This is a genomic window from Bradyrhizobium sp. 142, assembly GCF_023074015.1.
Taxonomy (GTDB): domain Bacteria; phylum Pseudomonadota; class Alphaproteobacteria; order Rhizobiales; family Xanthobacteraceae; genus Bradyrhizobium.
On record NZ_JADPKQ010000541.1, the window covers coordinates 1 to 57,671 of the forward strand.

46 protein-coding genes and 5 pseudogenes (1 of these 51 running past the window's edge) are annotated in these 57,671 nt (G+C 60.6%); 18 read left to right on the plus strand and 33 right to left on the minus strand.

All coding sequences use genetic code 11. The features are described from left to right. Positions 1 to 181, plus strand: a pseudogene (locus IVA82_RS47745) (hypothetical protein); the annotation flags it as partial. A 49-nt stretch (positions 182 to 230) separates the two neighbouring features. Here the strand turns inward: IVA82_RS47745 and IVA82_RS47750 are convergent. Continuing rightward, positions 231 to 1,528: pseudogene (locus IVA82_RS47750) on the minus strand (MFS transporter); the annotation flags it as partial. 634 nt (positions 1,529 to 2,162) lie between these two features. Here IVA82_RS47750 and IVA82_RS47755 point away from each other — a divergent pair. Then, positions 2,163 to 2,483: a transcriptional repressor TraM gene (locus tag IVA82_RS47755; protein WP_247494016.1), complete on the plus strand. Its 321-nt coding sequence runs from the start codon at positions 2,163 to 2,165 to the stop codon at positions 2,481 to 2,483. A gap of 126 nt (positions 2,484 to 2,609) precedes the next feature. Here IVA82_RS47755 and IVA82_RS47760 read toward each other — a convergent pair whose 3' ends face one another. The 12 genes from IVA82_RS47760 to IVA82_RS49310 all read right to left on the minus strand — a co-directional run bounded on the left by IVA82_RS47760 (position 2,610) and on the right by IVA82_RS49310 (position 20,026). Continuing rightward, a complete protein-coding gene (locus IVA82_RS47760) occupies positions 2,610 to 3,275 on the minus strand; it encodes an autoinducer binding domain-containing protein (protein WP_247494017.1) in 666 nt (221 codons plus the stop codon). Between the two features lie 315 nt (positions 3,276 to 3,590). Continuing rightward, positions 3,591 to 7,286, minus strand: a complete 3,696-nt coding sequence (putA, locus tag IVA82_RS47765; RefSeq protein ID WP_247494018.1) for a trifunctional transcriptional regulator/proline dehydrogenase/L-glutamate gamma-semialdehyde dehydrogenase — start codon at positions 7,284 to 7,286, stop codon at positions 3,591 to 3,593. An 18-nt stretch (positions 7,287 to 7,304) separates the two neighbouring features. After that, complete coding sequence (locus tag IVA82_RS47770) at positions 7,305 to 8,744, minus strand: Glu/Leu/Phe/Val dehydrogenase (protein WP_247494019.1); 1,440 nt, start codon at positions 8,742 to 8,744, stop codon at positions 7,305 to 7,307. Between the two features lie 333 nt (positions 8,745 to 9,077). Further along, a complete protein-coding gene (locus tag IVA82_RS47775; protein ID WP_247494020.1) occupies positions 9,078 to 10,028 on the minus strand; it encodes an oligopeptide/dipeptide ABC transporter ATP-binding protein in 951 nt (316 codons plus the stop codon). Continuing rightward, positions 10,018 to 10,986 carry an ABC transporter ATP-binding protein gene (locus IVA82_RS47780; RefSeq protein WP_247494021.1) on the minus strand — a complete coding sequence of 323 codons (969 nt, stop codon included), beginning with the start codon at positions 10,984 to 10,986 and terminating at the stop codon, positions 10,018 to 10,020. Before IVA82_RS47780 ends, IVA82_RS47775 begins: the two co-directional genes overlap by 11 nt. Continuing rightward, positions 10,983 to 11,819: an ABC transporter permease gene (locus IVA82_RS47785; RefSeq protein WP_256469858.1), complete on the minus strand. Its 837-nt coding sequence runs from the start codon at positions 11,817 to 11,819 to the stop codon at positions 10,983 to 10,985. The genes IVA82_RS47780 and IVA82_RS47785 overlap by 4 nt, the downstream gene beginning before the upstream one ends. After that, entirely contained in the window at positions 11,819 to 12,775 is a 957-nt protein-coding gene (locus IVA82_RS47790; RefSeq protein WP_256469859.1) for an ABC transporter permease, read from the minus strand. The genes IVA82_RS47785 and IVA82_RS47790 overlap by 1 nt, the downstream gene beginning before the upstream one ends. A 6-nt stretch (positions 12,776 to 12,781) precedes the next feature. Next, a complete protein-coding gene (locus IVA82_RS47795; protein WP_247494026.1) occupies positions 12,782 to 14,323 on the minus strand; it encodes an ABC transporter substrate-binding protein in 1,542 nt (513 codons plus the stop codon). A gap of 33 nt (positions 14,324 to 14,356) precedes the next feature. Further along, entirely contained in the window at positions 14,357 to 15,967 is a 1,611-nt protein-coding gene (locus tag IVA82_RS47800) for an FAD-dependent oxidoreductase (RefSeq protein ID WP_247494027.1), read from the minus strand. A 162-nt stretch (positions 15,968 to 16,129) separates the two neighbouring features. Further along, positions 16,130 to 17,542 (minus strand): MmgE/PrpD family protein, encoded by a 1,413-nt coding sequence (locus tag IVA82_RS47805; RefSeq protein ID WP_247494028.1) that lies wholly within the window; start codon positions 17,540 to 17,542, stop codon positions 16,130 to 16,132. A gap of 143 nt (positions 17,543 to 17,685) precedes the next feature. Next, positions 17,686 to 18,636, minus strand: coding sequence for a LysR substrate-binding domain-containing protein (locus IVA82_RS47810; protein ID WP_247494029.1), 951 nt, complete (start codon positions 18,634 to 18,636; stop codon positions 17,686 to 17,688). 598 nt (positions 18,637 to 19,234) lie between these two features. Further along, complete coding sequence (locus IVA82_RS49310) at positions 19,235 to 20,026, minus strand: response regulator transcription factor (RefSeq protein WP_247494030.1); 792 nt, start codon at positions 20,024 to 20,026, stop codon at positions 19,235 to 19,237. A gap of 228 nt (positions 20,027 to 20,254) precedes the next feature. Here IVA82_RS49310 and IVA82_RS47820 point away from each other — a divergent pair, with 228 nt between their 5' ends. Then, entirely contained in the window at positions 20,255 to 20,998 is a 744-nt protein-coding gene (locus tag IVA82_RS47820; protein ID WP_247494031.1) for an SDR family oxidoreductase, read from the plus strand. 499 nt (positions 20,999 to 21,497) lie between these two features. Next, positions 21,498 to 22,376: an SDR family NAD(P)-dependent oxidoreductase gene (locus IVA82_RS47825; RefSeq protein ID WP_247494032.1), complete on the plus strand. Its 879-nt coding sequence runs from the start codon at positions 21,498 to 21,500 to the stop codon at positions 22,374 to 22,376. A gap of 101 nt (positions 22,377 to 22,477) precedes the next feature. Here the strand turns inward: IVA82_RS47825 and IVA82_RS47830 are convergent, their stop codons facing one another. Both IVA82_RS47830 and IVA82_RS47835 read right to left on the minus strand, forming a co-directional pair. Beyond that, positions 22,478 to 23,626: a 2-aminoethylphosphonate--pyruvate transaminase gene (locus IVA82_RS47830; protein WP_247494033.1), complete on the minus strand. Its 1,149-nt coding sequence runs from the start codon at positions 23,624 to 23,626 to the stop codon at positions 22,478 to 22,480. Between the two features lie 37 nt (positions 23,627 to 23,663). Continuing rightward, positions 23,664 to 24,860: a hypothetical protein gene (locus tag IVA82_RS47835; protein ID WP_247494034.1), complete on the minus strand. Its 1,197-nt coding sequence runs from the start codon at positions 24,858 to 24,860 to the stop codon at positions 23,664 to 23,666. Positions 24,861 to 25,578: 718 nt separating this feature from the next. Here IVA82_RS47835 and IVA82_RS47840 point away from each other — a divergent pair. Further along, positions 25,579 to 27,036, plus strand: a complete 1,458-nt coding sequence (locus tag IVA82_RS47840) for an ISL3 family transposase (protein ID WP_247494035.1) — start codon at positions 25,579 to 25,581, stop codon at positions 27,034 to 27,036. A gap of 419 nt (positions 27,037 to 27,455) precedes the next feature. On the opposite strand, the pseudogene IVA82_RS47845 reads toward IVA82_RS47840, so the two are convergent. Then, positions 27,456 to 27,938, minus strand: a pseudogene (locus IVA82_RS47845) (ISL3 family transposase); the annotation flags it as partial. Between the two features lie 863 nt (positions 27,939 to 28,801). Between IVA82_RS47845 and IVA82_RS47850 the strand changes: the two are divergent. From IVA82_RS47850 to IVA82_RS47860, 3 genes are all read left to right on the plus strand, one after another. Then, on the plus strand, positions 28,802 to 29,755 hold the full coding sequence (locus IVA82_RS47850) for a class I SAM-dependent methyltransferase (protein ID WP_247494036.1): 954 nt from the start codon (positions 28,802 to 28,804) through the stop codon (positions 29,753 to 29,755). 126 nt (positions 29,756 to 29,881) lie between these two features. Then, on the plus strand, positions 29,882 to 30,703 hold the full coding sequence (locus IVA82_RS47855) for an ATP-binding cassette domain-containing protein (protein ID WP_247494038.1): 822 nt from the start codon (positions 29,882 to 29,884) through the stop codon (positions 30,701 to 30,703). Further along, entirely contained in the window at positions 30,696 to 32,288 is a 1,593-nt protein-coding gene (locus IVA82_RS47860) for an ABC transporter permease/substrate-binding protein (RefSeq protein ID WP_346659696.1), read from the plus strand. Before IVA82_RS47855 ends, IVA82_RS47860 begins: the two co-directional genes overlap by 8 nt. Before the next feature lie 709 nt (positions 32,289 to 32,997). Here IVA82_RS47860 and IVA82_RS47865 read toward each other — a convergent pair. After that, the gene (locus tag IVA82_RS47865; protein ID WP_247494039.1) at positions 32,998 to 33,558 is read right to left on the minus strand and encodes a DUF6527 family protein; all 561 of its coding nucleotides are present in this window, start codon (positions 33,556 to 33,558) and stop codon (positions 32,998 to 33,000) included. A 9-nt stretch (positions 33,559 to 33,567) separates the two neighbouring features. Then, a complete protein-coding gene (locus tag IVA82_RS47870; protein WP_247494040.1) occupies positions 33,568 to 34,386 on the minus strand; it encodes a phosphotransferase in 819 nt (272 codons plus the stop codon). Positions 34,387 to 34,591: 205 nt separating this feature from the next. Here IVA82_RS47870 and IVA82_RS47875 point away from each other — a divergent pair. From IVA82_RS47875 to phnD, 3 genes and pseudogenes are all read left to right on the plus strand, one after another. Next, positions 34,592 to 34,822 (plus strand): annotated as a pseudogene (locus tag IVA82_RS47875) (porin); the annotation flags it as partial. Beyond that, positions 34,818 to 34,937, plus strand: a pseudogene (locus IVA82_RS48215) (SDR family oxidoreductase); the annotation flags it as partial. The pseudogenes IVA82_RS47875 and IVA82_RS48215, both read left to right, overlap by 5 nt. 216 nt (positions 34,938 to 35,153) lie before the next feature. Then, complete coding sequence (phnD, locus tag IVA82_RS47885; RefSeq protein WP_247494042.1) at positions 35,154 to 36,083, plus strand: phosphonate ABC transporter substrate-binding protein; 930 nt, start codon at positions 35,154 to 35,156, stop codon at positions 36,081 to 36,083. Between the two features lie 520 nt (positions 36,084 to 36,603). Here phnD and IVA82_RS47890 read toward each other — a convergent pair. The 14 genes from IVA82_RS47890 to traI form a co-directional block, all read right to left on the minus strand. Continuing rightward, on the minus strand, positions 36,604 to 38,490 hold the full coding sequence (locus tag IVA82_RS47890; RefSeq protein WP_247494043.1) for an MFS transporter: 1,887 nt from the start codon (positions 38,488 to 38,490) through the stop codon (positions 36,604 to 36,606). Positions 38,491 to 38,501: 11 nt separating this feature from the next. Next, positions 38,502 to 39,437: an alpha/beta hydrolase gene (locus IVA82_RS47895; protein ID WP_247494044.1), complete on the minus strand. Its 936-nt coding sequence runs from the start codon at positions 39,435 to 39,437 to the stop codon at positions 38,502 to 38,504. A gap of 373 nt (positions 39,438 to 39,810) precedes the next feature. Beyond that, on the minus strand, positions 39,811 to 41,115 hold the full coding sequence (trbI, locus tag IVA82_RS47900) for an IncP-type conjugal transfer protein TrbI (RefSeq protein ID WP_247494045.1): 1,305 nt from the start codon (positions 41,113 to 41,115) through the stop codon (positions 39,811 to 39,813). Between the two features lie 11 nt (positions 41,116 to 41,126). Further along, positions 41,127 to 41,579: a conjugal transfer protein TrbH gene (gene trbH, locus IVA82_RS47905; RefSeq protein WP_247494046.1), complete on the minus strand. Its 453-nt coding sequence runs from the start codon at positions 41,577 to 41,579 to the stop codon at positions 41,127 to 41,129. A gap of 2 nt (positions 41,580 to 41,581) precedes the next feature. Then, the gene (gene trbG / locus IVA82_RS47910; RefSeq protein ID WP_247494047.1) at positions 41,582 to 42,421 is read right to left on the minus strand and encodes a P-type conjugative transfer protein TrbG; all 840 of its coding nucleotides are present in this window, start codon (positions 42,419 to 42,421) and stop codon (positions 41,582 to 41,584) included. A 17-nt stretch (positions 42,422 to 42,438) separates the two neighbouring features. Continuing rightward, positions 42,439 to 43,101, minus strand: coding sequence for a conjugal transfer protein TrbF (locus IVA82_RS47915; protein WP_247494068.1), 663 nt, complete (start codon positions 43,099 to 43,101; stop codon positions 42,439 to 42,441). 51 nt (positions 43,102 to 43,152) lie between these two features. Further along, a complete protein-coding gene (gene trbL, locus IVA82_RS47920; RefSeq protein WP_247494048.1) occupies positions 43,153 to 44,304 on the minus strand; it encodes a P-type conjugative transfer protein TrbL in 1,152 nt (383 codons plus the stop codon). Between the two features lie 15 nt (positions 44,305 to 44,319). Then, positions 44,320 to 44,505, minus strand: a complete 186-nt coding sequence (trbK, locus tag IVA82_RS47925; RefSeq protein ID WP_247494049.1) for an entry exclusion protein TrbK — start codon at positions 44,503 to 44,505, stop codon at positions 44,320 to 44,322. Next, positions 44,502 to 45,299, minus strand: a complete 798-nt coding sequence (gene trbJ / locus IVA82_RS47930) for a P-type conjugative transfer protein TrbJ (RefSeq protein ID WP_247494050.1) — start codon at positions 45,297 to 45,299, stop codon at positions 44,502 to 44,504. Before trbJ ends, trbK begins: the two co-directional genes overlap by 4 nt. Beyond that, positions 45,271 to 47,724 carry a conjugal transfer protein TrbE gene (locus IVA82_RS47935; RefSeq protein WP_247494051.1) on the minus strand — a complete coding sequence of 818 codons (2,454 nt, stop codon included), beginning with the start codon at positions 47,722 to 47,724 and terminating at the stop codon, positions 45,271 to 45,273. Before IVA82_RS47935 ends, trbJ begins: the two co-directional genes overlap by 29 nt. Positions 47,725 to 47,736: 12 nt before the next feature. Then, positions 47,737 to 48,036: a conjugal transfer protein TrbD gene (locus IVA82_RS47940; RefSeq protein WP_247494052.1), complete on the minus strand. Its 300-nt coding sequence runs from the start codon at positions 48,034 to 48,036 to the stop codon at positions 47,737 to 47,739. Continuing rightward, positions 48,029 to 48,409 (minus strand): TrbC/VirB2 family protein, encoded by a 381-nt coding sequence (locus IVA82_RS47945; RefSeq protein WP_256469860.1) that lies wholly within the window; start codon positions 48,407 to 48,409, stop codon positions 48,029 to 48,031. The genes IVA82_RS47940 and IVA82_RS47945 overlap by 8 nt, the downstream gene beginning before the upstream one ends. Further along, positions 48,399 to 49,367 carry a P-type conjugative transfer ATPase TrbB gene (gene trbB, locus IVA82_RS47950; protein WP_247494053.1) on the minus strand — a complete coding sequence of 323 codons (969 nt, stop codon included), beginning with the start codon at positions 49,365 to 49,367 and terminating at the stop codon, positions 48,399 to 48,401. The genes IVA82_RS47945 and trbB overlap by 11 nt, the downstream gene beginning before the upstream one ends. Before the next feature lie 18 nt (positions 49,368 to 49,385). Beyond that, the gene (gene traI / locus IVA82_RS47955) at positions 49,386 to 50,009 is read right to left on the minus strand and encodes an acyl-homoserine-lactone synthase TraI (RefSeq protein WP_247494054.1); all 624 of its coding nucleotides are present in this window, start codon (positions 50,007 to 50,009) and stop codon (positions 49,386 to 49,388) included. A gap of 412 nt (positions 50,010 to 50,421) precedes the next feature. Between traI and repA the strand changes: the two genes are divergently transcribed. From repA to IVA82_RS47985, 6 genes are all read left to right on the plus strand, one after another. Beyond that, entirely contained in the window at positions 50,422 to 51,606 is a 1,185-nt protein-coding gene (gene repA / locus IVA82_RS47960; RefSeq protein WP_247494055.1) for a plasmid partitioning protein RepA, read from the plus strand. Positions 51,607 to 51,678: 72 nt separating this feature from the next. Further along, on the plus strand, positions 51,679 to 52,686 hold the full coding sequence (repB, locus tag IVA82_RS47965) for a plasmid partitioning protein RepB (protein WP_247494056.1): 1,008 nt from the start codon (positions 51,679 to 51,681) through the stop codon (positions 52,684 to 52,686). 168 nt (positions 52,687 to 52,854) lie between these two features. Further along, a complete protein-coding gene (gene repC / locus IVA82_RS47970) occupies positions 52,855 to 54,183 on the plus strand; it encodes a plasmid replication protein RepC (RefSeq protein ID WP_247494057.1) in 1,329 nt (442 codons plus the stop codon). A gap of 334 nt (positions 54,184 to 54,517) precedes the next feature. Continuing rightward, on the plus strand, positions 54,518 to 54,883 hold the full coding sequence (locus IVA82_RS47975; protein ID WP_247494058.1) for a hypothetical protein: 366 nt from the start codon (positions 54,518 to 54,520) through the stop codon (positions 54,881 to 54,883). Positions 54,884 to 54,983: 100 nt separating this feature from the next. Beyond that, positions 54,984 to 55,232, plus strand: coding sequence for a type II toxin-antitoxin system VapB family antitoxin (locus tag IVA82_RS47980; protein WP_247494059.1), 249 nt, complete (start codon positions 54,984 to 54,986; stop codon positions 55,230 to 55,232). Beyond that, positions 55,229 to 55,642 carry a type II toxin-antitoxin system VapC family toxin gene (locus IVA82_RS47985; protein WP_247494060.1) on the plus strand — a complete coding sequence of 138 codons (414 nt, stop codon included), beginning with the start codon at positions 55,229 to 55,231 and terminating at the stop codon, positions 55,640 to 55,642. Before IVA82_RS47980 ends, IVA82_RS47985 begins: the two co-directional genes overlap by 4 nt. 21 nt (positions 55,643 to 55,663) lie before the next feature. Here IVA82_RS47985 and IVA82_RS47990 read toward each other — a convergent pair whose 3' ends face one another. Then, positions 55,664 to 56,803 carry a site-specific integrase gene (locus IVA82_RS47990; RefSeq protein ID WP_247494061.1) on the minus strand — a complete coding sequence of 380 codons (1,140 nt, stop codon included), beginning with the start codon at positions 56,801 to 56,803 and terminating at the stop codon, positions 55,664 to 55,666. Between the two features lie 144 nt (positions 56,804 to 56,947). Here IVA82_RS47990 and IVA82_RS47995 point away from each other — a divergent pair, with 144 nt between their 5' ends. Beyond that, positions 56,948 to 57,671: the 5' portion of a DUF1403 family protein gene (locus tag IVA82_RS47995; protein ID WP_247494062.1), read on the plus strand. 212 nt of this gene lie beyond the right edge of the window; 724 of the gene's 936 nt are visible here — the first part of the coding sequence; its start codon is at positions 56,948 to 56,950; the stop codon falls past the right edge of the window.

Consider the following 57,671-nt stretch of genomic DNA (forward strand, 5'->3'; position numbering starts at 1 on the left):
CCATGAACGCAAACTCGGCAGCCAAACCAAGGATGATATCGATAAAGAACCTCGCGAAGAACGGTCCTGTGGGCGTTCTCAAACCTCGTTGTACAACGGTCGCCGGCCGCATTCGAGCCTTGACGGCAGCACCCCGGATCAAGCCTACTTCAACCCGCTGCCAATCCGCATGGCGGCCTAATCCCGGCAGACGCTCCACTTATCGACGCGGAGATTCTGTTCAGACAACCGGGCCCGGCTCTGATGGGCACCCGCACCTCTGGGTCCTCGAGGAGGCTTCCCTCTTCCGCACGCGCACCCACAGGCGGCATCCGCAGCCGCAGGCCAACCAGTGGCGATGCAACCATCAGTGCGGCTGCAACGAGGAGGGCTGTTTCGACATCAGCGATCTCCGCCAAATGGCCCCAACCCCAGCTGCCGAGCGCCAGCCCACCGGCCGAGGCCGCCTGATAGGCCGCCAGAGATCGTGCTGCGACCCAGCGGGGCGCGGAAAGCTGTACGCCAACATTCAACAGAGTCCAACAGAGGGTCCACCCAGCACCGGCCACGACCAGTCCCAGTCCAGCGATCACTGGATTTCGGCTTAATGCCATAACAGCAATGCCCGTGGCCATCGCGAGCGCGCAGCAGCGCATGCTTCACCGCTCAAGTGCTTGCGCACCAGGCCGATATTTGCCGCTCCGATAACAGCTCCCGCACCAAAGGCTCCTAACATCAGACCGTATGTTGGTGCGCTGCCAAGGAGGAGATCGCGCGCTACCAGCGGCAAGAGTGCGAGAATCACTCCACTGATCAAGCCCACAATGATCGTGCGGATCAACACGACCATGATCGGGGGTGAGTTCGCGATGTACCGGACGCCTAAAAGAATCGCGCGGTCGAGCCGTTCCGGCGGCAGGCGCGACCGCTCAGTCGCGCGCTTCCACAAATAGAGCGCGGCGATGAGCGGCAGATAGGAGACAGCATTGAGTGCGAACGCCGCAACGGTCCCTGCAGTGGCCACAATGATGCCACCTATTGCCGGACCTACGCTTCGTGCAATATTGTAGCTGATTCCATTGAGCGCGACGGCGGCTGGCAGAGCTTGCGCTGGCACCTGTTCGCTGACCGCCGCCTGCCACGCGGGCCCCCACATCGCGGCGCCACAACCCGCTGCAAAGCAGAGCGCCAGCAAGAGATCCGGTGTGAGGAGCCCCAACGAAGCGAGCGTCGCCAACGTGGTAGTAGCCGCCAAGGCAATACCGAGTGAAATCAATGCCACGATGCGTCGATCATGCACATCCGCAATCGCGCCCGCCGGAATTGCGATGAGCATCACGGGCAATCCGAGAGCAGTTTGGACCAGCGCCACCTTGTCCGCCGACGATGACATCTCGGTCATGGCCCATGCCACCCCGACTCCCTGCACCAGACTGCCCAGATTTGAGACCAGGCTTGCAATCCAGATGCGCCGGAACGTGCGGTGGCGCAGGGGAGCGGTGATACGATGGGCCTTGGCAGGGTCGAGGGGATCTGCACGGTCGAGCACGCCCCGCTCTGTACCTATGTTCGGCCGGTCTATCGGATCACCCGGAGCCGGGGCGGGGCGGTTCAATGAGCGAAGTGAATTATCGGGACACACGAACGGTCTGCCTTCCGGAGGCCCCTTTAAAGGCCCGACCGATTCTACATTAACGTGTATGCTACCGGTACCCGCGGCAGAATTGCACTCACGAAGACCTGCTTAGCGCCGGATTGCTGCGTGTTCGGGGACGAGCCGTAGGCTGAATGAGCTATATTCGAGGCCAATGCCATGATTGGCAGGTGTTGGACCTCATCAATCACCCGCGCGCCCCTTTCATGGCGCCAGGCTCGACCACACCAACTTGGTTGAATTCGCCGCATTCTCCACGGCTGGCGTCGAATCCCTCTTCAATCTATAAGAACCCGCAGGGTAGTACGCGCTGCCCTGGGGCTTAGAAACCCCTCGATTAGCGGTTGGTGCCGGCCGTGACGGCACCGGGATCCTCTGACCTAACGGCCGGGGGCCTGTGACGTATGTCCAGGCGCCTCGGTGCTAAAGGTCACAGGGACCGTCTAATCGCGGTTTTCTAACCCCCGGCTTGGGATCAAGGGATTATCGTCAGCGGGGGCGCACCGCAGACCAAGCGTGTGTGAGAATTGTGGCATCGAACAATGATGACGAGTGGCGCGCCGCCAAGCTCAACAACAATTTTGAGCAGATTTTCGAGGGAATGGCCCAGTCCGAGCTTGAGCTCCTGACCATCGACGCCATTCGCGAGTACCGGGCGAGCGTCGCGCTCGCCGAGACAGCCAGACTGGAGCGGCTAGCGGCAGAGGCCGACAAGAACTGTTGTCCAGAACGCCGGGCCGAGCTCCAACGCATCCACCAACACGCGGAGACGGAACATCGGGCGCGCCAACTTGTTCTGAACAACCTAATCGATCGGCTCGGCTACGTTCCCAACGTCCCGACCGGATAAGCTGCGAGCCAACGCATCGCAGGCGTCACCGGACCGAATCAGAGGCCGACGTCGCATTCACGCGTTGTCTCCCTCAGTCGCCTACCTGAGGTGAGCGAAGATTCCCAGTGGCATGCGCACGCTGGACTAAATGAGCTTTTTCTCCATAGCGATACGGACGGCCTGCTGGAGACTGCTGGCCCCGAGTTTGTCGCGTGCATTGTCCAGATAGAACTGGACGGTTCGTGACTTGATGCCAAGCAGGTCGGCAATCACGTTCATCGACTTGCCGTGCGACGACCAACTGAGCGAGGTCGCTTCCTGCGTCGACAATGTCACGTCTCCTGTTTTGAACGAAGACATAGGCACCAGGCTGAGATGAATATGAATGTGGGCAAGTGCCAACGCCGCCTGCATCGGATCCCACGGCGGGACCTCGACGCGCCGCCGATCTGACGCGAGGGTGATCATCGCTGTCCGGCCATAGCTTGTCCTGATCGGGATGGAGACGCCGCAACGGATGCCGAAGTCGGTTGCCTCAGAATAGAATTGCTTGATCTCGCGCGAGCTCCTGCGCACGTTGCGATCCTCGGCCGACCACGCGAACATTCGCATGTTGCGCTTGGCCGTCGTCACGACAGGATCGATGATCGTGTATCGCTTTGCAAAATAGAGGTTCAGCCATTCCGCAGGATAATCGCTGAAAGCAACCGCATCGTCGGCGTGAACATGGATATAGGCATAGCGGTCGAAGCCAGATGCGACGGTAAAGTTCTTGATCGCATTGCGTATGGAGCGCTCGTCGTGCGCCACGTCGACGGCGTCAATCAACCCCTGTAGTTGCTCACCCAACGCAAACTCCTCGTCTTCTTCTTTTTCTAAGCATCAGCGCGACGTGATCTTACCCGATGAGCATCGCGATTCTATCATTCTTCACGACCGTTTCGATTGAATCAATGAAATTCAACCTCCCTGGATCTCCAATCAGATCGTGGTTGTGCGCCTGCCTCTACGTTCCGATCCGGCGGCAGCCCGGTTCCCCGCGAGCGAGGAAAGTGCAGTGGCGGGCTCTGCAGTCTGCGAACCAGATTGTCCTGTGTTCCGGAAGAACGTACGAGTCCCACGACGTCACCCGATCGTCATCAGACTAGCATTGCCGCCCGCCGCTGCGGTGTTGACTGACGTCGAGACCTCTTCCAGTAGCCAATTCAGGCAATAGGCCTCATAGTCATTTGCCAACTCGTCAGTCGTTGCCGACTGTACGGGGAAAAGCGGCCCCGTGAGGCCGGCGATTTTCTTGTTGATTTCGTGCACGGTTTCCGAATTGCCTTCAACCAACGCTCCGGCGAAGGGACCTGCGGCCTCCCAATCAGAGCTCCAAGACATCCGCGCCACGACCGATCCAGGCAGTGTTGCAAGCGCGCCTTCGAGCCCCGATGCCCGATCGATCACAACTTCATTCCCGGTTGCGAGTGCGGCCGACAGCTGCCGGAAGAGGCCCTTGGCGGTCTTCGGCGCCAGCAGGATACGGCCGCGCGGATAAATCGTGTAGAGATTTCGCTCGCCAACCGGTCCAACCAGCTCCTTCTCGAGACCCAAAGCAGAGACGACGGCCAGTTCGCGTGCGGCTTCGGCTTCGGCATTGTGCCCCTTCCTCCCAAGCCAGCTAGCGAATTCCCGCAACGCAGGATCGGTATGAATCGAGCTGTGCTGCGGCGGTACGGGCGCACGCTGTACCAACCGGCCGATATAGAGCGGTCCGCCCGCCTTCGGACCTGTACCCGAAAGACCGCGGCCGCCGAAAGGTTGCACGCCCACGACTGCACCGATGATGTTGCGGTTGATGTAGAGATTGCCGGCCCTGATGCGGCTTGTCACTTGCGCGATCGTTTCGTCGAGACGCGTATGCAGGCCGAAGGTCAAGCCATAGCCCGAACTGTTGATGTCGTCGATCAGGCGATCGAGATCCTCGCGCCGGTAGCGGATGACATGCAGCACGGGGCCGAAGACTTCACGTTGCAGGTCCGACATCTGCTTCAGCTCGATGATTGTCGGTGGAACGAAGGTGCCGCGCGCGGCCGCTTGCGGCAACTTCAACTGCTCGACCTTGCATCCTAGTGCGCGCATGCGCTCAATATGGTTCTCGATTGTCTCTTTGGCCTCAGCCGTGATCACCGGCCCGATATCGACGCTGAGGCGATCGGTGCGGCCGATCGACAGTTCCTGGAGGGCGCCCTTGAGCATGGTGAGCGTACGGTCGGCTATGCCCTCTTGGAGACAAAGCACGCGCAGGGCCGAACAGCGCTGGCCGGCGCTGTCGAAGGCGGAGGCGATGACGTCGCTCACGACCTGCTCGGCCAGAGCGGAGGAATCGACAATCATCGCGTTCTGCCCACCTGTCTCGGCGATCAGCGGGATTGGCTTGCCTGACGACGAAAGCCGCTCGCTTAGCCGGGCCTGGATCAGGCGCGCCACTTCAGTTGACCCAGTAAACATCACGCCTGCCGTGTCGGGTGCCGCAACCAGCGCGGCACCAAGGTCCCCGCCGCCAGAGGCATATTGTAGTGCACCGCGCGGAATTCCGGCTTCGTAAAGGATCTTAACGCCTTCATGTGCGATGATCGGGGTCTCTTCCGCAGGCTTGGCAACCACCGCATTACCAGCGACCAGCGCTGCCGCCACCTGGCCGATAAAGATCGCCAGCGGGAAATTCCACGGGCTGATACAGACGACAGTGCCGAGCGGAACATGCGACGGGCCGAGTGTCCGCCGCGCCTGAGCGGCGTAGTAGCGCAGAAAATCAATCGCTTCACGGACTTCGCCGATGGCGTTCGCCGCGGACTTGCCGGCCTCGCGCATGACTATCGCCATGAGGGTTTCAATGCGACCCTGCATTAGATCGGCGGCCCGTTCGAGGCTGGCGGCGCGCTGCGCCGGCGGCACGGCGGCCCAAGCCGTGGCGGCGTTGGCAGCCATACGGACGACGCGAGATGCGTCGCCGACATCAAGTTCGATGACCGAACCCACAACGTCGCTGTGATCCGCCGGATTGATGATCGGCTGCGTCGCTCCAGCGCCGAATCCTTCGGCAAGCTCGGGCACGGCGCGCCATTGTACCGCAACGGCATCTGCAAGCTTTCTCGAGAGGTCCGCAAGCACCGTTTCGCTGGAAAGATCGATGCCGCTCGAATTGTTGCGATCCTTGCCGTAGAGCGCGCGCGGCAGGGAAATCTGGTCATGCGGCATGCCCATGACCGGCATTGCTTCCACGATATCAACCGGATCGGCCACGAGGTCGTCGACCGAAACGGCAGAATCGGAGATGCGGTTCACAAAGGACGAATTGGCTCCGTTTTCCAGCAGGCGGCGCACGAGATAGGCGAGCAGTGTTTCATGCGTGCCGACCGGCGCGTAGATGCGGCAGGGCCGATCGAGCTTGCTCTTGCCTACTACCTCCTCATAAAGCGGCTCTCCCATGCCATGCAGGCACTGGAACTCGTATTTTCCGACATGGAAGTCCGGACCGGCCAGTTGATAGATCGTCGCCAACGATTGAGCGTTATGAGTAGCGAACTGCGGGAAGACGGCATCCCCAGCCTCGAGCAGCTTCCGGGCGCAGGCGATGTAGGCGACGTCGGTATGCACCTTGCGGGTATAGACCGGAAAGCCGTCCAGACCATCGAGCTGGGCGCGCTTGATCTCGGCGTCCCAGTAGGCCCCTTTGACCAGCCGCACCATCATGCGGCGGCCGGCCCGGCGAGCAAGATCGATGACGTAGTCGAGTACGAAGGGGCAACGCTTGCCATAGGCCTGGACCACGAACCCGAGGCCGTTCCAACCGCTGAGGTCCTTGTCGAGACTGAGGTCCTCCAGCAGGTCGAGCGACAGTTCGAGACGATCCGCTTCCTCCGCATCGATGTTCAGTCCGATATCGTATTGCTGCGCCAAGAGCGCCAACTGCTTCACGCGCGGCAGGAGCTCGCGCATGACGCGGCCGGACTGCGCGCGACAATAGCGCGGATGCAGCGCCGAAAGCTTAACGGAGATCCCAGGACCTTCGTAAATGCCCCTACCGACGGATGCCCTGCCAATGGCATGGATCGCCGCTTCGTAGTCGCGGTAGTACCGCTCTGCGTCGGCCGCAGTTGTTGCTGCCTCGCCGAGCATGTCATAGGAATATCGGAAGCCGCGGTCTTCGAGCGGACGAGACCGCTTCAAGGCTTCCTCGATCGTCTCGCCAGTGACGAACTGCTCGCCCATCATGCGCATTGCCATGTCGACGCCGCGACGGATCACGGGTTCACCGGCGCGCGCGATCAGGCGTGTCAGCGCAGCTGCCAGGTTGCGGTCGTTAACTGTAGAGGTGAGCTTGCCGGTCACGACGAGGCCCCAGGTCGCCGCATTGACGAAGAGGGACTTACTGCCGCCCAGGTGCGAGCGCCAGTCGCCTTCGGCAATCTTGTCGCGAATCAGCGCATCCCGAGTCTCGACGTCAGGGATGCGCAGCAATGCCTCAGCAAGGCACATCAGCGCCACGCCTTCCTGGCTGGAAAGCGAGTATTCGTGCACCAACCCCTCAACACCGCTGCCCTTGTGCTTGGCGCGGAGCGCTTCGATCAGCCTGCGCGCGGCTTTTTCGACTTCGGCCTTCAGGTTCGGCGCCAGCTTGGCAGATTCAACCAGCGGCGGCAGACACTCCGGTTCAGGCCTGCGGTAGGCCGCCGTTATGGCTTTGCGAAGAAGCGACTGAGGACGGACAGGTGGAGCGAACTCGGCGAATATTTGCTCGGGTTCTGCTGCGCTGGTCTGTTTCGAGGTTGGCACGAATCGATCCTTTGAACATCAGATGCCGATTGCCTTGTAGGCTTCAGCAATGCGGCCCAGTGCAATGTGGTAGGCTGCGGTGCGCAGATCTTTGATCTCCGGATGAGTTCTCAGCGTGCGCGACATGTTCTCGTAGGCACTGCGCATGACGTCATCGAGACCCGAACGAACCAGATCGATCTCGCTACCGCCTTCCAAAAATTCGTCTCGAAGATGTTCGGGGAAGCCTTGGCCCGTCATCGTTTCAAGCGCCTGGGTGATGTGGAGATTTCTCCGTTCACGGCGGCGGCGCTCCATGAGTCCGAACGGGATGTGTGTCAGATTCTTCACCCATTCGAAGTACGAGACGATGACACCTCCGGCGTTCACGAAGAGATCGGGAAGGATGGTGATTCCCTTGGCGAGAAGGATCTCCTCCGCCGCAAACGCAATCGGTCCGTTGGCGCCCTCGGCGATCAGCTTGGCGCGAATCCGGCTGGCATTCTCTGGCGTGATGGCATTCTCCATCGCCGCCGGGATCAAGATATCGCACGCTACTTCAAGTCCCGGCCCGCTCTGCCGATGGCTCTCGGCGCCTTCGAATCCCAGAATAGAGCCGGTCGCGAGCTGATGACGCTTTACCGCCGCAACATCCAGACCATTGTCGTTCCATAGGTGGCCGTCGTGCTCGGTAATACAGACGACCTTGGCTCCATCTTCTTCGCTGAGGAACTTGGCTGCGTGGTAGCCCACGTTCCCAAAGCCCTGGACCGCGACAGTCATCCTTGACAGATCACGACCGCCCTCGATCCCATTCTGATAGGGATCGCGCAGGAAACAATGGATGGCATCCTGGACGCCGCGCCCCGTGGCTTCAGTTCGGCCCTCAATCCCACCACGGGACAACGGCTTGCCTGTGACGCAAGCGTTCGCATTGACGATGTCGGATGGGCCGGTGCGCTTGTATTCGTCGGCCATCCACGCCATCTCTCGCTCCGCCGTGCCCATGTCCGGAGCGGGAACGTTGCGGCCGGGCGAAATAAGATCGCGCTTTGCCAACTCCTGTGTGAACCTGCGGGTGATCCTTTCAAGCTCGTGGATCTCCCACTCTTTCGGGTTGATCCTAAGAGCGCCCTTTGACCCACCGAACGGAATGTCGACGAGCGCACATTTCAGGCTCATGAGAGCAGCCAGTGCTTCGACCTCCTGTTCGTTGGAGTTAATGTCGTAGCGAATACCGCCCTTCGCGGGTTCGACATGCTCACTGTGAACGGAGCGCCATCCCGTGAAGCTACACATTTTGCCCCGTAGCCTTACGCCAAACCGCACGGTGTAAGTGGAGTTACAGGCTCTAATGCGCTCGGCCAGTCCTTCGGGCAACGAAAGCTGAGCAAGCGCTCGATCCATGTATGCTTCGACACTGTCCAAGAAGGAAGCATTGCCTGCGATCGGCGATTGAACTCGTACCGCGGTATTCATTGTTCGTCTCCCTTGCCGGCGGAGCACTCTCGCAGCCTCTGGCAGACTTCGAACCGAACACCTGCTGCTCGGAAAGAAAGCGGCTGTCGTCGGAATCTTCCGACGACAGCCAGGTTGCCGGGGAGGACATCTGCATTACCAATGCAGTCAACGTGACGAACGGCAGTTCCTCGCATCGCGCTCCACTCTGCCCAGCGGGCGGTCACTCCTCCTATCTCAAGCTGCACTCTGTTAGATTGGCCTCGCTGAGTTAACTGCCAGAAGGCTGGTAAATCGGGCGCGAGGACGTCCCCTCGCAGTGCGACTATCACGCGTAATGCGGAATCCGGCTCTTCAAGGAAGCGCATTGAAGCAATAGACCTCGCTACCGTCTCCAGCGTCGATCGCTCCCGGTCTTTCTACTCGGCATCTATCGAGCGAACGCGGGCATCGACTGGCAAAGTTGCACCCCGTCGCATTAGGTTTGGCTTCATCGTTCGCGACCGCCTCACCTCTACGCGCGTTCATCAACATCGCAGTGTAGGGGTGGCGCGGACGGGTCATCACCTGTTCCGACGAGCCGAGCTCGATGATCCGGCCGAAATACATTACCGCCACACGATCGGCGAGAAACTGAGCGACGCCGAGATCGTGGGTGATAAAAACGATCGCGATCTTCTCGGACCTGTTCAGCGACTTGATCAAGTTTAGGATCTGGGCGCGGACGGAGACGTCGAGCTTCGATACGGCCTCGTCAGCGACGATGAGGCGCGGCGACAGTGCGAGAGCCCGCCCCATTGCGGCGCGCTGCAACTGGCCGCCAGACATTTCGTGCGGATAGCGGTCCGCAAACCCGGCATTGAGGCCGACCCTAGTCAGTAATGCGCAAACCCTGTCGCTGATCGCCGGCTCGGGCAGATGAAGATGCATCCTGAGCGGCAGCGCGATTGAGGACCCGATCGTAAAGCGCGGATTGAAGGACGATAGGGGATCCTGAAAGACCATTTGCAGGTCGTGCACGGGACCATCCCGCCGCGAGCCCTCCGCTCGTTCGATCTCGATATCGCCGGAATTCAAGGCATAGAGGCCGAGCATTGCCTTGCCGAGCGTCGTCTTCCCCGAACCCGATTCGCCAACAAGGGCTACGATTTCTCCTGGCTGAATGTCGAGCGTGATCTCGTCGAGCACACGCAGATCGCGTTTCGCGCCCCACGTCTTGCCGACCCTAAACTGAAGAACAGCCTTGCGGATGCGCACGAGCGGCGGTGTTGTCCCCGCCGACAAAGTCAGGGTGTCAGACAGCATGATTGAAACACCTCACGCTATGATTCTGGCAAAGATCGACGTCGTGCGGCTCGGCGGTCGTGCATCGGTCGATTGCCGCGTTGCAGCGAGACGCGAAGGCGCAACGTCCGGCCCAGCTCGAAGCACCGGGCTCCCCCTTGATCTCGTAGAGCGTCTCGTCACGGTTGGCGAGGGAACGCGCCGTCGCGAGTAGGCCGGCGGTATAGGGATGAGCCGGCTGCTTAAGGATGCGCTCGGTTGGTCCAATCTCGACGATCCTGCCGCTGTACATCACCGCAATTCGATCGCACAGGTGGCGTGCCACGGTGAGATCGTGGGTGACGAAAAGCACGCCAGTCCCGTGCCGGCGCTGCTGGTCGCGAATGAGATTCAGGATTTGGCGTTCAACCAGATTGTCGAGATTCGTCGTCGGTTCGTCGGCGATGACAAGTTTCGGCTTCAGACCGAAGACCATCGCGATAAGCACGCGTTGCAACATCCCGCCCGATAATTGGTGGGGGTAGGAGCTCAAGGCCTGCTCCGGCTCGCGAATGCCGACGCTCTTCAGCAGGCGGATCGGTTCTGCCCCTGCCTCTGCACTGGGCGAAACCGCTAGCCGACCGAGTGCCTTCTCGATATGCCAGCCAATCGTCTTCGCCGGATTGAACGAACCGACCGGGTCCTGGAAGATCATTGCGAGATCGATGCCGCGCAGCCGGCGCAATTCCGCGGCGCTCTTGCCGGCGATCGGCTCGCCGCGATAGCTCAGCTCGGCCGCATTCACATGTGCATTGCCGGGCAGAAGCTGAAGGATGCTCAGGCCGGTCACAGTCTTTCCAGAGCCGGATTCTCCGATGAGTCCAAGCACCTCGCCCTCGGCGAGATCGAACGACACGCCCTTGACGACTTCATTCGCTCCGGCGCCGGATCCGAAGGCCGTCCGCAGATCGCGCACGCGCAGTAGCGGGGCCGCACTCACGACAAACGCTCCTTCAGTTTCGGGTCGGTGAGATCCCTGAGACCGTCGCCTAGCAGATTCAGGCCGAGCAGCGCGATGGATATCGCAAACCCCGTCATGGTGAGGACCCATGGAGCCGTGTTGAAGAACTCGCGGCCGTCGGACATTACCAAGCCAAGCGAAGGCGCCGGCGGCTGAACCCCGAGGCCAAGAAAGCTGACTCCGGCTTCGATCACGATGCCGAAAGCGACGCCAATCGTGGCCTGTACCATCAGCGGTGACAGGGTGTTGGGCAAGAGTTCGCGCAGCAAGATCGACCGGGTCGGTTGGCCGAAGAGCTTTGCTGCTTGCACCCAGGGTTCCTCGACGATGAGCTGCCCGAGGTTGCGCGCCAACCTGACGAAGATCGGCAGATAGACCAGCGCAATGGCCAGCGCGACGTTGAAGACGCCATAGCCGAGGACCACCATCAGGAAGATGGCGAGGACAAAGCTCGGAAAGGATAGCAGCAGATCCGACAGATTCATCAGTACAGTGCTGATGAGACTGGGACGATAGGCGATAAAGAGGCCGATCATCGTGCCGGCTATAGCCGCGATACAGACTCCGCTTATCGAGATAAACAGGGAAAGTCGCGCCCCGTAGAGAACGCGCGTAAGGACGTCGCGCCCCATCGTATCGGTCCCGAACGGGTGTGCGAGGCTCGGGGGCGAGAGCATCGCTGTGACATCCATCGCATCCACGTCATAAGGCGAGATCATGGGCCCGAAGACGACCGCGAAAGCGACAAGGGCAGTTATCAGCGCGCCGATCAAAGCGGTTTTATTCGAGGCGACCTGTTTCAGGATGAGCATCAGCGCATCCTCGGATTGAGAGCGGTGCAGATCGTGTCGATGATCACATTCGCTAGCAGCACGATTAGCAGGAAGGTCAACGCGCAGGCCTGCACGATCGGGTAGTCGCGTCCGAATGCCGCGTCGATCATGAGCGAACCGAGGCCGTTAACTCCAAAGATGCGCTCGATCACGACGGTGCCACCCAGCAGATAGCGCACCTGCAGGCCGATCACCGTGAAATAGGGAATCAGCGCATTGCGCATAATGTGGTGGAGGAAGACGAAGCTGCGGCCGTGCCCGAGCGACAGCGCGACACGCACATGATCGCGATGGGCGTTGTCGATCAAGGCTGAACGGAGGATGCGCGTGAATGAGGCTGCCATCGGCGCCGCAATGGCCAAAGCGGGAAGCAATCCACTGTGTAGTGCGCCGGGCACCGACTCCAGAGGCGACACGAAACCATAGGCGGGAAACCACCCCAGCCCCAAAGCGAAGGCATAGACGAGCACATAGCCGATCCAGAAATCCGGCATCGAGATGCCGACCGCCGCGACAGAGGTCGCCACGGTATCAACCGCGCCGCCGCGATTGAGGGCGGCTGCTGTGCCGGCCGCGATCGAGATCAACACCGCTAACACGATCGCATAGATGCCGATGAACAGGGTGTTCGGTAGTCGGTCGGCGATCAGCCCAAACACGCTGGTGCCTGAGGCGATCGAGATCGACTGTCCCAGATCGCCGTGCAGCGCATTGACAAGCCACAGCACGAATTGCAGGGGTAACGGCTGATCGAGATGCCACCGTGCACGGAAAGCAGCGATGGTTTCGGTCGATGCATTTTCGCCCAGGGCGGTCAACGCAGGATCGCCAGGAGCAGCGTGCATGGCGAAAAACACCGCCGCCGCTCCCATCAAGGCGAGAAGCGCGACCCCCGCGCTTCTGCCGAGAATGTGCCGAAATGCGGTCGAGGACATGGCAGCTCAGCTAAAATCGAGTTTGGAAAACTGGTCGCCGTAATTCGAGAACGGTAGTTGTTCGAAGCCCTTAAGGTTCGGCACCGACAGGTTGTGCACGTTCGAGCAGAAGCATGGCAACAGCGGCATGTCTTCCAACATCACGAGTTCTGCCTGACGATAGATATCCTGTCGGCTCGAAAGATTCGGCTCGGTTTGGCCCTTCAGCAGGAGCGCGTCGAACACGGGATTGTCGTAGCCCTGGAAGTTGCGTGAACCGCCCTTGCCAAGCAAATCGCCGAGATACTCGTCGGCGTCGATCAGGCCGAGCCAGCCCCACACAGAAGCTTGGAAATCGCCAGCACGCAGCCTGCCGAAGACTGCGTTGCTTTCGCCGGCTTCGATCTGCATCTTTGTGCCAAGAACCTGATTGACTTGCAACACAAAGAATTCGCCAATCTTACGCCACCAAGCTGGGCCCCAAATCAAGAGTTTAACCTCGGTATCGGCTGGATATTTCGACTTCGCTAGCTCGGCCTTGGCCGCAGTGGGATTAAAGCTTAGCAGCGGCGGCATTGGCTGATCTGCCTTCGCAATTGCAGGTGGCAAAAGCCCAGGGGGCACGCTTCCTTCACCGAAAACGACCGACCGCACCATTGCTTGACGATCGAATGCCATGGACAAGGCGCGACGAAAATGCGGGTCGTCAAAAGGCGCCTTGCGGTTGTTAAGCGCGATATACCGTGTGTTTAGCCCGGCCTGCTTGTAGACCTTGATTTTCGGATTGTTCGCCAGACCCGGGATAGATGCGAATGGGGCGGTCGAAGTGAGATCGATCTGACCACCCTGCAATGCCGTGAGTCCGCTCGATTCCTCGGGGATCAGCGGCATCGTCACGGTCGGGATCTTGGGTGCTCCCCCGAAATAGTCTGCGAAAGCCTCGAGCCTGACGCTGCTGCCGACTTTCCATTCCTGCAGTTTGTAGGCGCCGGTGCCTACGGGGTTGAGCGCAAATTTTTCTCCGAGGGCCTCCACTGTCTTGCGTGGCACGATCTGTGTTCCGGTACGGGTGTTGGCCAGATAAGTGAGCAACGGCGCGAAAGGCGCATGGGTGACGATCCTGACCGTGAAAGCGTCTGGCGTCTCGATTGTTTTGATCGAGGACAACTTGGCGCGATTTGGCGAGGCTGTCTTTTCGTCCATAACCCGTTCGAGAGAGAACCTGACATCGTCGGACGTCATCTCGGTACCATCGTGGAATTTTACCCCTTTCCGAAGTTTAAACTCCAAGACCGTGGGCTCAACGAAGGAATAGCTTTCAGCCAGGTCTGGTACAATTTCCATCTTTGCATTGAATTTGACCAATGCATTGAAAACTGCCCATACCACGTAGCTCTCGGGTATCAGGCTTACCTTGGCAGGATCGAAAGTATTAATCACGGCGAAGCCGGTAATGCCGGCCCGCAAAATCGCAGTCGACTGTGCCTGCGCATGAAAGCCCATTGGCAAGGAGGCGGCCCCAGCAGCGAGCGCCAGGGCCTGGCGTCGGGAAATACCTTTCGATTGCATGTTGCTCTCCTTGTTTACAAAATTGAATTTCCGTCAATCCCTTCGGCCGAAAAGCTGCGTGTACTCGACTCGGAACGCTCGGATCTCTCGCTGCTTCTCTTCTGCCGACAAGCCACGCTCGGTCGCGAGTACGGATGCAGCCCGGTCGAGCTCTTCATCGCTGAACTGGTACCGCCAGCCAAGCCCAGTGCGGCGGAACAGAAGATCCATGAGGCTCACGGCATGCTCCTTCTGTATCGCATGCTGGAGATCAGAAAGGCGTGTCGGCTCGCCGGCAATCAGCGTTGGCGAGTTGTCGTTCACCGGCGGCAGCTTTGGCGCATAGTTCGGTGTTTGAGGTGCGCGCTGCGCCTCGACACGCCTTCCGACCTCCGCAGCCAGGAGGCGACCGGCCGAACGATGGCTCATCACGGGCCCGGCAGTCATCGCGAGCACGTTCGGCATGCCATCGACGACCAGATCGTGAAGCTGACGCGAACGATTGCCAAAGGGTACGGCCTCGTCATATGTCAGCGGCCTGACCCCCGCCCAAGTTAGACGGACATCTGTTGCCACGAGGTTTATGCCCGGCATTAGGCGATTGGCTTCCCGAAGAAGCCAAGCCTGCTCCTCGTCGGTGACGTGGATGTCATCCTTGTCGCTCTCATAGAGGGTCTCGGTCGGCCCAAAGAAGTGCAGACTGTGCCACGGAATGCAGTAGAACGGCTCGCTTTTACTATTCAGTGTCGCGACGCCGTAGCCAGCATAGGCGTCTGGAAGCTTAACGACTATATGCGCCCCTTTGGTTCCGAGCACGCGACGTCCAGCCTTTGGCTCAGCGCAGGCGTTAACATCGTCGATCCAGATGCCCGCGAGGTTGATCACAATCGAGGCACGGACTTCCGCGGTGGTTCCATCCAGTCGATCCGCAATCTGGATCGGCCACGTGCCATCGTCGCGGCGCCGTCCGAGCGTCGCCATGGTATAGTTGCGAACGACCGCGCCCATCCGTTCCGCATCGAGGATGCAATCGATACACACACGCTCGGGCCAGTCGAACTCGTACTCGCGATACACCGCAACCGAATGGATTTGATCGAGATCTCGCAGCTCCTTTGCGAGCGGCATGGCGCGCACCTTGGCAGCGGAGATGCGGTGATAATCAAGGGGTGGATTGCGAGGGCCGATCAGCTTCAGGATCAGGAAGGCGAGGTCCACCTGCCATCCCCGATAGGGGCCACCTCGATAAATGGGGAAGGCGAACTGCATCGGGCGAGTACGCAAGGACGACGTCTTGACGAACTCCGTTCGTGCCTCCATGGCTTGTTTCGCCATTTTCAGAGCTGTCAGAAAGCGCGTCGGGTGCAGGACGAAATCCCAAATGGAGCGACCTGGCGCCAGATAGCGTAGACCGCAGTGCAAAAGGCGGCTCGATCGGCTCGAGGAGCCTGAACCGAAATCACCTTTCTCGACAAGAAGAACGCTGTGCCCCTGCGCGACGATATGCTGAACGGCGGCGGCACCGTTGATTCCTCCGCCGATGATGACGACGTCGAAGGAACAGCCGTTCAGAGAGTCAAGCGCTGGCCGCACGGCGCACTCCTTCAGATGTTCTTCTAGCGCCGGCATCAACGCGCGGGCAGAAATCGGGCGCACGACGCTCATTTTTGGAGCGGCAGGCCGGCGGGGCCAAGCGTCGAGAGAAGCTGAAAGCAAGATCGAGCTGGCATCCCCAATAGCGATCCTCATGTTGTGTGACGCTGGCACCATTGATGCCGCCACCGATCACATCGAAATCGAATACCGGCTCCCTGAGAGAGGATAGCTTCATGCGCATTGGCGGATAGTTCTGGCCGACGCGCGCCCTAGCGCAGCTGTGATGCGGGATACGGAGACTTCGTGCTCCAAGTTCATGATGGCCTCGGCCAATTCGGCACCGTCCTCGCCGGGGACCAGCGCTGCGAACTTGTCGAGGATATCCACGTCACCGAAGCGGTAGGTCGGGCTCCAGGGATCACCCCGGGCGTAGTCTGATTCCGCGCGATAGATGCGATCTGCCGTCACGATTGTAATGCCGCCAGGCATCGTTCGAATCTGATTGCGGACGAAGGTCTCAGCAAACTGACCACCCCGCGGGTGTTGCACGATGCGCGTTTTCGCCTTGATCGCAAGCACGGTGAGATCGGTGGCATACTTGGGATCGAACCAGGCTGGCCCAGGCGGTACCTCGAGAAGCATCATTGCGATCATGTGAGGATAGCTAAACTGCTGGCTGGCGAAGGTGACTGGCTCTGGATTGGTGAATCGCGCCGAAGCCGCAAGCGGCCCAGTCTCAACCACCACCTCACGAATTGAATTGACGGCCAAAGGCCGGAGTTCACGCATGAGGTCGGCCAGCGCAGTCAGGGCATAGTGGGTGAATCGGCAACTGGGCCATGGCTTGTAGGTAATGTCCTCGAGCATGAAGCGTCGACCGAGGTCCGCGGTGATCAGGCTGCTATCGGCATTGGCCACGCCGTACATGCGGGCAAGGCCGCGGTCGCTGTCGAGCAGTTCGGTGAAGCCACGGGAGCCCTCTTGTGCCGAAAGGGCCGCAACCGTGCCAGTGACGGCGCACCAGCCGGCATCGCAGTACTTGCAGTTTGGCAGGTCTATTGCACTGGACCATTGGGCTCCGACAGGAAGTGGAGCATTCGATCCAGCCAGCCCGATAGCCTGTTCGAACAGCGCTGGTTCATATTGGTGGGCCTTAGCCGTCGCCGCGGCCGCTGCGATTACGACAGGAGCTGCCACACCCCATACGTCGGGGAAGCCGACAACTCTGGCGTTGTCGATGTGGACGACCGGACCGATATAGCTCGCAACGCGGCCGGCAGCCTCATAACCTGCGATCGTGGCAAGAAGCACCTGTGGTCCCGATAAGCCAAGCTCTTCGGCGAGCGCCAGCGCCACGACGACACCAGCCGAACCAAAGTGAGCTCCGACCGGAAATGTCTCGTCAAAGTCGAGTGCGTTTGCGGTGCGCGCGTTCGCATAGATGGCCCCCAACACGCTGCCGCGCCCCCGCGCCCCCGCAATGGTTGCTCGCGAATGTCCGCCGAACCATGCAGCCATGTTGCGCGCGATGGTTCCTATCTCGCAATCAACGCCGGCTATGAGACATCCTAGGCTATCAAGAATGAGCCGCTTGGCCTCGTGCCCGATCTGCTCCGGAATCGTCTCGAGCGATAGGCCGCTCAAATGCGCTGCAAGAACTCGCGTGGCTGTGCACTTCATTTTTGACCGGAGAACTTGTTAAAGAATTGTTGCGATCGTGTTGCGATTTGATGATGTCCGACCGCTGCATGTCAAATAACGCGCCATCGATTGAGAATAACGAAAAGTTATATGCCCTTGGTGAGATGGAAGGGAATTTCCTTCTGCACCTCATTGCGGCAGGCCCGCAGTACGGCCAGAAACTCACGAGCGACTCGCGACATCGGCCGGTGCGTTGGGTGCAGAATGCCGACGTGAAATTCGATTTTCGGCTCAAACCTTAGCGCGACCACGCCTTTGTCACGAAAGTCCGCGGCGGTGAACGGGTCAATGAAACCAATCCCAATCCCCTGGGCAATCATGCTCGCAATGACTGCTGTAAACTGTGCCTCGAGAAGCATGTTTCGTTCGACCTGGGCCTGAATAAAGATCTGATCGATCATATGCCGACCGACGGTGCTTCGGGTCAGCGATATGAATGGGCTATCCGCTACGTCAGCGGGCCTGACAACGCGTTGTTTCGCCAACGGATGTGCAGCAGGTACCGCAAGCACGTGCTCCACGCGACAAAAGTCTTCGATGTCCACACCCAAGCGACCGAATGGAAACTCAGCTATCCCAAAATCAATTTGTTGCGCCGCCACCCATTCTTCGATCTTTGCCGAAGTTTGAATGTTGATCGATATGCGTGTTCTGGCATGCGCGTTGTGAAAACGCGCGACGGCCCTCGGAATCAATCCTAATCCAAGCGCTGGGAGTGCAGCAATCGTCAGGGTTCCGGTGTTGGCCGATCTGATATCGGACGCGATCTCATGAATCTTGTCGACGGCTACAAAAGCCTTCTCGACCTCCTCGAACAGCAAGCCCGCTTCGGGTGTCGGCGTAAGCCGGCCACGGGAACGATCGAACAACGTAAGCTTGAGATTCTTTTCCGCTAGTTCGATCAGCTTGCTGACTGCCGGCTGTGAAATTCCAAGAAGCCGTGCTGCCGCTTTGGCCGTTCCCGCAATCATGAGCGCACGAAAGGCTTCAAGCTGGCGGACATTTAGACGCGCCTCGATCTTCTTGCGGGATGTCATCTCGACGGTCCAACTCCAGTACAGACGGCGCGCCGGGCCAGACTGGCTGATACTCCAGATGGATGAACCGCCCCAGAGACGAGCATCAATGTTCTCGTCGGCTGCGGGTGCTCAGCGCAAGATCCGGCCAGACAAGCACGGCTGTCGTGAAATCGTCAAGAAAAGCCAGGAAGTGCGTAGCGACATAGGCGCGAATGGGGGGCCGAAGCGTGGTTAGGCCCCTTTACGGGCCTCACATGACCGCGGCGATCATGGGATTTCCGACCAGCAGGCGCGGATCACCTCTCAGCGGAGGGCCCTCTGACACCGCGCTCTCTATCACCGGATCAAGATCCTCCGCCCTGGCCGCGAGATGTTCGTGATCCGAGTATGTCCACGAAACGCGTCTGCTTCCAAAAAGTGCCGACGAATGCGAGCGTCTGCTGCCTGCATAATCTGCTGACAACAGACGTGCTTGCAAACCTAAACGTGGGCAGGGCGCGGAGATATCCGCCGCAGGCCCGTCAAGGCCGATTACCGAGCAGCTAGGCTCAGCATAGAATGTTTGCCGTTAATAGCTCCGCCTGTGAACGCTCGCCATCGGCGGCGCTGCTCGAAATCAACCGTCGATATCAAGAAGGTAACCGGCCGATCGAACTGTCTGGATGATATTGCGCTCCCCGCCAATGGTGAGTGCCTTGCGCAGATGGACGACATGGGCATCGACAGTCCGAGGGTCGACGACGTCGGCGCCCTTCCATACGGCCTCGACAAGCTCGTCACGTGAAACGACTTGTCCAGGATTTCGGAGTAAATGACAAAGCATCCTGAATTGGGTCGGTGACGTATGCACGCGCCGGCCCCCACGGCGAACTCTCCGCGTTCTAAGACACGCGGTGACATCCGCAAAGCGCAATTCCCGCGCGCGTTCGGGTGCTGCCATATGCGACCGAATCTGTGTCAGGAGCGCGTGCGCCCTTAGCGGCTTTTGAAGAACTGTTACAGCTTGGGATGGGCCTACAAGGCTACGCCAGCGCTCGCTATCCGCGGTCACAATAAGGAGCGGAGCGCCCGGGTTTGTGACGAGCGGATCAACGGCCTGTTTCGTCGACTGGTTTTCGGCGAGTATGTCAGTGTCGAGAATGATGAGACTGGCTTTGTGCTTCTCGGAAAGAATGGCGCCAATACGAGTGTCGTCGGTCGCGAGCGTCAGATGCCCTTCGCCCTCAAGTATGTATGAGACGAGCGATGCCATGGTCTCGCCCATGATAATGACAATAAGCCGCCGCGCGAGTCTGGTTCGAGCTTCGTCTTGCGGCACGTGAACTTTCTGCCGGATTTGGAGATCCCGTGTGCGTTCGGAATTATTCCCGCGCATCTTTTGTTTGAAGACCTTGAACTGGGACGGCACGCAAATGCAAACAGCCTCCGCCGAATCGCGATGTGCGCTTCTAGGCGCAAGCCTAAGGCATTTGCAGGCGTCCGTCTCAGCTACCAGAACTGATAGCTCTCGCCCGGCTTGACTCACGGCTTTGCTGTCGGTTTTCGATTAATGCAGGTTCGCTGACCCTATAGGTGTCGTTGGTTCCGGCATGCGCCATAGCGGCGGATGCCGTCGGCGGAGAGGACGTGCCCGATCATGCTTCACGACAGACGAGTTGCCCTTGTAACTGGATCAACTTCTGGGATCGGTGCCGCAATAGCCCGGCGCCTCAATGGTCTGGGATTCTCCGTCGCACTTCATTCGCGTTCTTCGCATGAGGCGGGCTTGCGTCTGGCGCGCGAATTCAAGGATGCCAGCTATACGAGAGCCGATCTTGCTGACGAAAGCAGCATTCCCGCTCTGATTCGGAACGTCCTGGATCGCCATGGGCGAATTGACGTCCTCGTCAACAATGCTGGGATTGTGGAGGTGATACCGCACTCTGATCTCAAACGCGCGAACGCGGAAATATGGCGGCGAATGTACAATGTTAATGTCGTTGCACCATGGCTCCTCGTCTGCGAAGCCGAAAAGGCACTGCGTGACAGCAGCACGGCCGCTGCTCCAAGCTGCATTCTCAATATAAGCTCCCATGCTGGTATTCGTCCGAAGGGCTCGTCAATTCCGCACGCAGTAAGCAAGTCTGCGCTCAACCATATGACCAAGCTACTGGCTGTTGCGCTGGCGCCAGCAATCCGCGTCAATGCTTTGGCGCCGGGGCTCGTCGATACCCCGCTCACTGAGGGGCGCAGCGATCTTTATAGGACTTGGGGTGAACGCGCCCCGATGCGGCGCCCAGCGCATCCCGAAGATGTCGCTCAACTGGCCGGGATGGTCATCGAGTCGAACTATCTTACCGGCGAGATCGTATTGATCGACGGGGGCCTTAACCTGACGTAGGTTAAGCATTTCGCGTTTGCAGTGGCCGCCGATGATGTCCTGAAGGAATTTCCGTAATCACACGCTGCGCCGCAACGGATGCAAGTAGCATGCATCGCGGTCAGCGTTCATGCGGTGCAACGGGCGGCTCCGCAATCCCTGGGCTGCAACTGCCGGATTTGAACTCGGCCAGTGACTGACTTTCGGGACCTCCCGAACGGACGTATAATCTCAGATTATCGCGCGATTACTAGGTCGTGCTTGACATTTCTCTCCTGCCGTCAACAATTCATCACAAGATCATCATGGACCCTTCACATCATCATGGACCCTTCACAAAGCGCTCCCGGGCGATCGTTAATGTTCTGAGAACGCGTGGTCGCCGATGTGAGGCTGCGCTCGGGCACGAAGGCCGCCTGACTGCTCATAGTGAGGAGTCCAATTGCTCGATGGGCGATCTAGTGTTGCCCATAGCTCCCAGCGTTCTTGGGCGGCCGCGAGCTACAGCTAAGGGTAGCACATGTTGGAGCTTCAAGAAAAATCAGCTTTCGTCACTGGTGGTACGCGAGGAATTGGGCTCGCTGTTTCTAATCTTCTTGCCGAGCGCGGCGCCCGAGTTGTGGCGTGTGGATCGACCGATATGAGCGTCGAGGTCTGTCGAAAGCTGGCAGATGCGGCCGGGCTAACGATCCGGGCCGTGAAAGCGGACGTTAATCGCGAAGATGAGATTTCCGCAGCCATTCAGTCCGCGGCTGAATGGAACGGCGGTCTAGATATCCTTGTCTGCTGTGCGGGTCGGGCTTTTCGCGGGTCAGCACTTGGGATTACCGCCTCGGACTGGGATGAATGCATGTCGTTGAACTTGCGTGGCCCATTTCTTGCTGCGCAAGCGGCGCTGCCGTTCCTTGCCGCTCGGGGGGATGGCGCGATTGTGTTGATATCGTCGATCTGGGCCGTAACGGCGACCCCTGGCCGGACCGCCTACATCGTCGCTAAATCGGGCTTGACGGCACTGGCTCGGAGTTTAGCCGTCGACCACGCGCCCGCGGGGGTACGGGTAAATGCAGTCGCCCCTGGCTATATCGATACCGAACTTCTGCGCCGTTCGCTCTCGGAGGCCAACCCCGGGCGTGAAGTGACCGAACTCCTGGAGGAGGCCGCGGCCCAGCATCCCCTGCGACGTCTCGGGGTCCCAAAAGACGTAGCTGAAGCCGTATTGTTTCTCGCAAGTCCGCGATCCAGATTCATGACTGGTCAAACCTTGATCCTCGATGGTGGCTTGACGACCCAGGTTCGCACATCTGGTCTTGCAGACCAGGCCGAACTTGCGAACGCTGTGCTTCCGGTCGCGCGCGCTGCGGTCGAGCCGCCCACAAAACGGCCTGGTATTGTGCGCTGACATGCTGCCTTGCTACACAGCTCAAGCCCGCAGGCGATTTTTCGCGAATCTCAAAGTCGGCCGCCGCTAACGTGAGGCACCTTTGTGTCTCGCCAGCTGTCTTACATTGCCCCCAGCGCTGCTGGGCCGGCTCCAAATCTCTGCACTCCCATGTCATGCAGGACGTCCCGAATCGCGCCCACCGCATTTGACATCGAGTCTTCAGTTAATGCCCCGATGCATCCGATGCGAAATGTCCCTGGAACGGCCAGTCGGCCAGGCACAATGATCAAGCCCTGCGACGCCAGACCATCGTACATTCTGCCAAAATCGTAGTGCTCGTCGTTCGGATCGTAGAAAGTTGCGACGATCGGCGCAGCGTGTGCGTCAGCGAGAAGCGTCTGGAAGCCGAGGTTGCGCATGTCATTGACCAATCGGCGCCGGTTGACGTGATATCGCCGTAACCTCGCAGCGGAGCCGCCCTCCGCCCGGTGAAGTTCCAGCGCTGCGTATGCACCACGGATTGAATGCGTTGGCGGCGTGAATCGGAAGCATCCTGTCCGATCGACGGATCGGTCCTGGTCCCAGAGATCGAGGCTCAGCGATCTCGCATTTCCTTCACAGCACTCAAGAGCAGCTCGGTCGCAAATTACCCAAGCGAGCCCTGGGGGGCCTTCGATGCACTTGTTCGACGAGAGAACTAACGCTTGTATGTTGAGCTCCTTCATGTCGATCGGAAGCGCCCCGAACGAGGCGACGGCGTCGACCAGCAGCCCCTTGTGATATGTGCTGCACAGATCCGCAACCATCTCGATAGGATTCAACAATCCGCTGCTCGTCTCTACGTGAACCATCATCACGTGAGTAATTTGGGAGTCAAGAGCGAGGGCTTTGCGAAACTCCGCGCTCGTCGGCGGTCTGGTTGGGGGTGTTCTCAAGACCACATGAGGCATCTCCATGCGACGGCACATCGTTATGAGCCAATCGCCGTATGCTCCGTTGCTATGCACGAGCAACCGGCCATCGTTTGGCACGAATGTGCGAATGACCGCCTCATTCGCATAAGTGGCGCTTCCTGGAAATGGAATGGTGGTTCCCCAGCCTTCCGCCCTGGCCAGCTCGGTCAAATAGCGGCGTGCCGCGCGCAATGCCTCGATCATTTCGGGCTCTCCCGCCGAGTGGTCATCGAGCATGACCGGGCGGATCACGTCAGAGAGACTAACGGGTCCCGGAATGAGCAGGCGATTCTGGTGCTGTAAAGTGTTGCGCATTCTTTTAGACCTCCAGCAACTGGAGGTTCTTGATCGCCTACGCCGCGCTTGACAGTGCCTCGATCACGTCTGTCAAGGGGCGATACGGTAATCCCTTCTTCTCCGCCGACAGCGCATGGGTCAGGTGCCCTCGATAGCAACAAACTCCATTACGAAGGTTCTCATCTTGGGTGATGGCCTGCAAAGAGTCGAGATGCGCGATGTACTGAATATAGGCAAAAGTCCGCGCAGTCAGCAGACGCGTCGCAGTATTGGCCACCAGTGATGGAATATGATCGCAATTGTAGTGCACGACGCCTTCTTCACGATATGAGTCGTAGAGCAAAGCCGAAGAAGTGCAGGTTTCGATCATGTCATTATCACAGGCAGTGCAATCGCAGATAATGCTACCTTTCTGCATGCGTCGAACCATGCTCCGGTCAATCAGGTATTCCATTCTCCGCTTTGGAAGGTTTGGGCGGCGCACTGCACAGTTGAGGACGATGTCGGTCTCCGGCAGTAGCGCCGAAATCGTGTGTTGGGTGCGAGAAGGATCCTTGCTATTCATCGTTACCAGATTGGTGCGGGTTGTGCCTACGTAGTCGATGCCCTCTGTCCCGAACCGAGCATTGGCTTTGCGATTGAAATCCTCGCCGCCTCGCGTGACAATGACGGTCAAGGCAACCCCGAGGTCAGATAAATATTTGAACGCGGACAGTCCGATGTTGCCACAACCGACAATCAGAGCCCGTCCCCCGGGGAGAAGAAGGTCCTCATTGCGAGCGCAGAATACTCCCTTTTCTTGTGAGCAGAGCTCCAACGCCCTTTGAGCGAAGAGATAACCGGTCAGTTTGCTCATCGGCTCCAGCAATGGATAGTGGCCAGCTTTTCCGACCCACTCATAAGCAATTCCTAGAAAGCCTCGGCTGATGAGTTCGGAAAGATCCTGAGAGGAAATGTTCTCGTCAAAATGCAAGTATGTGAAGAGAATATGATGAGGAGCGTAATCATCATACTCAGAGCGCAGTGGGGCCTTGACCTTAAGGAGAAGCCGCGCTCGGGCGAGGACCTCGTCTTTCCTCACAATCTTCGCACCGCTGGCCTGGTAATCCGCGTCGGAGAATCCAGCCCGCTCCCCGGCGCCGCTTTCAACATAGATGTTGTGAGCCAGGCTCGAAAGAGCTCTCGCCTGGCTCGGCTGCAGGGCGACACGGCGCTCGTCTTGCTTGATCTCTTTCAAGACGCCGATGTTCATAAAGGAGTCCCTTCCGCTGTTTCAGTTACGAGTTCATCCAGCTGACAGGATCGTGCAGTACGATCTGGAATCACAGAGCGTTGGTTTGCGACTTGGTGTGAGGGCGGGAGAGATCTAGAAGCGCGCGGGTGTTCAACGAACGTGTTGCTCTCGCCGGAGGTCGAGCTTCTGCAGAATACGGCAGGCAAGAACGTGAACAACTATCAATCGTGGTAGGGAGGATGGGTCGCCAAGGTTTCAGGGCAAATGTTCCAATTCGGTCGTCGATTGCAACTCGGCTCGCCGAACAGTCTCTGCTGCGCAAAGATCGAAGCAGTTGATGCGCGAGGCCTCAACTAGTAATCACGGTCCGGTACCAGACGCGCACAACAATTCGCGGTAGCTCAGCGGCAATCGGAATATCGCCGAAACGGATCTCGATCGACGGAAAGCCGTTGCCCGATTCCGGTGTCCAGGACGTGGCTGCCGCCAGCCTATGGCGCGACAATCAGGGGTTCTTCCGCACATTTGGTGCAGGGTGCAGGATTCACGGACAGTGCGAATAAGGGCATAAGGTCAGAATCGCAGTCGACGTCCGTGATTCGCCTTGCTCCAAGCCTTCCGCTCACTGGTTTCCCCCGAGCTTTCGATTGTCCAGATCCTTCCCCAGACCGACAGAGTGGTGCTCGTGGCTCGGCCGAAGTCAGCAGTCTCGCTCTGTCCTAGTTGCGGCTGCCGGATGGGTCGCGTCCACAGCCATTACGTGCGACGCTTAGCCGATCTGCCGTGGCAGGGTCGGGCTGTCGAAATCCGGCTTCAGGCGCGACGGTTTCGATGCGCCAATCCGCAATATCCGCGTCGGATATGCACCGAGAGGCTACCGGCAACGGTGCGGCCGAAAGCAAGACGCACAACCCGCCTCTGCGAGAGCCAACTGGCGATCGGCTTTGCGGTCGGCGGTGAGCCTGGCTCGCGCCTGTCGCGCAAACTGGCTATGCCGGTCAGCGGCGACACTTTGCTCCGAATGATTCACTCGGCTCCCTTGCCGGATTTCGTTGCCCCGACCGTCGTCGGCATCGACGATTGGGCTTGGCGTCGTGGCCAGCGATATGGAACGATCATCTGCGATCTGGAGCGCAATTGCGTGCTTGATCTGCTTCCCGATCGTAACGCCAACAGTGTTGCGAGCTGGTTCAAGCGCTGGCCGGGGATCAAGGTCGTCGCGCGCGATCGTGCGGGACTTTATGCTGATGGCACACGCTGTGGCGCGCCCGACGCGGTGCAGGTGACGGACCGATGGCACCTGCTCAACAGCTTGGGTGAGGCCCTGCGCCACGCGGTCGGCCGCCATCGTCACAACGTAGCCGCCGCCGTGCAAATCATGGCGTCCGCGCAACGAGCGAAGACCGGCAGTTCCATGCCGCCACCCGGCCTTGCACAGTTGCAGGCGGATCGAAAGGCAGCGCGACGCGAACGCTGGGATGAAATCTGTCGTCTACGCGAGCAAGGTTGCCCGACATCCAGGATCGCCCAACTGCTCGGCGTCGACAGGCGCACTGTTCAGCGCTGGCTCGCCGCCGGCGGCGAACCGGAGCATTCGCGTCCCAACGGACCTTCACATCTTCTCGCGCCCTTCGAGGCTTGGCTCGAAGCGCGGTGGGCCTCCGGCCGCCAGGTGGGCCAGCAGCTTTGGCGGGAGCTTCAGCAACAGGGGTATACTGGAAGTCGGGTGACCGTCGCGCGATGGGCCGCTAACAGGCGTGCACATGCAGAAGCGGCAGGAGAAGCACAACCACACCTGACCTGGAAAGCTCCCACGCGTCGTCGCTGTGCTTGGTATTTGAGCCAGGATCCGGATCAGATCGACGCTGAAACCAGGCTGTTCCTCGGCCATCTGTTTGCGCAAGCTCCGGAACTCGCCACGGCGGCCGATCTGGCGAAGCGGTTTGTGTCCCTTCTCAGTGGTAGCGACATCGCCGAGCTCGATGAATGGATCGCACAAGCAGGCAACAGCGAGCTCAAGAGCTTCGCCAACGGTATCGCGCGCGACATCGATGCGGTCCGAGCGGCAATAACTACCTCCTGGACGACCAGTCCGGTCGAAGGCCAGATCAGCAGGATCAAAGCCATCAAACGACAAATGTATGGCCGGGCAAGCTACCCGCTATTGCGTCGACGCGTCCTCCTGGCTGCCTGAGAACGACCGAGCAACCTACCCACCCCGGTCGATCGAGCTGCACCAAATATGCGGAAGAACCCAATCAGGGATCGCCGCCGCCCATCAAATGGCCGTAGCGATACGGGAGGCCCTGGCGCAGGAGATCTTAGCAGCGTCGGCGCAATCAAACGTTGCCGCACATCTAGCGCGACGATGCTCATAGAAAAAGGTCAGGCGCGGTAGCTTGCCGTCCCCCGATCTGATCGGCCATCTATCGCGCGACGGCTCAGATCGGTCCCAAAACTCAGAAAACCCGATCTCGATCAGCATGACCACACCTGTGATCGTGGTCACAAGAAACATCCCGGACCACCTACATCATTCCAAAGCAGGCGGCGCAACAGCCCAACCTTAGGGGGTCAATTGTGGGCTCTGACGCATTTTTGGGGGAGCTGCGCTTATTCTGCGCCGATTAGTCTGGCTTGAAGCAGGCCGATTTTCCCGCGGCCGCACATTTGCGGTCTGAAGAGCTTGAGGCGGGTGATCTGCCCCTCGGTCTGCCCGTTGGACCAGGGTGAGGTGATCGCCGCCCGAACCGCCGCTTCATCGTTCGTTCCGCCGCGGGCGAACGATGCGATAAGACTGGCACGAGCTCGCTCGATCCATGGCGTGAGTCCCGCTTCGGCCTTTCGCCCGATCATCACGTGGAGTTGGGTGATCATCTCGCGGGCCTCAGCCAGGTTTGGTACGCCAGCCTCGATCGCCGCGACCTGGATGGTTTCCGCTTTCGCGAGCAAGTCCCGTCCGATTGTCATGAGGCGCGCAATTGTTCTAGCCGACGGGATCCGCTGAAGATGTTGGGCATCAGCGGCCCGTCGTCTGCGAGTCGCCCACTTGCTGATCGTGCGGAGCGAGCCTCGGAAGCCAGCGTTCCGTGCTCTGGTCGTTCATGGGAACTGCGGGTCGGTGACTTAAACGATCGCTAGAGAGTCGGCGCAGCTTCCCACGATACTCCAATGTGAGGCGACGCGAAGGCGGGATCACGCGTCGGTCGCCGTTGTGTACTTCGCTGTTCTTCCATCCTAAACACACACGGTCGAGATGCCGATATGCCGCTTCGAGTCCTTGTCGCCAACGTGCGAACCGCGCAAGGGTTGCCCGATCGCCTCCCGACCGCGGCCAGTCCTGAAAGATTGAAGCGCGGTGGTTAGCAGGCCGTCACCCCGGTACCTGGGATTTGGGATACCGTAGCGAAGCGCTTATTTGATCGAAGTGCGCGCCGCGGCGGGCAATACGACGTTAAGAAGTCCATGGAAGGTTGGCCGGACGGAGCAACCTCAGATGCCGAACAGCCGCCGTGAAGTTGGCAAGGCCCACCTGGGAGATCGCTCCGCCGCAACCGTGCTCATGCTCAAACGATCAATCCTGACCAAGAGTGCTCGGCGTGGTTATCTCAGCATTGTCGTGTCCAACGATCGAGTCGATGACGATCGACAGGATCGAGCGATGCAGCGCATAGCTCTATGCTCGCTCCACTCATAATCTTGCCATCAACGTGTGGCCATTGCAATCGCTGCCATTCGGCACTCAGGAAGCCTCAACGTCACAACTTAAATGCCGAAGAATCTCGTGGCCGCTTTTGGAGCCACTTCATCTTCTACGTGCTCTGCACTAAGAGGTGCGCCCTCTGCTTCACGAAGCGAGACTGAAAAAGCGCGCGATGGGGTTTTGTGCGGCGGCCGATCTCTGCGATAAGGCATCGAGCGCTTGAAGGCAGCAGGCATCGAGCGGCCAGCAAAATGAAATGGGAGACATCCGGTTGCGAGCAGATTTTTCGCGTATCAACGAGTCTAAGGCCGTGTTCGATGACATTTATGCCATGGAAGATCCCAGGGCATATTTCTCTGTGCTGGGAGATCTGGATTACATGATCCCCGACGTGGCCGAGCCGGTTGTGCGCCAAATTCTGGCAGCGAAGGCTGCGGCAACCGGCCTTAAGCCGACCGTGCTCGATGTTGGCTGTTCATACGGCATCAACGCAGCGGTGCATCGGTTTCCACTGACATTCGGGGGCTTGCGTCACCGCTACGCGCGGCGCGAGATGAGGGCGATCAGTTCCGAGACACTGGTGCGTCTGGATCGCAATTTCTATGCGTCTTGGCCGGATGTCGGCCTGGCGCGATTTATCGGTCTCGATATCTCGGCACCGGCGATCGGCTATGCAACGGGTGTTGGTCTTCTCGAGCAGGGCATTGTCGCCGATCTCGAACGTGAGTCGCTCTCAGCGGACAGCGCGAGTGTTATCCGCTCTGCTGATGTCATCATGTCGACGGGTTGCATCGGCTACGTCACCGAAAAGACGTTCAGCAAAATCCTCGATGCAACAGAGAGGCGCCCATGGATCGTCTCCTTCGTGCTGAGGATGTTCCCGTTCGATGCGTTGGCTGCGACGTTCGAGAAGCATGGCCTTGTGACGGAGCGTCTGACCGGCGCGACATTCATCCAGCGTCGCTTTCGCGATGCCGGTGAGTTCGAAGGCAGTCTGGCCGCCTTGGCGGCTCTCGGCGTCGATGCGGCAGGTCTTGAATCGGAAGGGCTGTTTCACGCCGATCTGATCTTATCCCGCCCTGAGGCGGATGCGCACGTTGCCCCCTTGAAGGACATTGTCACTGTTGCCCGCCGCAGGGGGCGGCCGATCGGGCCCCGTTATGTTCATATTGAGGGCAACGAGGGCTTGCAGGTCGCGTTGGAGCCGTGACGGGCTTGTTTTCCGAAGACAGCCGTGGGTGTAAGCCGGAGAACCGGGCACCCGAGTGGATCATGCCCTGACTCCTTGCATGGTCCCTTTCTGTCCACGTCGGTCGTCTACAGGGAGGCCTTGCTCATGACAGCTTCGCCGATTTCGAATCCATCAGCTTCGGTGCCGTATATCGAGATCGATGCTGTGTCCAAATCCTACGATGGAGGACGGAGTGCGGCCGTTTCCAACGTATCGCTCGACGTGCAGCAAGGTTCACTGGTCGCGCTGGTCGGTGGCTCGGGATCCGGCAAGACCACGCTGTTGAAGACCATCAATCGCCTCGTCGATCCTGACGTTGGAGAAGTCAGGATCGACGGAGTGCCTGTCAGCGAAGCCGAACCGCCGATGCTGCGGCGGAGCATCGGCTATGTCTTTCAGGGGATCGGCTTGTTCCCGCACATGAGGGTCGCCGACAACATTGCCGTGACGCTCAAGCTGCTTGGCTGGAAGGCGAACGCGATCGAAACGCAGGTGGCCGAGATGCTGGATATGGTCGACTTGCCGCAGGACTATGCCAGCCGCTTTCCACACATGCTGTCCGGAGGTCAGCGCCAACGGGTCGGCGTCGCGCGTGCAATCGCCGCCCGACCGCGCATCGTTCTGATGGACGAGCCGATGGGTGCGCTCGATCCTGTCACCCGCGACAGCCTGGGGTCCTCCTACCGAGAGCTGCACGACCGGTTCGGCATCACGACCCTGATGGTCACCCATGATATCCAGGAAGCTGTGCTGATGGCTGATCGGATCGTCGTCATGAAGAACGGCCACGTGCTTGCCGACGATACGCCGCACACCCTGATGATGGGTTCTGACGATCCGGACGTTGCCGCCTTGATGGAGGTGCCGAGACGTCAGGCGGAGCGTATCGCCGCGCTTGCGGCCAGGAACGGACCTGCCTGTGCCTGATGCCGGCGCAGAGCTGTTGTCCGGTACGCAATTAGACGCTTTGTTCGACGCTTGGCGTCTGCTTCCGACCTATCTCACGCCACACATCGTCCTTTGCGCCACGGCGCTGGCGCTTGGGCTTCTTATCAGCCTGCCGCTCGCTGCCCTCGCTGCGGATCGGCCATGGCTGCGCAGGCTCGTGCTTGCCGTCGCAAGCCTGATCCAGACGATACCGGGGCTTGCGTTGCTCGCCTTGTTCTATCCTTTGCTTCTTGCGCTCTCGACATTGACCGTGCGGCTGTTCGGCTTCGGTATCCCCGCGCTTGGATTCCTGCCGACGCTGATTGCATTGACGCTCTATGCCATGCTTCCGATTCTGCGCAACGGCCTGGTTGGCCTGAACGGCGTCAATCCGGCTATCGTGGAAGCGGCGGAAGGTGTTGGTATGACGCCGGGGCAGATTCTGACGCGGGTCAAGGCGCCGCTCGCGACGCCTGTCATCATGGCCGGGGTGCGGACCGCAGCCGTATGGACGATCGGAGCTGCCACGCTGTCGACGCCCGTCGGCCAAACCAGCCTTGGCAATTACATCTTTACGGGATTGCAGACCGAGAATTGGGTTTCCGTGTTGTTCGGCTGCATTGCCGCCGCCGGGCTCGCTCTGGTCACCGACCTTTTTCTCGCTCTTGTGGAGAGAGGGGCGTCCGAACGCAGCAGGAAGCGCGTGGCGCTCGGTATCGCGGGGCTTGCCCTGGGCACGCTCGCCGGCCTCGCGCCGCTGCTCTCGAACGAAGCCGCAACCTATACCATCGGCGCGAAGGGCTTTTCCGAACAGTTCATCCTGGCGGACCTGATGGGCGACCGACTGAAGGCCGAGGGGGCCGGCGTAACGCGCAAGGACGGGCTCGGTTCGGCTATCGCTTTTCGCGCGTTGGCGCACGATGACATCGATGCCTACGTCGATTACTCCGGCACGCTCTGGCGCAATGTCATCGGCCGCACCGATACGCCATCGCGCGAGAGGATGCAGGCGGAGATCGTCCGCTGGATGAAAGCAGAGCGGGGCGTCACGGTACTCGGCGCGCTCGGCTTCGAGAATGCCTACGTTCTCGCGATGAAACGAGAACAAGCGCAGGAGCTAAACATCACGTCGATCGCCGATCTGGCCCGCGTTGCTCCTCAACTCACCATCGGCGATGATCTTGAATTCTTGGGACGGCCGGAATGGAGCTCGCTGAAGAGTGCCTATGGTCTGTCGTTCAAAACGCGACGTTCATTCAACCCAACGATGATGTATCACGCCCTCGAATCCGGCGAGGCCGACGTCATCTCCGCATTCTCCAGCGACGGGCGTATCGCGGCGCAGGATCTCCTCGTGCTCGCTGACCCGAAGCATGCGATACCTTCCTACGACGCGCTGATTCTCATCGCGCCAAAACGCGCCGCCGATGCGCGGCTGAAGCGAGCACTTGCTCCTCTCGTCGGCTCGGTTCCGGTCGAGGCCATGCGTGCCGCAAACCTCATGGTCGACAGCGCCACGGACAAGGCTTCTCCGGAAGAGGCGGCGCGAGCCTTGGCAAAGGCAGTGCACTTGCAGTCGCGATAGATATAAGAATAAGATCAAGGGTGTTTTCGTTCGATGCTCGCGGATGACCGTCACTCGTCTTGTAAGATGCGTCGACGAGGGCCGCAGCCGGCGTCCACATAAATGGTCGGCCGGGCTGTTTCGTTATCGTTTGATAGTCGGGCTGATTTTTGATTCCGCGTACGTCTTTTTCCGCGATGGGGCCGCTCACCGTTGAAATGCCCACCACCAGTGAATGTCGGTGTCGGAGGTTGCGTCTCCCCGCAACCACTTAAGACCGACAGAAGTCTGGCCATCCAGCTGGCCCGAACGTTCGAGAGTTCTGGCGGGCCGCGCCGCGCGAGGTGCGCGCGTGTTCGGCCCCGTCCGCGACCAGAACAAATCGAATAGGAATATATTCCATAACGAAGATTATGCGAATCTGGAGGTCTCTTGAAGGGAATGCAGGTTACGTCACTCGACAACAAGCTAGTTGAAGACCATCTGCGCAGCAGACAACAAGCCATCAGTACCGTCGTGCTTTCTGCACTCGGTAGGTTGCGCAGAGAGCGAGGAGCCCTGACCGATTGGCTGGTCACACCGGGCGCGCCGAAGAGGTTGAGCCAATTCCAATTCGAGCCGGCGTAGCAATTCAATCCAACTTGCTGCTCTCGTGCTGATCGATCTAGTGACGAGCAGGCGAGCTGACTATTTCATCTTCGATATTCGCAGCCGTTTGAAGCAAATGATCTCAAGCCGTGAAGTCGACCTTGCCCGTCGTTCCCAAGGCCGACCGTAGACGGAAGTGGCTTCTCAGCTTGCCAGTTCCTTCCTCGGCCACTCGCTTGCGAGCGAGGGTCCGACAGGCTTCTAGAACGTCCCAAGGGATTTCTCCGAGCTCATCGGCGACGTCGACAAAGGACCGCCAAGCGGCGTACGACAATCGTTTCGACACCGGTCCGAGCAAATCATCCAATGCAATACCAGCATCTGTTTCCGCATCATTATCTGACCCGAACAGATAAATACGTCCGCGCCAGATGATGTAGTGACTTTGACAGCCGGTATCGCGCCAAACGGAAGGAAACACACTCATTTTTCCTCCTTCCGCATTGTAGATACGCCAGGCGGGCCCACTTCTTGGATCGAGGTTGACGGGAAATCGTTCGCCGCAACCGCAAGGACAGGACAACACGAGCCAACGTGGACCACCGCGGTTGACCAGGACAGCATCGCCGGGTTTCGACAGGTGCTGGTCCGCCTCGCCTCGTGAAGAGACTACGGCCCGAAAGTTGAGAATGACGACGCCCATGAATTCGTCTCACCGCCCTGCGAAGTTGTTGTCGAGAATGCGCTCTGCTAGCACGTACGCAGCGGCGCGACGCTCATCCTCAGGACCTTTCAGATTTGGATCTTTGGCGGCCTTGTTCAGAAGGGCCAGCGCAAGAGCCGCTCCGTATTGATCTGCTGGCGCGACACGCGCGGCATAGTGCCGGATCTGTCGCACGGCTTCGTGGAACCAGCGATGCGGATCGCGCGGATCACCGTGCCCGAGCAGCATGTCGAGCGGCTTACCACCGTACGGCTGCTCAATCGAGCTCCACCACTCATCGAAGGACCAGAGCTCATCATTATCGAAGGCATCGACCAATAGGCTGGCCTCCAAGGTCGCTATGTCCCACACCAGCGGTCCATCCTGATTGGCATAGAAGTCGATGACGAGCGCCTCGTGCCCCCTCACCTGAACATTGTCGACGTGGAGATCGCCATGAATCTTTGCGAATAACACCGGATAACTTGCGCAGCATTCGAACAATGCCAACAGCCGATCGCGGTCGCATCTCGAGCCGATCGATCGCGCCCTTTGCATCCGGCGCCGGTCAAATTGCTTTGGAAAGCGCGGACCCAGGGTTTGCGAAAGTGGCGTATCTCGGTGTTCGATATTTCGATACCACGCTTGCAGCGTTCGATCGAACAGGCACGATATTGCCGGCCCGGCCCGGCCCGGCCCGGCCCGGCCGCTCCGTGCCGCAAGCCTCAGACTCTCACAGGATTCGATGAGATCGCCGACCAGCACACCGCGTGTCGATCCGAGACAGCATAAATCGTAGTTCAATCGCGGCCCGAGATTGAAAGGCACGTATTTCTCGACATTCAACGATCTGACCGCAGAACAAAGCAATTTATCGATGCTTCATCAGCCTGGCACGGACGCTGCGCGTCCGAGGATGCGACCGCTTGTCAAAAATGCGATTCTTGCGAGAACTTCTCTGCAAGATCTCGCGGCTATAGGAGCGTTCCTTGAGCCAGTGGTCCTCAAAGAACGCGTGGTTCTGCAAGAGCCTAGTGTCTGCAAGCCCGACTTCAACCTCGCAGCGGTGGGCACCATCACACGCTGGACGCCAGTGAAGAATCTGACATTCTCGGCGGACGTTTTTGCTACTTTTCTCGATCAGAAATACTCCGGCACCATTACGGCACCAACGGTTGCGGCAGTTGCCAAGCCGGCTGGCGTGTACGAGCTAAAGAACCAGAGTGCGGTCAGCATGCTCCTGCGCGTACAGCGCAATTGGTGAGCCAGAAGATATCGGAAACCTCCTGGCTTTTCTTGCCGCCCCGCTCGCCCGCTATATCACAGGCGCGGTCATCTCTGTGAACGGTGGATGCACTACTTTGCCCACGGAGCCATGAATCCACGATCAGCCCAGGCATCTGCGATCTGGCGCTCCGCGTGATGTTCGGTGGCGCCCTGCTGGTGCCACCGCGCAGGGGCTTCACGAACTCGACGCAATGAGTTCATGGGGATACGCGGGCGTCAGCCTACAGGTGTGGCGACGCTCGACGGGCTGGGGGGCTGTAAGCATAGCCAGAAAAGTTTGCTTAAACCCACTAAACAAGAGGTGCATCATGGTCACTCGAAGATTAGTTCTTGCCGGCGCTGCGGCGTTGGTCTTCTCCGCGTCAGCCTACGCCGAAGTCTGGAAGTCCAAATATCCGGAACTGGCCTTTGCCGTAGTGCCGGGCGAGAACGCGTCCGGCGTGACCGAGCGCTGGACGCCGTTCGTGAATTATCTCTCCAAGGAACTTGGAGTGAAGGTCACGCTGCGGGTTGCCAATGATTATGCTGCCGTTATCGAAGGCCAGCGCGCCGGCAACATCCAGATCGGCTATTACGGCCCGGCCTCCTTTGCTCGCGCCCGCCTTACCGGCGTGAAGATCGACGCCTTCGTGATCGACGTCAACTCCGACGGTTCGAAGGGCTATTATTCAGTATTCTATGTGCTGGCGAAGTCGCCGTATCAGACGATCGGGGACCTCAGGGGGAAGAATCTCGGCCTGGTCGATCCAAACTCGACGTCGGGCAACAATATGCCGCGCCTAAAGCTGAACCAGCTGGGTATCGATCCCGGTGCCTATTTCTCTAACGTCATTTTCACCGGTAGCCACGAGAACGCTGTGTTGGCGCTGGCGCAAGGCACAGTCGATGTCGCCGCCGACTGGTGGAATGCCGACGATGACTCCAACCTGACCCGGATGCTCAACAAGGGCATGGTCAAGACCAGCGACGGCACGCCGATGAAGAAGGAAGACTTCCGCATCATCGTGAGGTCCGACATGATCATCAACTCGCCCGTCGCGTACCTCAGCGACCTGCCGGATGACATGAAGGCCGCGATAAAGCAGGCCTTCCTCGATGCAGCGCAGAAGGATCCGGAAGCGTTCAGGAATCTATCCGATGGGAAGAACAAGCCTTGGGAGCCTATCGCCGATGAAGACTACAACAAGACGATTGAGCTGATTAAGTTCGTCGATGCGCTCCGTAAGAAGGCATACTAGAGCTCCTTCACGCGAACCGGTAGCCACTTCGCTCGAAAGCGCTCTAACGTCTTTCGGGACAGCACACGCGAGTTGGGTCAATCGGCCCGGCTCTTTTTTGTAAAAGCCCAAGAAGCGTCCTGGAGGAGGTCGACAGCCTTGTATCGTCGGGGCTGATGACTGGACAAACTTGGCAATACGAGCAGCATCGGTGCCGTCCCGGCGATCACAATCTATGCCGCTATTAATTGTTCCGGGGTCGCCGTTCTGGGCGCTGCGCTTTACGCGACGGACCGGGTCTCTGGTGGCTCATGAGCCGGGTTTTGGAACGCGCGTTTAAGCGCGCGCGTCGTGCATTGTCGCGTCTCACGCATGATAATCGCCGGGAAAGACCATGTCCTGGTCGACGAGGACGTTGAAAATATAGCCCGGCAGAATCTCCAGCGTGGGCGGGACGTTTATGTTCTTGCACGTCTAAAGCACGGCTCGATCATTCCGGTACCTGCTTGCCCGCATCAATTCCGACCTTCCTGCTCGCATCTCAGCCCCGGTCAAACCCCGCGGGTTTTTCAGGTTCTTGATTGGCCGCAACTCGACGCTTCCGAACGGCCGTCGAAGGAGGGAACATCCATGAGAAAGAAAACCAGATCCATGCGCCGACCAGCAGGGTGAGATTGAGGGCAAAGGGAGTCTGATAAGCGATGGCCGGATAATGCCCCGCCACAGGCCTCCATTGCTCAAGCACAACGCCGGTTGCGGATTGCAGGACAAATGCTCCGCCGATATGGAACACGTTAAGCGCAGCATTGGCGCGCCCAGCAAGTTCCTTCGGGAAATAGGTGGCCAGGATTGCATAACTCAGCACGGTAGCAGCGCCGACCACGGCCACGGCGCCCCACAGGACATATGATGACATCGGGCATCGCAAGATGATCGCGGACTGGATCGCAATAAATAGGAGGCCGACGACCGCAAGCAGCGCCTCGGTTCCAATTCCATAACGACGAATCCGGTCGGCCAGAACACCTAACATAAGCGCGCCCAGGCTGAGCGCGGCGGCCATGACGAATAAGTGCTGCACCACCGCTGTGCGATCAAGGCCGTCGACGTCGGTAAGCCATTGCGCCGCCCAAAGGCCGTGGAGCGCCCAGGCCGTGCCGACGGAAGTTGCGGACAACGGTGCCAGACGCCAGAAATGCAAATTCGTGTAAATCTCCCTGAGGCCGGCCATGGCCGTCCCTCTCATGGTTGGTGTTGTCGATGCACTTTCGGGCACCAAGAGATAAATCAGAGCCGAACAGCTGGCCGTGAGGACGGCTAACAGTGCAAAGAGCGTCCTCCACCCGATCCAAGTCAGCAATAACTGCGTAGGCGAGGTCGCAGTGACCGCCCCCAAACCACCGACCAGGACCATGAGACCATTTAGAACCGGCAAGCGATCCTTCGGGAAAGACAGCACGAGGGCCTTCAATCCAGCGGTCATGCTTGCAGCGGCCCCAAGACCGAGCAACGCCCGGCCAAGGAACAGCATGAGCAAATTGTCTGATACCGCAAACAATGCCGCGCCCACCGAAGCAACAACCAGCAGAACGCTCTGGATTCGCCGCGGACCATAACGGTCCAAAAAGATGCCGATCGGTATCTGCGCCGCCGCGAAGGTAAGGAAATAGGCTGACGTCAGCAGCCCAAGATCACCAGCGTCGAGCCCCAACTCCAATGTCAGGGGCGCGGCGATCAAGGCGTTGATTGTTCTGAAGAGATAGGAGAGGTAATAGCCGACGGCAAAAGGCACAAACACCCGCACGATAAGTGCGGGGCCTCCTATCACGCCGGCAACTGCCGGTTCCGGCCCCCAAGAATGCGTCAGTGTGGGCGGCCGCACAGCGCCAACAAATCTCTCGGTGTAGCCGGGCGTCGATCTGGTCGCACCATCGACTGTATCCGATGGACGACGGTCTGGTTCTGAAGAGTTGTAATTCGTGCGGGCACCGCCTGCCGCAAGGTCGCGCGCAAAGCGGTCTTTATTCGCCACGGCGCGCTGGTTCATCGTCTCCTGTAGAAGGGATGTCCCGCGCTCGACGCGGCGTCCTACTTGCGCGGCGAATTCCTCGAACCGTTCGGAGCCGACCAGAGATGCAATATTCTGCTCTGACCTCGTTAAAGGGGGCGTAATGGTCAAGTGAAAGCGTGCGTGATGGGCGACGACCTCGTTCACCGTCTTGAGGTCGGCGCTGAGCCGATCGATCTGATCGTTCAGCGCGGCGAGGCCTGTCAGTATCGCGAAATGCTCGCTAGCGCTATCAGGCTCCAAAAAACGATCAAGCGCGGCTTCAATGAGCTCCGATTTCGTCACTCCCGTGCGGGTAGCCGCAGCGGTCAACCGCATCGTCATGGATTCGCTGAGATGAACGCTGGTTCGCAATTCCAAGGGAATACTCGCTACGAAGCGGTTGGAGTGTTGGACGTGCTGTGAAAGACTGCATCGGCGTTCGTGCGCCTATCGTGCGTCTTCCCAATTGTCTGATCGATCGCCGGATACCCGCGGCGCCAGCTCCCGCGCTCGACCGCTGCTAGAAAGCAGTCGACCTGAGCATTGAACGCTGTCGGCTCCTCCAGATTGATGGTATGGCCCGTATTCGGGCAAATCCAAAGACCGGCGTTTTGAAGCACTGTTTTTAGCATCAGGTTCGTCTCGAGGCAGGGAGCGTCTTCATCCCCCAAGGCCAGCAAGACCGGTAGTCTCATCTTTGAGAACTGATCGCGCAGATCATGTAACGGTGGCCGCAACGCCTGACAGCGCACCATCGTATTTGATATTCCTCGCTGGGAATGATGACGCAAGCGTTCCATGAACTCTTGCCAACTCCGGGTGTCCTTGTATTTGAGCTGAACGCGAGTCCGACGGTGCGCCATCTTCCGAGCCATCGCGTCCATCCCGCGCTCGATGAAGGCCCGCGCGAGAATGGAAGTTTCTCGCAACCAATCGTCACGCTGGGAAGGAGCCGACCCAGATCCCACACCGGCCGCGACAATCGCGCTTACTCTCTCTGGATACCTCAACCCAAATTGCAGGGCGGCATATCCGCCCATGCTTAATCCGACCAGATCTGCGCGTTCGATGACGAGGCCACGCATGAGAACGTCGATATCATCCACGGCGAGCTGCCAGCCATATAGAGCAGGCTCTTCAGGAACGTCGCTGGGCGGATATCCGCGGGCATTGAAGGTGATGCAGCGGAAAGCACGAGAAAAATAGCGAACCTGGTTTTCCCATTCGCGGCTGTCTGCCCCGAGTTCGTGCAGGAAAATGATCGGATGACCCTCCCCCGTTTCCTCAAAATAAAGCTTCACACCAGCGGCATCGATATATGGCATCCGACCTCCTATTCGTCTGAATGCATCTACTGAGCAAAATGCTGGTCTATGACCGGATTCGACTTGATGGGCTTTGGTGCTGGCTGCCTCTCATAGGCAGCTCTGAACGAACATCCCTTGTCGCTTTCTTGCTGCGCATTTCAGCACCCTTTGTCTATCGCGATGACTCGTTCGATCATCCGCACGACGAGCTCGGCGAGATCGGGCGCTAGGCTCCGTGCAATTTCGCGCAACGGCGCTGTACCGCCTCGCCTTTTTGCTGCGCGCGACAATCGCGATAACGAGAAGCGATCTCCATCAGCCAACTGGATCGTTTGCTTCGAGCACAACGCGCCATCTGCTAGGGACTCTGTCGTAACCGAACCGAAGCACTTCATCCCCTGTAAGCCCCCGGAAATACCATGTCCTGGTCGACGAGGACGTTGAACACATAGCCAGGCCTGATCTCGAGTGTGGGCTGGACGTTCATGTTCTTGCTGATCGTCTGTTCGGCGACGCGGCCGAACGACTCGGCAAAACTGTTGCGGGCGGCATCCGTCGGCGTTTGCTGATACCCGTAAGGTGAACTTGCGGGCATCGACATGTCGATGCCGGCGCCGATCGCGGCGATCAGGATCGCCGAGCCGAACACCTGGAAATAATGATTGTCGACCTGGTCATTGAAGCCGCCATAACCTTCGGCGTCGGTGCCCGCCATGCCGCCGATCTGCAGGGTCGCGCCGTTCGGAAGGATGATATCGGTCCAGACCACGAGGACGCGGCTTTGCCCGAACGAAATCTTGGAATCGTACCGTCCCAGGAGCTTGGCGCCCTGCGGGATCAGCAGGTGATGGCCGCTCGCGCTGTCATAGACGTTCTGGCTGACCTGGGCCGTGATGCGTCCGGGAAGGTCGGAATTGATGCCCGTGATCAGTGTTGCGGGAATGACTGAGCCGCGCTTCAATTCGTAAGCGGAAGTCGGCGTGACAACCTTGTTGGGAAGGTAGCCGAGCTTCTTGAGGTCCGCGTTGATGAAATCCTCTTTCGCCGCCTGTCGGTTCGGATCGATGTTCTGCAAGCCGAAGCCGGCACGCAACGCTGCCGCGTAGAGATCGGACGCTCCTCCCGCAACGACAGACATTGTCGTTGTGTTTGCCGGCGCTGTGTTGCTTGTCGCCGTCGCAGAGACTGTCTGGAGCTTGCCGAGATTAATGGCGAGCGGTGAGTCATGGGCGGCGTCGCTCGCCTGCACGCGGGCCATTCGCTGGCGCTGTCGCTCCCGCAGATATTGGTCATGCGCCTCGCGCTCGAGCCGCGCCCGCCATTGCGCCTCGGGTTCGAGCTGCGAGCGCGCTTCGGTCTGTTGTCGGCCGGAAAAGGGATTGGTTGCGGGCTTTGGCGTGTCGGGCTGCGGCGGGGCCGGCTGGAATGTTTGCGCTTCGGTCTGATCGCCGATGATGCCGTTGGAGATGCCTTTCTTCAGCTGATCGGCATAGGTTGAGGCCGGATTGGATGAAGCCGTATCGATGCCGGCGGCACGCCGAAAGTACAGTCCGCGCGACGTCAGGCCATAGAAGATCACGGCGAAGAAGACGACCACCAGCACAATCGCGATGACGATCGGCAAGCGGTTGAGGCGGCGGATTCCCCTCGCCTCCACTCCCTCCGGAGCGCCGCCGAGCTTCAGCGATTGCGCCATGATAGTCCTCCCTACCCGCGCTGCATGATGGAAAGCGGGCTGGTCGGCGATGCTCCAGCGGCGGTTGCGCTATAAGCGCGGCCGAGCTCGACGCTGCCGGTCGACAACCGCGCCAGGACCTGACCGTTGTAGGACTCGATCACATAGGCGAGTGGAATGGTTTTCTCGCCCTTGGTCTTCTGATCGGTCGCAACCGCATATCCCCAGCTCTTGAGCGACGTCTCCAGCGCTTGGCCGAAGGGCGTGCCGTCGGGCTTCAGGATGATCGTGCCAGAGCCGGGCCCGACCTGCTCGGCGAGTCTCGTCACCATGTCGCCGGCGATCGCAGAAGCCGCGGGACCGGACAGATCGGCCGGCGCCGAGCTCGCCACCAGGGTGCTGCCGCCGAACGACGCGCATCCGGCGAGCGGCAGGCTGAGCAGGGAGAGAAGGACGACCCGAGGCGTCGAGGAGACCTGCCGCATGATCAGCCTCCCCTCCGAATCGTCACCTTGTCCTGGTTCCAAAAGCCAACGCCGGACACCAGAATGGCGGTGTCGATCTGATAATCGACGACCATCATGTCGTCCTTCAGCCGGTAGTTGACGATGCGGTTCTGGCCGCCCGACACGACGAAGAGGACGGGCGCATCCCCTCCGGAGAGCGTCGACGGAAACTGGATGTAGGTCTTCACGCCGTCGCTGTAGACGCGCGTCGGCCGCCACGAGGCGCTGCCGCTCACGCTGTAGCCGAAGTTCAATTGCTCGGCCGAAACGCCGGCGCCGGGGATCACCTCAGTGCCGAGCCGGGCGTTGATATCGGCGAGCCTGTTGCCGACATCCTCGGGATATTCGAAGCCGACGCGCGCCATATATTGAGTCGCGTTCGATTTGAGCTGGATATGATAGGTTCGCCGCGAGGTCGTCACCACCATCGAGGTGATGAGCCCTGGCTCCGCGGGTTTGACGATCAGGTGGATGGCTTGGCCGCCGACCGTGCCCGATGTCGCCGGCTCCACCTTCCAGCGCACGGTGTCGCCGACCAGCACGTCGCGCACCACCTCACCCGCCTGCAACTCGATGTCGCAGACTTCGAGTGGCGAGCAGACGACGGATGGCTGGACTTCCCCGAACAGGAAGATCACCTTGCCGTCAGCTCCGCGGGTCACCAGTCCGGTCGATCCGCGCCACTGGCCCGAGATGTTCGTGCCTTTCCGTTCCTTGGCGCTCATCGCCTGCGCGTGAGCGCCGACATCGGCCAGCAGCAAGCCAAAGGCGGAAGCCACAAAAAGAGTGCCAATCTTGAGTCCGATTGTGTTTGGGTGCATCGGTGTCCGCGCCCCTTTCATAGTTGCGCCGTCCAGTCGAAATCACGCAGGTAGAGGCCGATCGGATTGAGCCGGATGGTCTGCTCGTCCTGGGGTGGAGTCAGCGTGACAGTGGCGATGCCGCGGAAGCGGTGCTCGCCGGTTTCCTTTCCCTTCCTGTCGCGTTCGAATTCGGTCCAGTCGATCTGATAGGACTGGTTCGAAAGAGCGACGATGTTGTTGACCTCGACCGCGATCGTCGTCGTCTTCGCCTTCTCGAACGGAGACGTGCTCCGGAACCAGTCATTGATCTTCTGCGTCGCGGGATCGGACGTTCGCAGCAGCGCGTAGGTCCGATCGATATATTGCTTCTGCACGACCGCATCTGGTGTCACCGATCGGAAGCTCGAGACGAAGCCTCCGAGCGTTGCGCGCACCACGCGGGGATCGGCATACTCGATCTGCTGCGGATAGCCTGCGCTCATGGCGGTGCCGAGTTTGTCGACCTCGACGATATAGGGCACGAGCTTGACCTGCGTGCTCTGGAACAGAGCGTAAGCAAAGCCGATCACGGCCATCACCATGGCGATGATGCCGACCATGCGCCACGCCGCGGCCGCCCTCACATAGGAACCGTAGCGCTCGTTCCATTCCTGGCGCGCAGCGAGATAGGGATTGTCGGGCGGACTATGCGCGGCCATTCGGGTCATGGTCTCCAATCATGATGTTGCGGATGAAAAGGGTCAGCTCTATCAGCCCGATCCTCTCTGTGGCGGGCGTTGATCGAGCTTTGCGTTGGCAAGACCCAGCGTCGACGTGCCGAACGAGCCTGGCGCGCGAATGGCCTGATCGCGGGCGGCGGACGCAAGCGCACCGCCCGCCGCTCCGACGCCTTCCGTCATGGCTTTGAGGGCGGCCGCCCCGAATGAGGCGCCACCGGCCCGGGCCGCGCTGAAGCCCGCGGCCCCAGCCCTCGCGCCTCCGAATGCGAGCGCGGCGCCGCCTGCGGCGAAGCTTGCCGCCTGTCCCGCATGCTTCACCACTTCCATGCCGCTGCCCACGGAAACGCCCTGCACGACACCTTGCACGATGTTCGGCACGTAGATCGAGATGATGAAGACGACGACAGAGATGCCGCCGATCGCGAGTGTCCCGATGAAGGCGTCATTGCCCGTGCCGGTCTGGTTGGCGAGGCTCAACAAGGCGTCGGAGCCGATCTTGGCGATCATCACCAGCGCCATCAGCTTCATGCCGACGGAGAAGGCGTAGACGAGATAGCGGATGGCGAAGTCCTTGGTGAAGGACGAGCCGCCGAGACCGAGCATGATCATGCCGGCGAACAGGCCGACATACATCTCGACCATCACCGCGACGAAGATCGCCGCGACCAGCGAAAAGGCGATCACCACGATCACCATCGCGAAGACGGAGGCGATCGCGAGCGCATTGTCCTGGAACAGGCCGAACTGCGCGTTCTGTGACATGGCGGAGGCGACCTTGAGACCGGCGTTGAACACATCCGCCGGCGAGGCCGAGCCGCCGCCCGCGCCGATCTGATAGAGGCTGTCGACGACCGCCTTCGCGAAAGTGAACCCCTGATCGAGCACGAAGGCGAAGAAGCCAATGAACATGATCCGGCGCACCATCTCGGCGAACCACGCATCGAGGGTTGCGGTCTGAATGGCGAGCCAGACCGCGGCGATGCCGACCTCGATGCCAGCGAGGATCCAGAACAGCGACTTGGCCGCCTGCATGACGGCCGTCTGCCAGCCCTTGGCAGCCGTCGTCACGGAATTTTCCAATGTCGTGAGAACACTTCCATCCTGCTGCGCCAAAGCGGGATGCGCAGCCGCGATGAGCCCGATCGCGACGATCAGAACGAGCCCCGGCTTGAGTTTTTGCACCCCTGCCCCCTTCCCCTACCAGCGTGGTTTCATCTGCTGACCGCCGGATGTCTTGTAGTCCTGCGGCGGTTTGAAAAAGTCGCTTCCACGCTGTGTTGCGCCTTGGGACGAGCCGGAGCCTTGGGTAGCGAAAAAGAGCCACGCTCCTGCCGCGCAGGCGCCGAGCGCGGTAACGATGATGATGATCGCGGACCGTCTCACCAGCGCGGCTCCATGGTTTGGCCGCCTGAGGTCGCAGGCGTGGTCGCGTTAAAAAACTGCTCGCGACGCGCCTGCGAGAGGTCCTTGTTGGCCTCAGACGATTGGAACCAGGTCGCCATCATCGTGGTCTGCTGCGCGACGAGACCCCGCAGCTTCTGCATCTGGGCGACTTCCTGCGCGGCGATCTCATGGCCGACCTGCAGGGCCTTCACCTGCCCGTCGGCGCTCTCGGAGGCCGTCTGGAGTTGTTCCATCGTCGAGTTCTCGGTTGCGAATTGCTGCGAGGTAAGACCTGCCGCCTGCAATGTGCTCGAAATCGTGTCGCGGTTCGTCGCCGACCAGGCCTGATAGGTCGAGGCGAAGCTCGCGCCACCCGGCAGATTGGTCTTAAACTGCGCATAGCTCTGGAAACGCTGCTTGAGCACATCGTCGATGTTGCCCATCGAGAAAGCCATGCCCCGGCCCTGATTGACGATGTTCTGCAGCTGCTTGAGGTCGCTCTCGGCCTGCCCCCAGACATGCGCCGGCAGCTGCGCCGTGTTCTGCAGCATGTTCTGATAGATCTTGAGCTGGTTTTGGATCTGCTGGGCGAGCTGTGAGATTTGCTGAATTTGGTTGTTGATCTGTTGCGCGGATTGGCCGGCGAGCTCGACCAACTGTCCGTTATTGAGAATCTGCGTGAACTCGGTCGCGCCGCCGGCCGCAGCGCCCGCGAATGCCGGGGCAGCCGCGAGCGATCCGAGACTTGTAGCAATGATGAGCGCCTTACAAATCGGCGAGAAGCGTCTCGGCATGGCCGATCCCCCTTTCCTTAAGCCAGTGAACGGGCCAATCAGCCCCGGCCTTCTTCAGCGCCAGGATGCGCTTCAGGTCGTCCTTGCCGGATGCGCCGACGAAGGAGAGCGCGACGGGGCCGAGCGCCATGTTGAAGAGACGGCGGCCTTCGGGTGAGGCAACGTAGTATTCGCGCTTGGGGACTGCGGTTGCGACGATCTCGATCTGCCGCTCGTTGAAGCCGATGCGCTCATAGAACTCGCGCGTGCCAGGCTCGCGCGCCGCGCCATTCGGCAGACAGATCTTTGTCGGGCAGCTCTCCTTCAACACATCGATGATGCCGGAGCGCTCGGCGTCCGAGATCGACTGCGTGGCAAGCAGCACGGCGCAATTGGCCTTGCGCAGCACCTTCAGCCATTCGCGAATCTTGTCGCGAAAGACGGGATGTCCGAGCATCAGCCAGGCCTCGTCGAGGATGATCAGGCTCGGCGCGCCGGTCAGGCGCTTCTCGATCCGCCGGAACAGATAGGTAAGGACCGGGACGAGGTTGCGCTCGCCCATATTCATCAGCTGCTCGATCTCGAAGGTCTGGAACGATCCGAGTTGCAGGCCGTCCCTCTCGGCATCGAGCAACTGGCCCATTGGCCCGTCGACCGTGTAGTGGTGCAGCGCGTCCTTGATCTCGCGCATCTGCACACCCGACACGAAGTCCGACAGCGATCGCCCGCGTGCCTCGGCCATCAGGCCGATCTGCCGCGAGATGGCGTTGCGATGATCCGGTGTGATCGTCACGCCTTGGACGGCGACGAGAGTTTCGACCCATTCCGAGGCCCAGGCGCGATCGGTATCTGTCGACAAGTCCGACAGCGGGCAGAAGGCGAGCGTCGCCGCGCCGTCCGCATCATCGCCGCCAATCTCGTAATGATCGCCACCGGCGGCAAGCGTCAGAGGTAGCATCGAGCGGCCTTTATCGAAGGCGAAGATCTGCGCGCCGGCGTAGCGGCGAAACTGCGCCGCAATCAGCGCCAGCAGCGTCGACTTGCCGGAGCCTGTCGGACCGAACACCAATGTGTGTCCGACGTCGTGGACATGCAGGTTCAGCCGGAAAGGTGTGGAGCCGGATGCCACCTGCATCAGCGGCGGCGACGCGTGCGGATAGAACGGGCACGGCGCGGTCGGATTGCCGGACCACACCGAGTTGAGCGGGATGAGGTCCGCAAGGTTGCGCGTGTTGATTAGCGGCTCGCGGATGTTGGCGTACCAATTGCCCGGCAGCGAGCCGAGGAAGGCTTCGGTCGCGTTCAGCGTTTCGATGCGCGCGCCGAAACCCTCCGCCTGGATCAGGCGGCGGACGGCTTCCGTCTTCTCCTGCAGGCGCTCGCTGCTGTCGTCGAACAGGACGATGACCGGCGTATAATAGCCATAGGCGACGAGCTGAGAGGACGCTTCTGCGATCGCATCCTCCGTCTCCGCCACCATGGCGGCCGCGTCCTGGTCGATCGAGCGGCTTTGGGTCTGGAAGAGCTGGTCGATGAAGGGGCGGACTTTCTGCTGCCACTTCTTGCGGGTGCGCTCGAGCTTTTGCCGCGCGTCCTGGTCGTCGAGAAACATGAAGCGGGAGGACCAACGATAGGTCAGCGGCATCAGATCCAGCGAATTGAGGATTCCCGGCCAGCTCTCGGCCGGAAAGCCGTCGATCGCCACCACACCGAGGAAGCGGTTTTCGACCATGGGGGACAGGCCATGCTGCAGCTCCCCGGTCGCGAGCCAATCGAGATACATCGGAATGTCCGGCAAGCGGATCGGATGGTTCTCGCCGGTGATGCAGAAGCGGATGAACTGGAACAGTTCATCGTAGCGCGCTAGGCGGGTGCCCTCGCGCTCTTCGACCTCGCGGGTTTCCATGCGCCGGATGGACAAGACGCTGGCAAGATATTGCTCGACCTCGCGGACAGAGGTGCGGAAGCTCTCGATCGCCGTGTCGGCATAGGAGGCCGAGCGGCTTTCGACATCGGAGTAGATGTAGCGTGCGAGACCCGCGCGACGGCGCTCGGGCGGCCGCCAGGTCAGGATGATCGCATGCCGGCTCTCGAAATGCCCGCTCTCCTGCTCGAAGCGGCTCCGGCGTTCGTCATCGATCGCACGCGTCACCGGATCGGGAAAGTGGCAATCCTGCCGCGCCGGATAATCCGTGGTCGGCACCCGCACCGCCTCGACCTGAATCATCCAGCCGGAGCCGAGGCGGGCCAGGATCGTGTTGATCTGACGCGAGACCTCGTTGCGTTCGGCGTCCGTCGAGCTCTCCGAGTCCGGCCCGGCAAAATACCAGCCCGCCATCAGCGAGCCGTCCTTCAGCAGGACGATCCCGTTCGCGACGAGGCCGGCATAGGGCACGAGATCGGCGAAAGACGGGCCGGAATGACGGAAAGAGCGCAGCGCGACCATTGAAGCGGACCTTTAGTAGCGGCGCCAGGGCGTCGAGGTCGCCCGGTAGTACGCGGAATAGGAGATGTGGCGGGCATAGACTCGCCGCATCATCGGATCCGCTTTCGCCATCATCCGCAGCGCCGCCACGACAACGATCCAGATCGCGGCGCCAAGGATTGCCGCGTACCAGGTGAGCACGACGAAGATCAGGATGACTGCGGCAAGACCGGTCAGCAGGACGAGCTCGCGATCGGCGCCGAACAGCAGGTTCGGTCGCGACAGCGCGCGATGAATGCGGTTGCGTCTGAGATTGGCGCCGACCTCAGCCATGACTGATGTCCCCTGCCCTGTCGGCGATCGACGGCGTGCGCGCGACGTCGCCGATCGAGGCGCCGCTCGAACCGAACAAGGCGACGATCTGCGTGGCGCCAAGAAGGATGCCGGCGACGAGCACGACGTACATGAGACGCCGCGCGAAATCGTTGAGCTCGCCGCCGAAGATCAGCATCCCGCCAGCAACCGCCACGGCCGCAAGTGCGATGAACCCGGCCACGGGACCGGTGATCGATTGCTGGATTTGCTGAAGCGGGCTCTCCCAAGGAAGATTGCCGCCGCCGCTGGTCGATGCGAAGGCAGGGTCGAGCATCACGAGTGCGAGCAGCAGGCCGCCGACACCTGCAATCATCATGCGGTTAGGCGACATGGCGCTCCTCCGTTCGGGTGTAGGATTGGGTTTGGTATTGGCCTGCCGAGAAGCTCTCGACATGAAGCACGTCGCGGACCTGGCGGCCGCGATCGGTCCGCTCGATCGAGACGATCAGGTCGACCGCCTCCCCGATGACCTCGCGCATGGGTTGTTGACTGGCTTCGGCCGTGAGCTGCTCGAGACGGCGCAGCGCGGAAAGCGCGCTGTTGGCGTGGATGGTGGTGATGCCCCCCGGATGGCCGGTGTTCCACGCCTTGAGCAGCGTGAGTGCCGCGCCATCGCGGACCTCGCCGACGATGATGCGATCGGGGCGCAGACGCATGGTGCTCTTGAGCAGGCGCGCCATGTCGACCGTGTCGCTCGTGTGAAGGCAGACGGCGTTGTCGGCCGCGCACTGGATCTCGGCCGTGTCTTCGAGAATGACGAGGCGGTGTTCGGGGACCTGCGCGACGATCGCCGCGATCACGGCGTTGGCGAGTGTGGTCTTCCCCGAGCCAGTGCCGCCGGACACGACGATGTTCAGGCGCGAGGCGATGGCGTTGCGGATGACCGCGAGCTGGTCGACGCTCATCACGCCCTGAGTCACGTAATCATCCAGATCGAAGAGACGCGAAGCCCGCTTCCGGATCGTGAATGCGGGGCCACCGACGATGGGCGGCAGCAAACCTTCGAAGCGATGACCGCCGATCGGCAGTTCGCCAGAAATGATCGGACGCTCGTCGTCTGCCTCCGATTGCAGCGCATGCGCGACGCTGCCGATAATGATCTCGGCGGTCGCGGCCGGCATGTCCCCGGCCGCTGTCATTCCGTGGCCGAGCCGTTCGATGAACAGCCGGCCGTCTGGATTGAGCATGACTTCGACAACGGCGGGATCATCGAGCGCGGCGCAGATCTCGTCGCCAAGCGCGTCCTGGAGTTTGCGGACAAGCCGCGGATGCGAACGAAGTTCAGCCATGGTAATCGGTCGCCACGATCACGCAGCGACGCGCTGAAGGCGCCGCAGGTCCGACCGATAGCCGGCCGGGCAGACCTGTTCGAAGCTGGCTTGGTCGGCCGGCAAGATGCCGGCGACACTCATGGTCTCGCCGATGAGCTTCACATCGCCGAGGCGCCTCATCGGCCAGCCCGCCCGTTGCAGGATGCGTTCGAACCGAACATCCGTCGCGGTGACGATCTCGTCGAAGCCGTTCGACACCGACCACTCGATGATCCCAGCAAACATCGTCAGCGTCGCTTCGTGCAGGAACCCGCGTCCCCTGCCCTCCCCTCTTGTGTCGACGCAGAAGCGCGAGCTCTCGACGCTGGTTAGCTTGCCCGGCAGCCGACCGCCCGGCACCAGTTGTGGGAAGGTCCACGACAACATGGTTGGGCCGGTGGTCGGAAGCAGGCGGGCACAGCCGGCAACGTCGCCGCAGTCGGTGAGGGCCAGGATGTAGGTCGGGTCGAGGGCGTCATATTCGTCGCGCTCGCGGCCCTGCGCGATCCTCACCTGCCAGCCGAGCCGGCCGGCGAACACCCGAGCGCGCAACTGATGCATCTCATCGAGCAGAGACCCCAATCTGCAATGTTCGTTGGCGTCGATCGCAATTGCCCGCATTGGTCGAATCCTCCGTTTCGTTCGGGTGAACGGAGGCAAGTCAGCATGGTGCGGCGGCTTGCACGCTCTGTTGAATTAACGGGGGGCCGGCGAAGCTGCGAGTCGAGGTGAGTCGCGCGTTCAGTGTCGGATTTGGCCGGTTCACAACTCAAGTCGGGTCGAAAAGGATGGTTCGGACTGTAGAATTAACGGGGGAGAAAACGGCGCGGCCGGCTCCGAGCGTGCTTTGTAAGTCTTCGATAAGATTGGACGATTCCGAACGAATCACCGCCTCGCTCTGCACGGCTGAGTACAGCGGTTAAGATGTTGTTAACCTTAAACTACTTGCCACATAGGTCGAATCCCCCATACTGGCGCCTGATCACCGCGTTTCGCTGTTTATGGCGCTATTTTCTGGGCAGGACGGATTGGTATGGGGCTACTCCCAAAATTCGAGTTTGACGAGAAAATCCTCGCACAGGGCGACGAGATCTCGCGGAAGCTCGATCAGCTTCGGCTGGAGAAATTTCCACCCGACGCGAAGAAGACGCTCCGCTTGTTCCCGATGTCGGAGGTCGCGCACTATCTCGGCGTCAGCCCTAATAACCTCAAACGGCTGCATCTCGAAAAGAAAGGCCCCGAGCCCACCATCACAGGGGGGCGGCGCTTCTACACCGCCGAACAGATGATGGAGCTGCGGCACTACCTGGACAAGAACGGGCGATCCGACGCGAAACAGTACGTCCCGTTCCGCAAGCCGGGCGAAAAGCTCCAGGTCATCGCTGTCGTCAATTTCAAGGGCGGATCAGGGAAGACCACGACAGCCGCGCATCTCAGCCAGCACTTGGCGCTGACTGGGCACCGTGTGCTCGCGATCGACCTCGATCCTCAGGCGTCACTGTCGGCACTTCACGGCTTTCAGCCAGAGCTGGATCGAAATCCATCGCTTTATGACGCCATCCGATATGACGAAAAGCGTCGGTCTGTCGCCGAGGTCATCCTGCCCACGAATTTCCCTCTGCTCAAGATCATCCCGGCAAACCTGGAGCTTCAGGAATACGAGTACGACACCCCGCTCTCGATGCAGAGCTCGAATGAAGGCAAGCGGTTCTATGAACGCCTGGGCCGCGCGCTCGAGGAAGTGGAGGATCGATTCGACGTCGTTGTGATCGATTGCCCGCCCCAGCTCGGCTTCCTGACACTGACGGCGCTGACTGCTGCCACGTCTGTTTTGATTACCGTGCATCCGCAGATGCTCGACCTCATGTCCATGAGCCAGTTCCTGCTGATGCTCGGAAACTTCGTGAGGGCGATCCGGGAGAAAGGCGCGACGGTCAACATCGACTGGCTCCGCTACCTGATCACGCGATACGAGCCTATGGATATTCCGCAAACCCAAATGCTCGGCTTCATGCAGTCCATGCTCGCCGAGGAGATTCTCAAGAATCCTATGCTGAAATCGACCGCGATCTCCGACGCTGGGCTGACGAAGCAAACCCTGTATGAAGTGGAGCGCGGCAGTTTCAATCGGGATACCTATGATCGCGCCATCGAAGCGCTGGACGCGGTGAATTTCGAGGTTCAGGAGCTCATCCACCGGGCATGGGGGCGCCTGTGATGTTGACCGCAGTCAAAACCGCCGAAAATCTCTGCGACTTCAAGAGCCTAAGGCGAAACGAGAGGTTTGGTCATGGCTCGTAAAAACCCCTTCGCCAAAATCATTGATGACGATACGCGGACCATTGATGAAGACAAGCGGCCGTCCCGTCCGGTGTCCGACTATGCGGCCAAGGGCGCGTCGCGCTCGCTCCTCAAGTCGCTCGATGAGCTTGCGGCTCGGGCCGACAAGCTTGTGGAGGGGGAAACCATCGTTGAGCTTGAGCCCGAGCTTATCGACGCTTCGTTCGTCCGCGATCGTCGTGCCGACGATGAGGCCGAGTTCAACCAGCTGCTGGAACGAATCCGCGAGCGCGGCCAGGATTCCCCTATTCTGGTCAGGCCCAACCCGAAGTCAGCCGGCCGCTACATGGTGGTCTTCGGGCATCGCCGTTGGAAAGTCGCTCAGGCGCTAGGCCGAAAGGTCCGTGCCGTCGTCAAGGATATCCAGGATCGCGAGCACGTGCTTGCGCTCGGTCAGGAGAACGCTGCTCGTGCCGACGTTCCGTTCATCGATCGTGCCCTTTTCGCCGCCGACGTTGTGCGCCTTCGCTACGACGACGACAACGCCATCATTCTGAGTGCGCTCTCGATCGACCGGACGACGCTCTCAAAGATGCTGTCGGTCGCGGGGCTGCCCTCCCCCATCTTGGATGCCATCGGCCAAGCCAAGAACGTCGGCCGCGATCGCTGGTATGAGTTGAAGCTGCTGCTCGATAGTCCGGCAAACCAGGAGCGCGCCCTTGAAACCATTCGGGAGGATGCCTTTCCGGCGCTCTCGAGCGAGGCACGGTTCGACTTTCTAGTCCGCAAACTGAAGTCGAAGCCGTCGCGCAGGCAAACTCAGACAAGCAAGCGAAACTGGACACCCCAGGATAGCGCGCTCTCGGCGGAGATTTCAGCCGAGGGTAAGAAGTTCACGCTGGCGCTCAAGGCCAAGACGTCTGACGCCCGCGCGTTCGGCGAGTATCTGTCGGAGAACCTCGATCGACTCTACGAGGATTTCCGCAGAGAGACGATCCCACAGGAAACTGGAGGCTAACCCCGCAAAAGAAAAAGGCCCCCGAAACGAGGTTCCGGAAGCCCTTATCTGTTAAGTTTGGCGACTGACAGAATCCCACTTCCGTGAATCAGTGTCAAGTCCAACCGACGCAGTGATGCGCTCGTTTTGGAGGGCGGATTTCTTTTGCCTAGCGATAGGTGAAGGAAAATGCAGACACCCTTATCAACGACGCCCTTTGGGCGGCGGCCGATGACGCTTGGCATGATTTCAAGCCAGCTGGCTGCAAAGGCAAAGCCAGAGACGGCCATCGTTCACAAATGGCACGTCTTTCAGCACATCAAGGAGGCCCGCCAGGTTCTCGGCGCGACCGACCGTGCGCTGACCATCCTGCACGCGCTGTTGTCCTTCCATCCCGAGATCGCGCTCGAGGCCACCAGCGAGGTGATCGTCTGGCCATCCAACGAGCAGTTGATGGCGCGCGCCAACGGGATGCCGCCGACGACGCTGCGCCGGCATCTCGCCGTCCTGGTTGACTGCGGGCTGATCATTCGCAGGGATAGCCCGAACGGCAAGCGCTTTGCGCGCAAGGGGCAGGGCGGCGAGATCGAGCAGGCCTACGGCTTCGACCTGGCTCCGATCGTGGCCCGCGCCGAGGAGTACAAATCGCTCGCGGCCGCTGTGCAGGCCGAGAAGAAGGCATTCCGCGTTGCCAAGGAGCGTCTCACCATCCTGCGCCGGGACATCGTGAAGATGATCGAAGCCGGGGTCGAGGAGGGTGTGCCGGGGGATTGGAGGCGGTTTCAGCAGGCCTACCAGGAGATCGCGGGGCGGATTCCCCGGACCGCGCCGCGGCAGCTCCTGGAAAGCCTCGGCAGCGAGATGGAAACGCTCTGGTGCGAGATCCGCGAGCTATTGGAAACTTTCGCGAAAACACAGAATCCGGACGCCAATGAGTCCCATTCCGGACGCCACATACAGAATTCAAATCCAGACCTTCCATCTGAATCTGAACGAGGCTTGGCGAAGGAAGATGAAGCGGGCGGCAACGCCGCGGCTCCCCAGAACCTGCGGAGCTTGCCGAAGCGTGAGCTCCCCTTGGGGATCGTGCTGGATGCCTGCCCCAACATGCGCTGGCTGATCAAAGGTGGCGAAATCCGCCATTGGCGAGATTTGCTGGCCGCTGCGGAGCTTGCCCGGTCGACGCTGGGGATCAGCCCGAGCGCGTGGCGCGAGGCCAGGGAGGTCCTCGGCGACCAGCAGGCCGCGATTACGCTCGCCGCGATCCACCAGAAAGCGGACCAGATCAATAGTGCCGGCGGTTATCTGCGAAGCCTAACCGACCGCGCCAAGGACGGGAAATTCTCCGCGTGGCCGATGATCATGGCCTTGCTGCGCGCCAAGCTCGACGGAGCGAAACCGCCAACGACACCGCCCACCCAGGGCCCTGGCCGGTCTGAGCCACGAAATCCGACTGAGACCGGCGGGCTCCAGCCGAGCGCCGAATTGCGGGCTCTTCTCGCGAAGCGGCCGAAATGACCAAAACGGCGCCCGCAATGACTCCGTCGCTACAGACGACTCAGCTACGGTTTTCTGGCCAACAAAGGATGGGAGAGGGCGATTTGACCGGAGACTCCACATGCGTCGGCGGCGCGATCGCGGCGGCCCTCGAACGGGCCGAGGAGCTGCGCAGCCTCAGCGACCGCCCGGCTTGCGTGCGGATCATGACGATCTTTGGCGATGATCGCTCAGGTCTCACGATTAACGCTCGCATCGCGGCACGAACGCCGGCGGAGCATCCGCGCAGGAAGGTCTCGGGACGCGGTGCATCCCATGGGACGAGCTCGACGCGCGTGCCGGCGAGATCGTTGGCTTGGTAGCCGAGGTCGTTGGCGAGGTGACGTTGGCCGTCCGAAACGCCCCGCCAGTGCCGCGGCCGAGCCGCTCGGAAGATGATCTTGAGCTTGCCGCGTTCGACGAACTCATCGACGAGCTCGGGCGAACGATCACCCAGTCGGCTTTTTCCGTGCTGGAAACGCATCCGGCCAAGCACGTCTCGCGCGAGCTGGGGAGCGAAGCCGCGATGTTGGCCGCGCTGAAATTCGCGGCACTCGCGGCCTATACCGGCCATGTCGGACTGAATGACGCCCAGGACGAGCTCCGAATGGCAATGGGCGAGGTGATGAGCAACATGCGCGCTTCGCCTGAGTTGGCGCGTCGACAGAGCTTGAATTCGTAGATCGATACGGACGTTGCCGGATTCCGCGAGCTGGCTAGCCAGCAGATGCCATCTTGATGGCATGGCGTTTTCGGCTTATATGCTTAAGAAAGGAGTCGTTATGGCCGAACCACAGCTCTCAGTCCGGAGTGCAAGGGCGCGAGATCTTGCCCATCGTCTGGCGCGTCGGGAGCATCGCTCGATCGCGGACGTCGTCGAGCGGGCACTCGAAGCTTACGAGGAACGCGTGGCCGGGCGCGAACCACCCGCGGAGTTCTACGCCCGACTTCGGGCAAGCGGGGATGCGGACATTGACCTCGAGGCGATCATTCGCCAAGGGCGGCGATCGCATACCGGACCTGACCTTTGATCTTTCTCGATACCAATGTGATCTCGGAGACCTTGAGGAAGGCGCCTGACGACGCAGTCATCGCCTGGCTGGTTCGCCACGATGCGGAGCTCGCGCTTCCCACGGTCACGATCGCCGAGATCGCCTTCGGCATTCAGAAGATCAGGCCCGACCAGCGCGCCGCGCGCCTGGAACGCGGCTTGTCGGAGTGGCGCCGCCGCTTCGCCGATCGGATTTTTGGCCTGACGGAAGAGGCTGCACTCGCCTACGGCGACATCATGGGAGAGGCGACGCGCCGTGGCCAACCGATGTCGGCGCCGGACGGTATGATCGCAGCCATCGTCCGCGTCAACGGCGGCCGCTTGGCCACGCGGAATCTCAGTGATTTTGCCTCGACCGGTCTCGACTTTATCTCGCCGTGGAACTTCTAAGGCGCGGGTAAGGGAGGGGCTTCAGAGCCCAGCTGCTTTGGTGAGATTGACGCGGAAGCGGTCGCGCCGCCGCTGGTAGCGTCGGGTCATCTCGGCGGAAGCGTGACCGAGCTGCTTCTGGACGTAGCGCTCGTCCACCTCGGCCGAGGAGGCGAGGCCGGCGCGCAGCGAATGCCCGGCGAACTTCGTCTCGCGCTCTCCCTCCGGCAGATCGGCGCGCACGCCGGCGGCCAGGGCCGCGCGTTTGACCAGCCGCGCGACCTGCTGGTCGCTCAGGCGATCGGGTCCGACGTCCTTGCCTTGACCGCGCACCCGGCGGAACAGCGGGCCGTGGCCGATCCGGGCCAGCTTCAGCCAGATCTGTAGGGCGACGACCGGGCAGGTCGCGTCGGATGAGCCGCGGCCGATCTCGAGCTCGCGCCAGCCGGTCTTGCCGCGCAGGGTGACAATCAGGGCCTGGTCGAGGATCTCGACCCAGCCGGAAGAATCCTCGGTCTGGTCACGGCCACAATCCAGCCCGACGATCTCCGAGCGCCGCAGGCCGCCGGCAAAGCCGATCAGCAGCATGGCGCGATCGCGTAAGCCCCGCAGCGTGCCACGGTCGAGCGTCTCAAGCATGGCGATGACGTCCTCCGGCAGCACCGCTTCCTTCTGGCGGGGCGGGGCGGCGTGGGTGTTGCGGATGCCGGCCAGCACGGTCGCGATATGCCGATCCGCTCGGTCGAGCGGCGTCCCGCGCTGGGCATAATTCCAGGCGAGCGCCGAAAGCCGCCGCTCGATCGTCGCGACCGCATTCGCCTGGCGATCGGCGGTCGCCGCGCCGGAGGCGCAGGCGGTGATGTAGAGGCCGACGGTTTGCGCCGACGGCGGCAGGACCTCGAGGCCCTGGCGCCGGCACCAGGCGGAAAAGTGCTTCCAGTCCGACGCATAGGCCCGGCGGGTGTTGGCCGAGCTCGCGGCGTCGACATAGCCGCGGGCGCGCTCGGCCAGGCGCGCGAGATGGGCCGGCAGGCTGGCGGCCGGAAGCGGGGCGGGGAGGCCGCCGCGGGTCGCGACTGAGGCCTCCGCCGCGGAAAGATCGACGCCAGGAGGCGGGCTGTCCGGCGATGCGGAGGCGTCCGGAGCGCGATTGTCCGGGGTCTGGGCGGCGATATCGGGCATTCCTTATATTAAGAGAAAAACGAATGATAAGGCAACATTATCGTTCGTTTTTATCCCCAGACAAGCTCGGCGGTTTAGTGCGGTTCCGGTGGCCATAAGCGCCGCGTGAGGTTACTCTCACCCATGCTCTCTCGCGCGCGAATCATGCCCGAGCCCCCGCCCACCTTCCCACCTGTTCCGGGCTGGACGCGGCAGGTCGCGTCCACACAACCGATTGGCGATGCGATGTTTTTTGCCGGCAGCGCGCTTGCTGCCGTCCACCCGATTGCGCGTTGCGAGCACCCGCTTGGTGGGCTCTGGCGCCAGCGCCTGGCGCTCGCCAGCGCCGCTCTCCTCGCGCGGCACGGCGGGCGGTCAGAAGACGAAGCGGCGCTGCGCGACGCCTGGTATCTGCGGCGGGAGGGCGACGACCCGGGGCCGGGCGGCCGTATCCTCAAGGCCTGGCGGCATCTCGGCCAGCATGCCGCCATGATGTCGAAGGACTCGGTGCCGCAGGACCGGATGCTGGTCCTGTCCACGCTGCTCGAACTGCGCTTCAACGACGCGCTCGATGACGTCGTCACCGCCGCGGCGAACCTAGCGGCAGGACAGGGGAGCGCTGTTGCGGCCGCCGCCGAGATCGCGGCGACGAGCCTGCGCTCCGTGCCCGAAAGCGAACCGCTCGCCCTTTGGCTTGCGGACGTTGTGCTCGCGCATCGTCTGAAGTGGCCGATGGCCGTGCCGCTGATCGCGAGCCAGGTCCGTCGCGCCGATTTGCGCGCCGCCAGTAAGGCGGACGCCAGTGACCAAGCATGGCCAACGGCCTGCGCATTGGCCTATGCACGCGCCGCCGCAGCAGCATCCGATCTCTACGTCGGCCTCGTAGGGC

Excerpts from the sequence above, each read along its gene's own strand:
- IVA82_RS47770 (WP_247494019.1), bottom strand. The coding sequence starts at position 8,744 with ATGAATACCGCGGTACGAGTTCAATCGCCGATCGCAGGCAATGCTTCC.
- IVA82_RS47775 (WP_247494020.1), bottom strand. The coding sequence starts at position 10,028 with ATGCTGTCTGACACCCTGACTTTGTCGGCGGGGACAACACCGCCGCTC.
- IVA82_RS47785 (WP_256469858.1), bottom strand. The coding sequence starts at position 11,819 with ATGCTCATCCTGAAACAGGTCGCCTCGAATAAAACCGCTTTGATCGGC.
- IVA82_RS47790 (WP_256469859.1), bottom strand. The coding sequence starts at position 12,775 with ATGTCCTCGACCGCATTTCGGCACATTCTCGGCAGAAGCGCGGGGGTC.
- IVA82_RS47795 (WP_247494026.1), bottom strand. The coding sequence starts at position 14,323 with ATGCAATCGAAAGGTATTTCCCGACGCCAGGCCCTGGCGCTCGCTGCT.
- IVA82_RS47800 (WP_247494027.1), bottom strand. The coding sequence starts at position 15,967 with ATGAGCGTCGTGCGCCCGATTTCTGCCCGCGCGTTGATGCCGGCGCTA.
- IVA82_RS47810 (WP_247494029.1), bottom strand. The coding sequence starts at position 18,636 with ATGACATCCCGCAAGAAGATCGAGGCGCGTCTAAATGTCCGCCAGCTT.
- IVA82_RS47820 (WP_247494031.1), top strand. The coding sequence starts at position 20,255 with ATGCTTCACGACAGACGAGTTGCCCTTGTAACTGGATCAACTTCTGGG.
- IVA82_RS47825 (WP_247494032.1), top strand. The coding sequence starts at position 21,498 with ATGTTGGAGCTTCAAGAAAAATCAGCTTTCGTCACTGGTGGTACGCGA.
- IVA82_RS47830 (WP_247494033.1), bottom strand. The coding sequence starts at position 23,626 with ATGCGCAACACTTTACAGCACCAGAATCGCCTGCTCATTCCGGGACCC.
- IVA82_RS47835 (WP_247494034.1), bottom strand. The coding sequence starts at position 24,860 with ATGAACATCGGCGTCTTGAAAGAGATCAAGCAAGACGAGCGCCGTGTC.
- IVA82_RS47840 (WP_247494035.1), top strand. The coding sequence starts at position 25,579 with ATGGGTCGCGTCCACAGCCATTACGTGCGACGCTTAGCCGATCTGCCG.
- IVA82_RS47850 (WP_247494036.1), top strand. The coding sequence starts at position 28,802 with ATGGGAGACATCCGGTTGCGAGCAGATTTTTCGCGTATCAACGAGTCT.
- IVA82_RS47855 (WP_247494038.1), top strand. The coding sequence starts at position 29,882 with ATGACAGCTTCGCCGATTTCGAATCCATCAGCTTCGGTGCCGTATATC.
- IVA82_RS47865 (WP_247494039.1), bottom strand. The coding sequence starts at position 33,558 with ATGGGCGTCGTCATTCTCAACTTTCGGGCCGTAGTCTCTTCACGAGGC.
- phnD (WP_247494042.1), top strand. The coding sequence starts at position 35,154 with ATGGTCACTCGAAGATTAGTTCTTGCCGGCGCTGCGGCGTTGGTCTTC.
- IVA82_RS47895 (WP_247494044.1), bottom strand. The coding sequence starts at position 39,437 with ATGCCATATATCGATGCCGCTGGTGTGAAGCTTTATTTTGAGGAAACG.
- trbI (WP_247494045.1), bottom strand. The coding sequence starts at position 41,115 with ATGGCGCAATCGCTGAAGCTCGGCGGCGCTCCGGAGGGAGTGGAGGCG.
- trbH (WP_247494046.1), bottom strand. The coding sequence starts at position 41,579 with ATGCGGCAGGTCTCCTCGACGCCTCGGGTCGTCCTTCTCTCCCTGCTC.
- trbG (WP_247494047.1), bottom strand. The coding sequence starts at position 42,421 with ATGCACCCAAACACAATCGGACTCAAGATTGGCACTCTTTTTGTGGCT.
- IVA82_RS47915 (WP_247494068.1), bottom strand. The coding sequence starts at position 43,101 with ATGGCCGCGCATAGTCCGCCCGACAATCCCTATCTCGCTGCGCGCCAG.
- trbJ (WP_247494050.1), bottom strand. The coding sequence starts at position 45,299 with ATGCCGAGACGCTTCTCGCCGATTTGTAAGGCGCTCATCATTGCTACA.
- IVA82_RS47935 (WP_247494051.1), bottom strand. The coding sequence starts at position 47,724 with ATGGTCGCGCTGCGCTCTTTCCGTCATTCCGGCCCGTCTTTCGCCGAT.
- IVA82_RS47940 (WP_247494052.1), bottom strand. The coding sequence starts at position 48,036 with ATGGCTGAGGTCGGCGCCAATCTCAGACGCAACCGCATTCATCGCGCG.
- IVA82_RS47945 (WP_256469860.1), bottom strand. The coding sequence starts at position 48,409 with ATGTCGCCTAACCGCATGATGATTGCAGGTGTCGGCGGCCTGCTGCTC.
- trbB (WP_247494053.1), bottom strand. The coding sequence starts at position 49,367 with ATGGCTGAACTTCGTTCGCATCCGCGGCTTGTCCGCAAACTCCAGGAC.
- traI (WP_247494054.1), bottom strand. The coding sequence starts at position 50,009 with ATGCGGGCAATTGCGATCGACGCCAACGAACATTGCAGATTGGGGTCT.
- repA (WP_247494055.1), top strand. The coding sequence starts at position 50,422 with ATGGGGCTACTCCCAAAATTCGAGTTTGACGAGAAAATCCTCGCACAG.
- repB (WP_247494056.1), top strand. The coding sequence starts at position 51,679 with ATGGCTCGTAAAAACCCCTTCGCCAAAATCATTGATGACGATACGCGG.
- repC (WP_247494057.1), top strand. The coding sequence starts at position 52,855 with ATGCAGACACCCTTATCAACGACGCCCTTTGGGCGGCGGCCGATGACG.
- IVA82_RS47980 (WP_247494059.1), top strand. The coding sequence starts at position 54,984 with ATGGCCGAACCACAGCTCTCAGTCCGGAGTGCAAGGGCGCGAGATCTT.
- IVA82_RS47990 (WP_247494061.1), bottom strand. The coding sequence starts at position 56,803 with ATGCCCGATATCGCCGCCCAGACCCCGGACAATCGCGCTCCGGACGCC.